General features: G+C 60.1%; 36 protein-coding genes, 1 other RNA gene and 1 pseudogene. 24 read left to right on the forward strand and 14 right to left on the reverse strand.

The window, feature by feature from the left end:
* Positions 1–302: 302 nt before the first annotated feature.
* A complete protein-coding gene (gene ligA, locus RX395_RS02625; RefSeq protein ID WP_316365237.1) occupies positions 303–2,531 on the forward strand; it encodes an NAD-dependent DNA ligase LigA in 2,229 nt (742 codons plus the stop codon).
* A 427-nt stretch (positions 2,532–2,958) separates the two neighbouring features.
* On the opposite strand, the gene RX395_RS02630 is transcribed toward ligA, so the two are convergent.
* From RX395_RS02630 to RX395_RS02640, 3 genes are all read right to left on the reverse strand, one after another.
* The gene (locus RX395_RS02630; RefSeq protein ID WP_138339693.1) at positions 2,959–4,131 is read right to left on the reverse strand and encodes a hypothetical protein; all 1,173 of its coding nucleotides are present in this window, start codon (positions 4,129–4,131) and stop codon (positions 2,959–2,961) included.
* Positions 4,132–4,239: 108 nt separating this feature from the next.
* Positions 4,240–5,070 carry a MerR family transcriptional regulator gene (locus RX395_RS02635; RefSeq protein ID WP_316365365.1) on the reverse strand — a complete coding sequence of 277 codons (831 nt, stop codon included), beginning with the start codon at positions 5,068–5,070 and terminating at the stop codon, positions 4,240–4,242.
* Between the two features lie 63 nt (positions 5,071–5,133).
* Complete coding sequence (locus RX395_RS02640; RefSeq protein ID WP_316365240.1) at positions 5,134–6,480, reverse strand: MATE family efflux transporter; 1,347 nt, start codon at positions 6,478–6,480, stop codon at positions 5,134–5,136.
* Positions 6,481–6,738: 258 nt separating this feature from the next.
* Between RX395_RS02640 and RX395_RS02645 the strand changes: the two genes are divergently transcribed.
* The 15 genes from RX395_RS02645 to RX395_RS02720 all read left to right on the forward strand — a co-directional run bounded on the left by RX395_RS02645 (position 6,739) and on the right by RX395_RS02720 (position 32,740).
* Positions 6,739–8,568, forward strand: coding sequence for an ABC transporter ATP-binding protein (locus RX395_RS02645; protein WP_316365241.1), 1,830 nt, complete (start codon positions 6,739–6,741; stop codon positions 8,566–8,568).
* A complete protein-coding gene (locus tag RX395_RS02650) occupies positions 8,561–10,459 on the forward strand; it encodes an ABC transporter ATP-binding protein (protein WP_316365243.1) in 1,899 nt (632 codons plus the stop codon). Before RX395_RS02645 ends, RX395_RS02650 begins: the two co-directional genes overlap by 8 nt.
* A gap of 215 nt (positions 10,460–10,674) precedes the next feature.
* Complete coding sequence (locus RX395_RS02655) at positions 10,675–11,712, forward strand: hypothetical protein (RefSeq protein WP_316365245.1); 1,038 nt, start codon at positions 10,675–10,677, stop codon at positions 11,710–11,712.
* Between the two features lie 233 nt (positions 11,713–11,945).
* Positions 11,946–13,001, forward strand: coding sequence for a GTP 3',8-cyclase MoaA (gene moaA / locus RX395_RS02660; RefSeq protein WP_316365247.1), 1,056 nt, complete (start codon positions 11,946–11,948; stop codon positions 12,999–13,001).
* Between the two features lie 4 nt (positions 13,002–13,005).
* Positions 13,006–14,313: a molybdopterin-guanine dinucleotide biosynthesis protein B gene (gene mobB, locus RX395_RS10245; protein WP_394815227.1), complete on the forward strand. Its 1,308-nt coding sequence runs from the start codon at positions 13,006–13,008 to the stop codon at positions 14,311–14,313.
* Positions 14,314–14,699: 386 nt separating this feature from the next.
* Complete coding sequence (locus RX395_RS02675; RefSeq protein ID WP_316365248.1) at positions 14,700–15,986, forward strand: MFS transporter; 1,287 nt, start codon at positions 14,700–14,702, stop codon at positions 15,984–15,986.
* Between the two features lie 225 nt (positions 15,987–16,211).
* Entirely contained in the window at positions 16,212–17,033 is an 822-nt protein-coding gene (locus RX395_RS02680) for an HAD family hydrolase (RefSeq protein WP_316365250.1), read from the forward strand.
* A 496-nt stretch (positions 17,034–17,529) separates the two neighbouring features.
* Positions 17,530–20,949, forward strand: a complete 3,420-nt coding sequence (locus RX395_RS02685; protein WP_316365252.1) for a Spy0128 family protein — start codon at positions 17,530–17,532, stop codon at positions 20,947–20,949.
* The gene (locus tag RX395_RS02690; RefSeq protein WP_316365254.1) at positions 20,942–22,606 is read left to right on the forward strand and encodes an isopeptide-forming domain-containing fimbrial protein; all 1,665 of its coding nucleotides are present in this window, start codon (positions 20,942–20,944) and stop codon (positions 22,604–22,606) included. Before RX395_RS02685 ends, RX395_RS02690 begins: the two co-directional genes overlap by 8 nt.
* A 114-nt stretch (positions 22,607–22,720) precedes the next feature.
* Complete coding sequence (locus tag RX395_RS02695) at positions 22,721–24,517, forward strand: isopeptide-forming domain-containing fimbrial protein (protein WP_316365256.1); 1,797 nt, start codon at positions 22,721–22,723, stop codon at positions 24,515–24,517.
* Between the two features lie 1,701 nt (positions 24,518–26,218).
* Positions 26,219–27,136 carry a class C sortase gene (locus tag RX395_RS02700; protein WP_158551003.1) on the forward strand — a complete coding sequence of 306 codons (918 nt, stop codon included), beginning with the start codon at positions 26,219–26,221 and terminating at the stop codon, positions 27,134–27,136.
* 345 nt (positions 27,137–27,481) lie between these two features.
* On the forward strand, positions 27,482–27,793 hold the full coding sequence (gene gatC / locus RX395_RS02705) for an Asp-tRNA(Asn)/Glu-tRNA(Gln) amidotransferase subunit GatC (RefSeq protein ID WP_055250987.1): 312 nt from the start codon (positions 27,482–27,484) through the stop codon (positions 27,791–27,793).
* Complete coding sequence (gene gatA, locus RX395_RS02710; protein ID WP_316365260.1) at positions 27,793–29,307, forward strand: Asp-tRNA(Asn)/Glu-tRNA(Gln) amidotransferase subunit GatA; 1,515 nt, start codon at positions 27,793–27,795, stop codon at positions 29,305–29,307. The genes gatC and gatA overlap by 1 nt, the downstream gene beginning before the upstream one ends.
* Positions 29,307–30,983, forward strand: coding sequence for an Asp-tRNA(Asn)/Glu-tRNA(Gln) amidotransferase subunit GatB (gatB, locus tag RX395_RS02715; protein ID WP_316365262.1), 1,677 nt, complete (start codon positions 29,307–29,309; stop codon positions 30,981–30,983). Before gatA ends, gatB begins: the two co-directional genes overlap by 1 nt.
* A gap of 392 nt (positions 30,984–31,375) precedes the next feature.
* A complete protein-coding gene (locus RX395_RS02720; RefSeq protein WP_271757589.1) occupies positions 31,376–32,740 on the forward strand; it encodes an ATP-binding protein in 1,365 nt (454 codons plus the stop codon).
* Positions 32,741–32,804: 64 nt separating this feature from the next.
* On the opposite strand, the gene RX395_RS02725 is transcribed toward RX395_RS02720, so the two are convergent.
* Positions 32,805–33,809, reverse strand: a complete 1,005-nt coding sequence (locus RX395_RS02725) for a helix-turn-helix domain-containing protein (RefSeq protein ID WP_316365265.1) — start codon at positions 33,807–33,809, stop codon at positions 32,805–32,807.
* A 114-nt stretch (positions 33,810–33,923) separates the two neighbouring features.
* Here RX395_RS02725 and RX395_RS02730 point away from each other — a divergent pair, with 114 nt between their 5' ends.
* The 7 genes from RX395_RS02730 (at position 33,924) to RX395_RS02760 (ending at position 41,039) form a co-directional block, all read left to right on the forward strand.
* Positions 33,924–34,841, forward strand: a complete 918-nt coding sequence (locus tag RX395_RS02730; protein ID WP_316365268.1) for an ABC transporter ATP-binding protein — start codon at positions 33,924–33,926, stop codon at positions 34,839–34,841.
* Entirely contained in the window at positions 34,838–35,749 is a 912-nt protein-coding gene (locus RX395_RS02735) for an ABC transporter ATP-binding protein (protein ID WP_316365270.1), read from the forward strand. Before RX395_RS02730 ends, RX395_RS02735 begins: the two co-directional genes overlap by 4 nt.
* The gene (locus tag RX395_RS02740; protein ID WP_316365272.1) at positions 35,750–37,507 is read left to right on the forward strand and encodes an ABC transporter ATP-binding protein; all 1,758 of its coding nucleotides are present in this window, start codon (positions 35,750–35,752) and stop codon (positions 37,505–37,507) included.
* Between the two features lie 187 nt (positions 37,508–37,694).
* Positions 37,695–37,940, forward strand: coding sequence for a DUF6110 family protein (locus tag RX395_RS02745; protein ID WP_055250999.1), 246 nt, complete (start codon positions 37,695–37,697; stop codon positions 37,938–37,940).
* A 78-nt stretch (positions 37,941–38,018) separates the two neighbouring features.
* Entirely contained in the window at positions 38,019–40,034 is a 2,016-nt protein-coding gene (locus tag RX395_RS02750) for a heavy metal translocating P-type ATPase (RefSeq protein WP_316365274.1), read from the forward strand.
* Between the two features lie 139 nt (positions 40,035–40,173).
* Positions 40,174–40,527 (forward strand): hypothetical protein, encoded by a 354-nt coding sequence (locus RX395_RS02755; RefSeq protein WP_316365276.1) that lies wholly within the window; start codon positions 40,174–40,176, stop codon positions 40,525–40,527.
* Positions 40,524–41,039 (forward strand): type II toxin-antitoxin system VapC family toxin, encoded by a 516-nt coding sequence (locus RX395_RS02760; protein WP_316365278.1) that lies wholly within the window; start codon positions 40,524–40,526, stop codon positions 41,037–41,039. Before RX395_RS02755 ends, RX395_RS02760 begins: the two co-directional genes overlap by 4 nt.
* A 58-nt stretch (positions 41,040–41,097) precedes the next feature.
* Here RX395_RS02760 and RX395_RS02765 read toward each other — a convergent pair whose 3' ends face one another.
* On the reverse strand, positions 41,098–41,532 hold the full coding sequence (locus tag RX395_RS02765) for a hypothetical protein (protein WP_316365280.1): 435 nt from the start codon (positions 41,530–41,532) through the stop codon (positions 41,098–41,100).
* 237 nt (positions 41,533–41,769) lie between these two features.
* Here RX395_RS02765 and ssrA point away from each other — a divergent pair.
* Positions 41,770–42,133, forward strand: a transfer-messenger RNA (tmRNA) gene (gene ssrA / locus RX395_RS02770).
* Positions 42,134–42,238: 105 nt separating this feature from the next.
* Here ssrA and RX395_RS02775 read toward each other — a convergent pair.
* From RX395_RS02775 to RX395_RS02815, 9 genes and pseudogenes are all read right to left on the reverse strand, one after another.
* Positions 42,239–42,550 carry a hypothetical protein gene (locus RX395_RS02775; protein WP_117637894.1) on the reverse strand — a complete coding sequence of 104 codons (312 nt, stop codon included), beginning with the start codon at positions 42,548–42,550 and terminating at the stop codon, positions 42,239–42,241.
* Positions 42,551–42,553: 3 nt separating this feature from the next.
* Positions 42,554–43,366, reverse strand: coding sequence for an N-acetylmuramoyl-L-alanine amidase (locus RX395_RS02780; protein WP_117765363.1), 813 nt, complete (start codon positions 43,364–43,366; stop codon positions 42,554–42,556).
* Between the two features lie 3 nt (positions 43,367–43,369).
* Positions 43,370–43,675, reverse strand: coding sequence for a hypothetical protein (locus tag RX395_RS02785; protein ID WP_316365284.1), 306 nt, complete (start codon positions 43,673–43,675; stop codon positions 43,370–43,372).
* Positions 43,676–43,688: 13 nt separating this feature from the next.
* Positions 43,689–44,114, reverse strand: coding sequence for a hypothetical protein (locus RX395_RS02790; protein WP_316365286.1), 426 nt, complete (start codon positions 44,112–44,114; stop codon positions 43,689–43,691).
* A 74-nt stretch (positions 44,115–44,188) separates the two neighbouring features.
* Entirely contained in the window at positions 44,189–44,434 is a 246-nt protein-coding gene (locus RX395_RS02795; protein ID WP_117637890.1) for a hypothetical protein, read from the reverse strand.
* Positions 44,431–45,633: an RNA-directed DNA polymerase gene (locus tag RX395_RS02800; RefSeq protein ID WP_316365288.1), complete on the reverse strand. Its 1,203-nt coding sequence runs from the start codon at positions 45,631–45,633 to the stop codon at positions 44,431–44,433. Before RX395_RS02800 ends, RX395_RS02795 begins: the two co-directional genes overlap by 4 nt.
* Before the next feature lie 192 nt (positions 45,634–45,825).
* A pseudogene (locus tag RX395_RS02805) lies at positions 45,826–45,963 on the reverse strand (hypothetical protein); the annotation flags it as partial.
* A gap of 34 nt (positions 45,964–45,997) precedes the next feature.
* Positions 45,998–46,468 carry a hypothetical protein gene (locus tag RX395_RS02810; protein WP_316365291.1) on the reverse strand — a complete coding sequence of 157 codons (471 nt, stop codon included), beginning with the start codon at positions 46,466–46,468 and terminating at the stop codon, positions 45,998–46,000.
* 104 nt (positions 46,469–46,572) lie between these two features.
* Positions 46,573–46,834, reverse strand: a 262-nt coding sequence (locus RX395_RS02815; protein WP_316365293.1) for a DUF6273 domain-containing protein, incomplete at its 5' end; no start/stop codon positions are given.

A 46,834-nucleotide genomic window follows, 5' to 3' on the forward strand; every position in this document is an offset into this window, starting at 1 on the left:
CGATAGGCAACCGGACACACATTCTGTCCGAGCGGTTAAAAGCGGGCACGGAATTTAAACGGCTGAAAAAGGGGCATCGACCTGCGCCGATGCCCCCAACGTGGACACACATTTTGTCCTATAAGCCTCCGTTGGGGACGGAGGAAAACGGATCACTTGGGGCTGACAAGGGCATGGTTTGATCGCGCGATCCACCCCGGTCCGGGCGCTGCCGATTCGGTGCGGTTCGAAAGGGTTATTCGGCCCCATCGTGACCGGTGGTACTCTTGTATCCGTTTGAAATCGAGCGAAGGAGTGCCGCTATGGAGCAATCGAGCCTGTTTGGTGACGGCGTGGACATCGATACCGAAACGCCCACGACCGCGGAAGCCACCGCACCGACCGATGCCCGTGCCCAGGCGGCAGCGCGTGCGGCCGAGCTGCGCCACGAGCTCGATTACCACGCGTACCGCTACTACATGCTCGACGCGCCCGAGATCACGGACTCCGCCTTTGACAAAATGCTTGTTGAGCTGCAGGAAATCGAGGCGACCTACCCCGATCTGGTAACTCACGACAGCTATACCCAGCGCGTAGGTGGCTACGTGAGCGAGCAGTTTACGCCGGTCACGCACATGGCACGCATGTATTCCATGGACGATGCCATGGATCTGGACGAGCTCGACGCGTGGCTCCAGCGTGCCGAGGATGCGCTCGGTGTCGGCAGCGTCACCTATACCTGCGAGCTTAAGATCGACGGTCTGGGCGTGGCGCTAACCTACCAAAACGGCACCTTCGTACGCGCGGCCACGCGCGGCGACGGCACCACGGGCGAGGACGTGTCGCTCAACGTGCGCACCATCAAGGATGTGCCCATGCACCTGTCCGAGCCGGCGCTCGCCCACATGGGCGCCGACCGCGAGCGCACCATCGAGGTGCGCGGCGAGGTCTATATGCCCAAGGGCAGCTTTGTTCGTCTGAACGACGAGGCCGATGCCGAGGGCCGCGACTCCTTCGCCAACCCGCGCAACGCCGCCGCCGGCAGCCTGCGCCAAAAGGACCCCAAGGTCACGGCGCGCCGCGATCTTGCCACCTTTATCTATGCCATCGCCGATACCGATCCGCTGCACGTCCACAGCCAGCGCGAGTTCCTCGATTGGCTGCGTAGCGCCGGCTTTAGCGTCAACCCCAACGTGGCACGCTGCGCCACGCCCGCCGAGGTCCACGAGTTCTGCGCCCGGGCCCTCGAGCATCGCGGCGACCTGGACTACGACATCGACGGCGTGGTCGTAAAGGTCGACAGCTTCCAGCAGCAGCTCGACCTGGGCTTTACCGCCCGCGCACCGCGCTGGGCCATTGCCTTTAAGTTCCCGCCCGAGGAAAAGCAGACCGTCCTGCGCGAAATTCGCATCCAGGTGGGCCGCACCGGTGTGCTCACGCCGGTCGCCGAGTTCGACCCGGTGACGGTCGCCGGCTCCACCATCGCGCGTGCCACGCTGCATAACATTGACGAGATCCGCCGCAAAAACGTGCGCGAGGGCGACACCATCATCGTGCACAAGGCAGGCGACGTAATCCCGGAGGTCGTGGGCCCGGTGCTCGACAAGCGCCCGGCCGATTCGGTTGACTGGCATATGCCCGAGGTCTGCCCCGTGTGCGGCAGCCCCGTGGTCCACGAGGATGGCGAGGTCGCTTATCGCTGCGTCTCCATCGACTGCCCCGCGCAGCTCAAGGAGCGCCTGCTCCACTGGGTGAGCCGCGGCTGCATGGACGTCGACGGCCTAGGCGACGAGATCGTCGACAAGATGATCGCTGCCGGCCTGATCCACGATGTCGCAGACTTCTACCAGCTCACGGTCGATGACATCGCAGGCCTGGACACGGGGCGCACCTATGCCAGCTCCAACAGCAAAAAGGGCGTCAAGAAGGGCGACCCCATCCCGGTGGGCCTCAAGACGGCCGAGAAAATCATCGCCGAGCTCAACAAGTCCAAGAGCCAGCCACTCGGTCGCGTACTGTTTGCCCTGGGCATCCGCCACGTGGGCAAGAGTGTGGGCGAGGTCATCGCCGAGCGATTCCTGTCGATTGACAAGCTTATCGTGGCGAGCGAAGAGGATATTGCCGAGTGCGAGGGCATCGGTCCCAAGATTGCGGCGAGCGTTAAGCAGTTCCTGGCCGTGCCCGAAAACCTTGCCGTGCTGGAACGTCTGCGTCAGGCGGGCCTTTCGCTCGAGGTCGACTTGGGCACCGCGCACGCGCAAGCCGCGGCCGACGCTGGTGTGGCGGGCGAGCTCGCCGACGCACAGCCGCTCGCGGGTCTGACCTTCGTGCTCACCGGCACGCTCGTCAACCGCACGCGCGACGAGGCGGGCGCGGCGCTCAAGGTGCTCGGCGCCAAGGTTTCGGGCAGTGTGTCAAAGAAGACGAGCTATCTGGTCGCCGGTCCCAAAGCGGGCTCCAAGCTCACTAAGGCCGAGCAGCTGGGTGTGCCCGTGTTGGATGAGGCGGCACTTGAACAGATTTTGGCGACGGGTAGGGTCCCGGAGGCATAATGATTTGTTGAGGAGCTGCGCAGAGGCTCAGTTCCTCAACATCTCCTTATAGTGTTTGCCTGTTCAATTTCGATATCGTTTCCCTCGTATGATCCAGATGCGTCTACCGACTCAAAGCGTGAGTAGGAAACTCTTGTCCCAACTTTGATTTGGGAAAGCTTGTCTTTGATTCGGCCAGATGAGGGGAATGTAATCCGGGTTTGCTTTCCAGCGTCGGTGTAGCGGGGACTGTTGTCTGTTTGGATTACGAGTTCCGTTCCCTCAATAGAATGAACGCTGCCGGCTCCAAAGACAAGGTAATCATCTCCTCCGCTATAGCGGGCTCTATCTGTGCATGAAGAAACGGATGCAAACATAGCGAAAATCACCAATATCGTAACCAGGGCAAAGGCCGTGGTGCCATACCATTTTGATGGTGCCATCCGGTCTACCAAAAGACTGTTCCGTTCAATTTGACCATATTGGGCGTTGCATAGTTAATCGCTCGGGGATAAGTGTTCCATCCGTCGAATACTTCGAGCCACTGCAGTTCGATGCCAGAGCTTCCATTATGCCCAGTAAAATAGCCAGTTACCGTGACTGTATGACCTGATAGCTCGACGGATCCTTCACTGTTTCGGCTGTTGATCCACATATGATACAAGCCGATATTCCCTTGATCGATAGTTGCTCTGTACTGAGCGAATTGAGGCTGATAACCGAAAAATTGAGTATTAAGTGCTCTACCCTTTTGAGCGGCAAGACTTTTAAACGGAACAATTCCATCTGGGATGATCGTGCTTCCGTACTCGACGCCCTGATCATTGGTCTTATACGTTGTTGTGCCAGTGACGTTCCATATTTCTTTATAATAATCGGGATTAAATTGATTAGCGTTTGAACTGGTGAGACCGTAATGCATTGATACAGCGTACAAGGCAGAAACGACGCATGCATACTTATTAGTGCGGGCTTCAACTAATGATTCCGAGACTCCTCGGAACGGTATTCCGTTTAAATCGTCTATTTGGAAATGCAACATCAAGTCATCTTCATTGATAATGACTGCATTCCATGAAGTTGGGTTATTGCTTTGAGGTGCTATACCCTTTTCGGTGACAATCGGGACAGACCGTATATTGTTATAGTTGGTTACACAGTCTCTAGTTCCTGGCACCAAAGTTCCATATTCAATATCGTTGTACGAAATTAGTACGGTTGGGTTTGTGGCCTGTTGGCCGGAATAAGTTGAAATGGCGTTTGATAGAGAAGCTGAAATCGGAAGAATGGTATCGCCGAGGGTTATCTCCTTCAGAAGCCCAGGATATGATGCGTCAAGTATTAAATAACCGTAAGGGCTTCCTTCCCTTGTGACACTGATTTCATAGCCACAGATAAGGCCGATTTGTTGGCATACGGGAACGATTTGCTCGATCTCTAAGTTCGCGGATCCGTCGACGATGGGCAACAGGGAAAGCGCGTAGTCTTGTGCTAGGTCTGATGTAAAAGCGACGGATGAGTTTGAGTCGGCAGCGAATACTCTTGTTGGGCGTGACGCGGATAAGCCGATGATCGAGGCTAGGCCGAGAAGAAACGAGCGACGTGATTGAACTCTGGGCATAATGTCTCCTGCCTATGGGGGGCAATATGCTGTCATTTTATTTGCTACATAATACAATCTAATTCGGATTAAGGTAAATGGATGGAATTGCTCGATAAATGGTAGTGATTAGCGGACCGGTATCGCGATCCTCGTCACATACGCCCCTGGGTCGTCGCTGATGATGTCGTCGATGAGGGCGATTTCGCGCGAGGGACCGGCGGGGGACAGGTCGCGCTCGTGCATGTAATCGAGTAAGCGCTCATAGCGCGGGGCCGCCTGACCGTGCGTGCCGCGGAAGCTGACCGTCAGACACCGCGCGGCGGGACGTACTTCGACATCGCCCAGGTAATCGTCCGTGTCATCGAGCAGCAAAAAGACCTCGTCGTAGCCATCAAAGTCGCCGGCTGCGAGGCGCTCGGCGCTAATCCCGACGCCTAAGTTGCCCAGAAAGACAAAGGTCTCGTGCTGGCCCTTCTGCAGCTGACGAATCTGCCACTCCAGCGCATAGGCGTCGGTAGGCTTGACACGTTCGCGCAATACGGCGCAGCGAAGCTCGGGCGCATCGATTGTGCAAATGGTATCGAGCTCGGTGTTCAAGGCATCGTGCAGCAGCGCAAGCCGGCTATCGATCTTGCGCGACACACGCTCCAGCTCTCGGCGCTTGCGCTCGATGAGCTCCTGCTGCTGAGCCAGCTGCCGCTGCATAAGGTCCACATCGCGCGTGGTCACAAACTCACGGATTTGCGCCAAGGGCAAGTTGAGAACACGCAGGTGACTGATGGTGTTGAGAGTGGAGAGCTGCCGCGATCCGTAGTAGCGGTACCCACTCGCCGGATCGATGTGCGCCGGGTCCAGCAAGCCCATCTGCTCGTAATGACGTAGCGTCCCCACGCTCAGGTTAAACAGGCGCGCCACCTCGCCAATGCGGAGCAGGCCCTCGGTATGTTCACTTGGCATGTCGGTCACAGGACCGCTCCTTTCAATGGAGTCGGGGAGGGATGCCAGGCCTGCGTCGCCCCGCTACGCTGCCAACTTGTCAAAAGCCCCGCGCCGGTTGAGTACGGTAAACGCGACAACACAGATGACCGCCGACAAAATCGATCCGCACGGCGAGGCGATGCCCATGGGAAACAGCGTGTCGGAATAGGCGTTCGACAGCAGCCACGCGCCCGGCACGCGAATGAGCGCCACGGCTAGTACGTTGTGCGCAAAGCCGATGTAGCTCTTGCCGTATGCAGCGAAAAAGCCACTAAAGCAAATGTGGATGCCGGCAAAGATTGCGTCGAAAATGTAGCTGCGCATATAGCCGGTACCGGCCGCGACCACCGCGGGGTCCTTGGCAAAAAAGCCGATAAACGCCGGCGCCACTAGCCACATCAGCACCGTGATCAGGCAGCCGTACACCACCGAGATGGTCATGGCATCCTTGAGTACCTGACGCGCGCGGTCGCCCTTGCCCGCACCGGCGTTTTGCGCCGTGAGCGCGCTGACGGTGGCGCCCATAGAACTTGGCACGATGAACAAAAAGCTGATCATCTTCTCGACCAGGCCCACGGCGGCGGCGTCGACCAGGCCGCGGTGGTTGGCGATGACGGTGATAAACATAAACGCTACCTGGATGCAGCCGTCCTGCACGGCCACGGGCACGCCGATCTTAAGAATGCTGCCGAGCACCTCGGGCTGGGGGCGCAGGTCGCTGCGCTTAACGTGGATGTTCGTGCGACGGCTCTTGAGCCACACGAGCGCGAGGGCAACGCTGGCTGTCTGCGCGGTCACCGTGCCGAGCGCCGCGCCCACGGGGCCGAGCCCCATGTGGCCGATAAACAGAAAGTCGAGCGCGATGTTGATGATGCACGCCACGCCGATCACGTACATGGGCGAGCGTGAATCGCCCAGCCCGCGAAAGATGGCCGAAAGAATGTTGTACGCGGCGATAAAAGGAATGCCGATAAAGCAGATACGCAGGTAGGCGGCAGTGCCTTCGACGGCTTCGGCGGGAGTGCCAATGAGCGCCACGATCTGCGGGCAAAGCGCGAGCAGGACAGCGGCCAGTACCACCGAGACACCCATAAAGAGCGTGATGGTATTGCCGATGGCGGTCTCGGCGCGGTCAAACCGGCGCGAGCCCACGGCGTGGCCGACGATGACCGTCGTTCCCATGGCCAGGCCCACGAGCGTCACGGTAATGATGTAAAGCGTCTGCGCGCCATTGCCCACGGCGGTGATGCCGGCAGCGCCGCTAAACTGCCCCATCATGTACAGGTCGGCCATGCCGTAGAGCATCTGCAAAAAGTACGAGAGCATATAGGGCAGGGCAAAGACCGCGATGGTCTTAAGGACATTGCCGCGTGTGAGGTCGTGTTCCATGGGCGGGGCTTTCTGGCTGGGTTTGTTTACGTACCAGTGTAGTGAAAACCCTACAACGATTGTAGAGTCAAGGTTTGTGATGACGCCGGAGCGAAAAAGTCTCGCGCACCATTATTCCGAGTGAAGATGGACACACATCACGAGAACTCGCCGCCGGCGCTAACCTTGCAGAAAACGATTTCGGAATACTTGACACCATTATTCGGCGCGCAATAATACGTGCGTTTGCGAACAACGTTTGATGGGGGTTGAACCTGCGTGCGCAATCTCAAAATACTGTTTTCCCATCTAGGGGCATACCGTCGCGATGCCATCCTCGGCGTGTTCTTTGTGTCGGTCGAGACGGTGCTCGAGCTGTTTATCCCGGTCATCATGGCCAACATCATCGATGTGGGCGTGCCCGCGGGTGATATCAACTACATGCTGCTGCAGGGCGCGTATATGTTGGTGTGCGCTGCGCTTTCGCTGGTACTGGGCTTGGGTTATGCCCGCACGTCCGCCCGCGTTGCCTCGGGCCTAGGCGCCAACCTGCGCGAGGCCGAGTACAAAAAGATTCAAACGCTCGCCTTTGGCAACCTGGACAACTACGACGCCAGCTCGCTCGTCACCCGCATGACCACGGACATCACCGTTATCCAAAATGCTGTGGGCAACGGCTTTCGCCCTATGGTGCGCGGCCCGGTGACGCTTATCGTCGGCCTTATCTACGCGCTGATGCTGTCGCGCCCGCTCGCCACCGTCTTTGCGATCATCTTGCCCGTGCTGGCAATCGTACTGGGCGTCATCACCTATCGCGTCAGTCCGCTCTACCGCCAACTCCAGACCTCGATGGACCACCTCAACGGCGTGGTACAGGAAGACCTCACCGCCGTGCGTGCCGTCAAGGCCTACGTTCGTACCGAGCACGAGGAGGCCAAGTTCGACGCAGTCAATACCGAGCTCGCGCGCACTGCGACAAAGACCTTTGGCAGCGCGGTGCTCAACCTGCCGGTGTTTCAGCTGTCGATGTACGTGGCTGCGCTCTCTATCCTGTGGATTGGCGGCCGCATGATTCTCGCCGGCAAGCTGGGCGTGGGCTCGCTCACGGGCTTTATGAGCTACGTGCTGCTGATCATGAATTCGCTCATGATGATTTCCAACGTGTTTTTGCTGCTCACGCGCGCTCTTACGAGTGTGGGCCGTATCGCAGAGGTGCTCGATGAGGAGCCCTTTATCGCCAACCCCGCGGGGGACCTCGCGATTGCGGCGCCAGCGGACGGCAGTATCGAGTTTCGCGACGTTTCCTTTAAATACCGCGCGGATGCAGCCGAGGATGTGCTCGAGCATATCGACCTTCGCATCGAGAGCGGCTCGACGGTGGGCATCCTCGGCGGCACGGGCTCGGGCAAGAGCTCGCTTGTGCAGCTGATTGCGCGCCTGTACGACGCCACCGAGGGCGCCGTGCTTGTGGGCGGACACGACGTGCGCGACTACGACCTGGTCGCCTTGCGCGACGCCGTAGGCATTGTGCTGCAAAAGAACGTGCTGTTTACGGGCACCGTGCGCGAGAACCTGCAGTGGGGCAATCCGCAGGCGTCGGACGATGAGCTCCTCGCGGCTTGCCGCGCAGCGTGCGTGGACGAGTTCCTTGATCGCATCGGCGGGCTGGACGGCGAGTTGGGGCAAGGTGGCGCCGGTGTTTCGGGTGGCCAGAAGCAACGCCTTTGCATCGCGCGCACGCTGCTCAAGCATCCGCGCGTGCTCATTTTTGATGACTCCACCAGCGCGGTCGATATGGCGACCGACGCAAAGATTCGAGAGCACATCGCCCGGATTTCCGATACGACCGTGCTCATCATCGCCCAGCGCATCGCGAGTGTCATGGATGCCGATCGCATTGTGGTATTGGACGACGGTCGTGTCCACGGCGTGGGCACGCACGAGGAACTGCTGGCGGGCGACAACATATACCAGGAGATTTACGCCTCGCAGATGGAGTTTGCGGGGAACGCGGACGCCGGCGACGGCAGCGACGATGGCTGCGCGAATGGTCCGTTTTCCTCCGTCGCATGCGGATCACCCTTGGAAGGGGGTGAGCGCCGTGCCTAAGACCGCAGCCCAAGCACGCCCGGCCGACCTCAAGCGCACTGTGCGCCGCTTGCTCTCCTACATGGGGCATGCCAAGTTCTCGCTGCTTGCGGTGGGCGTGCTCGCCTCCGTCGCCGCCATTGCGAGCCTCGTCGGCACCTACATGGTGCGTCCCATCGTTAACGGTTTGGCCACGGGCGGGGAGGAACTGCTTGCCAAGCAGGTTATCCTGACGGCGATCATCTACGCCGCGGGCGTGCTCTCGGCCCTGGGCTACTCACAGATCATGGTGCGCGCGGCCCAACGCGTGGTGTCCGATATTCGCCGCGATCTGTTCGCGCACATCCAGACGCTGCCGCTCAGTTATTTTGACAGCACGCGCTCGGGCGACATCATGAGCTTTTTCACCAACGATGTCGACACCGTCTCCGAGGCGCTCAACAACAGCTTTGCCAACGTGATTCAGGCCGCCATTCAGGTTGTGGGCACCACGGCCATGCTCATCATCCTTAACTGGCAGCTCACGATTATCACACTCGTGTGCGATGCGGCCATTGTGCTGTATGCGCGCTATTCGGGCGCGCGCTCTAAGCGCTTCTTTGCCGCCCAGCAGGCATCGCTTGGCGACCTGGACGGATATATCGAAGAGATGGTCTCGGGCCAAAAGGTCATCAAGGTCTTTAACCGCGAGGCGGCGAATGTCGCCGGCTTCACCTGCCGCAACGACGAGCTTCGCCGCACCGGCACCGCCGCCGTGAGCTATGCCAACTCCATGGTGCCCATGACCGTCGTGATTGGCTACGTCAACTATGCCATCGTCGCCGTGGCGGGCGGCATGCTCTGCATCAAGGGACTCTCCGACGTGGGCGCGCTTGCAAGCTACCTGGTCTTTGTGCGCCAGGCCGCCATGCCCATCAACCAGTTTACGCAGCTCGGCAACTTCTTGCTCAACGCGTTGGCCGGTGCCGAGCGCCTGTTTGCGGCTATGGACCTTGAGCCCGAGGTGGACGAGGGCTGCGTGGAGCTGGTGCAGACGGGCGATGCCGCGTGGGCGTGGAAAATTCCCGAGGGCCAGGGCGTGGGCGTCTACGGGCACCTGCATGACGTGGCAGCCGTTGATGAGTCGGGCCGCGCGGTGGCCGCCGACGGCACCGAGCTCACGTGCGGCTTGGTCCCGCTTGCCGGCGACGTGCGCTTCCATGCCGTGGACTTTTCCTACGTGCCGGGCGCCCGCGTGCTCACGGACCTCAACCTGTTTGCCAAGCCGGGGCAAAAGATTGCGTTTGTGGGCTCCACGGGCGCCGGCAAGACGACCATTACCAACCTCATCAACCGCTTCTACGAGGTCGATGACGGCGAGATCACGTACGACGGCATCGACGTCAAGCACATTGCCAAGGCCAGCCTGCGCGGGTCGCTCGGCATTGTGCTGCAGGACACGCGCCTGTTTAGCGGCACCATTGCGCAGAACATCCGCTTTGGCAAGCTCGACGCGACCGACGAGGAGGTGCGCGCCGCTGCCGAGGCCGCCTGCGCCGACTCGTTTATCCGCCGCCTGCCGCGGGCCTACGACACACCGGTCACGGCCGACGGCGCCAACCTGTCGCAGGGTCAGCGTCAGCTGCTCGCCATCGCGCGCGTGGCCGTCGCCGATCCGCCGGTGCTCATCCTGGACGAGGCCACGAGCTCCATTGACACGCGTACCGAAAAGCTCATCGAACGCGGTATGGACCGCATCATGCGCGGACGCGCCACCTTTATGATCGCGCACCGCCTGTCCACCGTCCGCGACGCCGACGCCATCATGGTCCTCGAACACGGCCGCATCATCGAGCGCGGCACGCACGAAGAACTGCTCGCCCAGCACGGCGAGTACTGGCAGCTGGCACATGGCTTAAAAGAGCTGGATTAACCCGTTCGAGCACGATGCTTTGATCTCTCCGTGCCCCTCACCTCGCTTCAAACCATCACAACATTCGACGTTTTTTGCCAAAAACGGGAAAAGCATCGAATGTTGTGATGGTTTTTCTGCCATCCGACCGGGTGGAATCGCTTTCTTGCGCACGAAGGTGTGCGGACCCGTGGGCAGGGGAATAAGGTTGGTTATCCGACTCCATTGGAGGGCTCATGGACCTGCCGATCGTCCTGTCCCATAAGACTGCCTGGCTTTACCACAACGTGGCGCGCCCGTCCGAGCCGCTCTCGCGAGCAAGCAGCCTATACGATGAGGACTCGCTTGCTAACGAGGCGGAGTCGACTGCGAGCCTGCCCAAATTGGGACTCGATGCCAAGGGGCTGAGGGCTTCAACGGCAGTTGGGATTGTTACCGACTATCTGGTCTCGATCGGTATTCCACGAGGAGAGCTCGATCATATCGACACGCTCGTCAACTTCGATTTTGAGCGCTCGACGCCGGCTGGATTTAGGTGCCACGTGTTTGGAGCGCCGGTACCTCCAGGCCATCTTATCGAGGTGGCAGAGGGCCTTCTAGTGGTTGATGAGGCCATGTGCTTTGTCCAAGCGGGCTCGTGGATGAGCGAGCCCGAGCAGCTGGAATATGGCTACGAAATCTGTGCCCGATACCATTTGAATCATCTGTCGACAGGCGATTATATCGAGATGGGGCAGAGGCATACCGTTGCCGACTTGATTGCTTATTGCAATGAGAACCGATCTCGTCAGGGGGCTATACGCGCGGCCGCCGTGCTCAGGCGCGTGCACGATGGCGCGCGGTCGCCCATGGAGACGGCCACCGCAATCATGGTCGCTGCAAAACGTTCCCAGGGAGGGCTGGGATACGCCAAGATCGAGCTCAACCATCGGGTCGATGTTCCCAGCGAGTTCAAGTATCTCGCAAAGGCCGGGTTTTTCGAGATCGACGTATATGCGCCTGCGAGCGGTACGGGGATTGAATACAACGGTTCGGACCATCTTGATAAACAGCGCAGCGCGTCGGATGCGGAGCGTATGACCGTGCTGAGCGCGCTGGGCTTTAGGATGATCGTCCTCACCGGGACTCAGTTTGCCCACCAGCTGCAATTGCATCGGGCGATGAACGCCATCGCACTCGCTATGGGTCTCAAGTGCGACCGAAGCGAAGCGTTCCAAAAGCGGCAGAACGACCTGCGAGAATTCGTGATTCGGCACTGGGACGGCGGCCTTTAGGGGCGCTTTGGTCCTTCTACGGGGTGCCGTGGGCAGGCAAACCATCACAACATTCGACGTTTTTTGCCAAAATCGGGAAAAGCATCGAATGTTGTGACGGTCTGTGCTGAGGATGGGCTTGGGAAGCGGGTTTTGCTCGAAGCGCCCTGTCCTGTCGTACGGGTGTCGGCGTGATTCTCTCGTGGGGTATTATGTTTTCCGAAGAATAAAATGCCGCGTGAGGGGAGGGCCGCGTGGACGGGCACGTGCAACATGACGGCTTTGGCCGCGATATCAACTACCTGCGCATTGCCGTTACCGACAAGTGCAATTTCCGCTGCATTTACTGCATGCCGGCCGATGGCGTGGCGCCCCGTGCACACGACGAGCTACTCAGTGCCGAGGAAATCGCCCGTTTTGTGCGCCTGGTGGCGGGAGAGGGCATTCGCCGCGTGCGCCTGACGGGCGGCGAGCCGCTGGTCAGCCGCCGTATCATCCCGCTCATTCGCGACATCCGCGCGATTCCGCAGATCGAGGACATCTCGCTCACCACCAACGGCGCCCTGCTGCCCAAGCTGGCGCCGCAGCTCAAAGATGCCGGGCTTAACCGCGTCAACATTTCGCTCGACACGCTCGACCCTACGCTCTTTGGAAAGATCACGCGCCTGGGCCGACTCGAGCAGACCATGGCCGGCATCGACGCGGCGCTGGCTTGGGGCTTTGAGCCCGTTAAGGTCAACTGCGTTGTGGTGCGCCGGCTCAACCAGGATGTGGCGGCCCTCGCGCGGCTCACGCTCGACCGCCCCATCCACCTGCGCTTTATCGAATACATGCCCATCGGCGACGAACACACGAGCTCGCATTGCGCTGTGGATCCGCATGCGCCCGCGCTCAATCCCGAGCTGTGGGACGCGAGCGATACCGTGCCGAGTGACGAGCTGCGGGCGCGCATCAATGCCGGGGCCGCCGCGGCGGGACTGGGTGAGCTCGAGCCGCTCGACATCAACGACGCTCCTGCCGGCGCGGGCCCTGCGCGCTATTGGCACTTTCCGGGCGCGGCGGGAACGGTTGGCTTCATCAGCGCCATGTCCAACCATTTTTGTGCGAATTGCAACCGCCTGCGCCTGACGGCCGATGGCAACGTGCGTCCGTGCCTGTTCAGCGATGCCGAGTATTCGGTGCGTGAGGCGTTGCGCCGTGGTGATGATATGCAGGTACTTTCGATTTGGCGCGATGCCGTGGCCCACAAACCGCAGGAACACGCGATAATTGAGGGCACGCAACGATTTATGTCCCAAATCGGAGGATGATCATATGGCCAAGAGCAGGTACGCCGACGCCACCAAGGCCGCTCGCAGGGCCGCGATGTCTGCCCACAAAGTCACGGCTGCGGCGAATGCTGGCAACGCCGACGCGTCCGCGCAGCCGACTGCCAGCGCTGCTACCGAGCCCGCCCGCGACGCCCGTCGCGACGAGCTGACGCACGTGGACGCCAAGGGCGAGGTGCGCATGGTTGACGTGTCCGACAAGGCCGAGACCCATCGCATCGCCATCGCCGAGGGCACCATCCTCATGCACCCCGAGACGCAGGCCATGGTGCTGCAGGACCGCGCCAAAAAGGGCGACGTGCTTGCCTGCGCACGCGTGGCGGGCATTATGGCCATCAAGCGCACGAGCGATATCATTCCCATGTGCCATCCGCTGCTCATTACCAAGAGCAAGTGCGATATCGAGCCCATCGCTCCGGCGGGGACGCCGGCCGAGGACGTGCCCGAGGGCTGGGCGCCGGCGCGCGTTGACGGGCAGGTTGGCTTTCATGTATTGGTTACGGCCGGCGTGACGGGTAAGACGGGTATCGAGATGGAGGCCCTGACTGGAGCGAGTGCTGCGTGCTTAACAATCTATGACATGTGCAAGGCGGTCGATCGCGGCATGGAGATCGTCGACGTGCGCCTGCTGCACAAGGAGGGCGGCCGCTCGGGCGTGTGGGATCGTGCCGAGCGTCAGGTCGCTGCTGTTGAGTCCGTGGCCGCTGACGGTGCCGCGCCCGCGAGCGCACCCGTCGCCGTCGCGCCCGCAGCTCCGACACCGGCCGTCCCCGCGATCGCGTTTATCGGCTACCAGAACTCGGGCAAGACAACGCTCGTCGAGAAGGTTATCGCCGAGCTCACCCGCCGCGGTCTGCGCGTGGGTTCGCTCAAGCATCATGGGCATCACGGCTTCGATATCGATGTGCCCGCCAAGGATACCTGGCGCCATCACCAGGCCGGCTCCAAACACGTGGGCCTCATCTGCGCCACGCGTTGGGCGGAGTACGCCGACACGCGCGAGGAGGACGAGATGCCCGCGCGCGAGCTGCTGTCGCGCTACAACGATGTCGACGTGGTGATCATCGAGGGCTACAAGACCGAGGGCTTCGACAACATCGTGGTAGCGCGCTCCGGTGTCGACCGTCTGCGCGGCAAGAGCTCGCTCGACCTGGTTGACGGTCGCACGCTGGCGCTTGCCTGCAACGAGGCCCTGGCGCGTCAGGCCTTCGACGCCGGCTTTGCGACCCGAGCCATCAACATCAACGACGCCCGAGCCATCTGCGACCTCATCCAAGACCACCTTCAGGCTTGACGCTGCGCCGGTTCCAAGTACCCCGTCTCGCCCCTCAAGCCGTCGCTCGCGTACCAAAGTACGCGTCGCTCCTCTTTCGGGGCGACCTGGGGCACTTGGAACCGGCTCGCTGCGCTGCCATAACATGCCAAAAAGGGACAGGTTTCTTTTGGCGGGTTTTATCTGGGCAAACGTCATTTCCACCACAAAGGGGCCAGGCTCCTTTGTGGTGGTTTTTGCTTTGGTAGATGTGTGGGACATGCCTTACAATCTACCAAATAGTTCATGACGGGCAAAAAACGGAGAGAAGAGGCTTGATGCGTCCTTAAAGTTTCATGCGGATAGATTGATTTGACAGACGGTGGCGAATGCCCGCCGCCCGTATTCGTATGAAACAAGGAGTCTCCATGCTCATCCCTCTTCTCTCAAAACCTCAATCATCGCTGCCCGTGCAGGCCAAGCGCCTGGTGGCAATGCGCTTTCTTATCTACACCGGTTTTCAGACCAGTTATTTTATCGGCGTTATCGGAACGCTCACCTATGCGGACGATGCCTCGGTCGTGGCGACATCGCTGGCCGTCCTGTTTATGAATGTTTTTGTAATCCTGGGATCCTTTGCGGGTGGCGCGGCGCTCGACGCCTGGGGCCCGCGCCACCATTTCTTGCTGAGCATCGTGGGCACGGTGACAACCGGCGCGGCGATCATTGCCTTTGGCAGCGCGACCGGCATCGTCCTGCTCGGCGCGGTGCTCCTGGGCTTTGTGATGGGGTTCGCCCAGCCCATCGCCACATCCTATCCGGCTTACCTCACCGATGATCCCGTCGAGCTCAAAGACATCAACTCCGCCATCGCCATGTTCTCAAACGTGAGTATTATCGTCGGACCCACGTTGGGTGGCTTTCTCGCGGCGGCTGCGTCGTCGCGCGCGGTGTTTGTGCTCATGATGCTCTTTACCGTGCTGGCGCTCGTCGCCGGTTGGGGCCTTAGACCAAGTGCGGGTCAGGCCGCCGCGCACGAAGACAAAACCGCGATTGGTGACATCACATCGGACAAGGCCAGCCAATGCTCCGACCCCAACACGTCCTCCCGTGTCACCTTCGCGACCAGCATCAAGACGGTCTTTACCAACAGTATCCTCGCCCTGCTGTTCTGCATCATCTTCCTCTCGAACTTTGGCTACGGTGCCTTCGATCCACTGGAGTCGTTCTTCTACCGCGATGTCCTGCACGTCGGTGTCGAATGGATGGGCTGGCTCTCGTCGGCCAGCGGTGTGGGCGCGGTGCTGGGCGCCGTGGTCGCGCTCCGCTTGCCGCCGCGCTTCGTCAGCCTCAAAACGCTGCTCGTTGCACTCATGTCCGTGGGTCTGGGAAGTTTGCTCTATGTGGGGACACCGTACGTGGGCGTGGCCCTTGTCGGCCAGATTGTACTGGGCATAGCTTGGGGCGTCGTCAACCCGCTCCACAACACCATCGTGCAAACGACGGCCCCGCTCGAGCAGCTCGGTCGCGTGAACTCGGTCATGGGTTTTGGCAACATGTTCGCCGGCGTGGCCCCGCTGGCGATTGCCCCGTGGCTGGCGGCGACGTTTGGCGTGCAGCAGACGCTCGTTGGTGCGGGCATGGTCGTGACAGCGGTTCCCGCGGCGTTGCTGCTGTTTGGACGCCGGCATTTTGATCGCGCCGCAAAGCAGTAAAAACCATCACAACGTTCGATGAAAACCGCGATTTTGCCGAATAACGTCGAATGTTGTGATGGTTTGCGCCCCGGGCCATGCCACCCTACGGGTCCGGCCACCACAAAAGGGGACAGGCACCTTTGTGGTGGTTTTTGCTTTGACAGGCCGCGCCTGCGCCTTGGTATACCATGTACGCCGTTCACGAATACACCCCACACCGCCGCACAACCCAGAAAGGCCCCCATGGACGCCACCTTCAGCCATATTAAAGCCGTACTCTGCGATATCGACGGTACGCTGCTCACGAGCCGGCACACGGTGTCTCCGCGCACCGTGGCGGCGATTCGCGCCCTGCGCGAGCGCGGCGTGCTCTTTGGCCTGTGCACCGGGCGCGACGCCCAGGCGACCGAGGCCATGTTTGGGCTCTGGGGTATCGAAGGCCTGGTAGACGTGCTGGTGGGCTGTGGCGGCGCCGAAGTCATCGATCGTGCGCACGGCATCAACGAGCTGAGCTACCCGCTACCGGGCGAGACCATTGCGCACATCTGCGAGCACATGGCGGACCTGCCGGCAACGCCCGTTTGCCCTCGGGACGGCGTGCTCTATGTGCCCGAGAGCAATGCATGCGTCGAGCATCTGTCGCGTGTCGACGGCGTGCCCTACAAGGTGGTCGACTTTGCCGAGTTTTTGCGCGAGCCGCAGACCAAGGTGATGTTTACCATGGCGCCCGAGGTGATGCCGCAGGTCATCGAACGGGCGTCGACGTTCGCCGACGATACCGTTAAGGCGGCGGCTCTGCAGACCACGCAGCGGCTCTACGAGTTCATGGATCCGCGCGTGTCTAAGTCGCGCGGCCTTGTGCGCGTGGCGGAGCTCAACGGCATGGAGCTCCAGAACATCTGCGTGTTTGGCGATGCCGATAACGACACCTGCATGGTGGCCGACGCCGGCGTGGGCGTGGCCATGGCAAACGGCAGCGACGCCACCTGTGCCGCCGCCGACTTTGTAACCGCGAGCAACGACAAAGACGGCATCGCGATCTTTATCGAGGAGCATCTGCTGTAGCGCCGGGGGAGAATCACCACAAAGGGGGCAGGTACCTTTGTGGTGGCCTCAGGCGATTTGATACCGAAAATCTGCGTGCAAATTCAAATATAGCTGTCTGAACATCATGCTTCTAACCGCCGATGGGCTAAAGATATTCTCATCAGTTTGGAAGGATATTCCTTCCGGTTAATGACCTACTGCTCACGGTCGATTTTCGATCGTGAGCGGGATGTTTGCTCTTGAGCAAAAATTTGTGCAAATAAATCTAATGCCATTAAAAAAATGATGGCAACCAAAGTACCAGTAGAAACAAAAAATAAATAGCGAATAAACGAAGGTAAATCTGAGCAAATGTCAAGAGAATTGACAATTCGCTACAAAACTATCGGTATTTTTGCCCAGATGTTCAAACAATCGTTACAATATTCATTACTAAGTGTGCGCAATTACGGGTTGCGCAGATACGCTTGATAGTGAAAGAGCAAGATCGCGGTCTCTTGGGGAGGAGACATCGATGAAAGCAAATTCAGACAAATATAAGCAGAGTAATAAAGCGACACGCCGTGTACTGGCAGGCGTTTTGTGCGGAGCCTCCGTTTTGAGCCTGGTACTGTCGCTCGTCATGCCTCCGATCTCGCAGGCCATTGCCAATGATGCCCAGACAGTTTCTACCGAGGAAACTGTGATGGGGGGGGGTTCCTCAAGTGGGTCTACTGATGTAGACAACACCAACAACGGGGATACCGAAAACCAGAATAGTGACGACGCAGAGGGTGGCGAGTCTGGCGACGATGCTCTCGGGACGCCCCCGTTGTCTGATGACACGGGAGCCGAGAGCGCTGCGCAGCCCGCGGATGATGGGCAGTCTGTCTATAAGGCCGCTACTGTTGCAAATGAAGGTGAGGTTCCGGGACTTCAAAGAGATAAGGATGGGTACACGCTGCTGACGAGTGACGGAGACCTGACAACGTACCTTAACGCCCCGACTAAACCCGATAAACTACGTCTTGCGGCTGACATTAGTTCAAGTGAGTCAATCACTATCAGGCAAAATACTACAATCGACCTTGCGAATCACAAGCTTTATTACAGCAGCGGTAACAGTGACAAGGGCACCAGCGATCCTGTTCGTGCATTTATCACAATTTCAAATGGCTCTACGCTAACTGTCGAAGGTACGGCGGAGGACTTGCAGACTGAAGCTACCAGTAGTGAACCTGGTCAGCCAGCAATGATGCAGCTAAGTGGAAGTGTTCCACAATCACTCACATACTACGTAACTGAAAGCACGCCTAACGGTTTTGGTACTAGCGAAACGACCTACCAGCACACTGTTGCCGATTTCGGCGCTATCGTTGCATGCAAAGAGGGCTATGTAAATCGAGTCATTTCCGTTGAGGAAGGGGGCACGCTCAACCTTAAGGGTGGCATGATCACAACGCCTCGTACCCTGGGCAGCGACGGTCACGTTATTCTCTCTCAGGGCGCTGTCAATATTTCTGGCGGTTACGTCACCAACGGCAACGGCGGTGGCTGGGGCGGTGGTCTGTGCATAACGGGCGCGAATGCCAGCCTCGAAATGACAGACGGCGTGGTCGCGGGAAACAAGGCAGCTTCTGGCGGCGGCGTCTATGCTGACAACGGAGCCACCTTGAAGCTTACGGGTGGAATCATCTCTGGCAACGCTACGTACGGCGAGGCGGATGGTCTCGGTGGCGGCATCTTGGCTTCGGGCGGTAGTGTGACCGTTTCTGGTGGCTACATCACTAACAATAAATACGCCAAGTATTGCGGCAACGATGGCCAGGGTGACCATGGCGGCGCTGGGCTTGCTGCCAATAACGGCGCCCATGTCGCCATTTCCGGTGGCCAGATTACTGGCAACTATTCCGAGGAAGCTGGCGGCGGCGTTTACGTTACCAATATTTTTCATTCAGGTATGGCATGGCTCGACATTACGGGAGGAAATATTGCCTCTAACGTGAGCTACAAATCTGAGGGTGCTGGCATTCGAGTGGGCCAGAAGGTTGACGCGATGATAAGTGGAGCGTCAAAAGATAGCCCAGTCTACATCACTAATAACCACTGCATGTCTCGCTTTGACTGGGGCGGAGGCGGCGTCTTCGTTCAGGGCGATTCGGATAACGACGCATCTAATGCTGGCAGGCTCTTTGTATACAGCTCGTATATAAGCAGCAATACCGCTGGTGGCTATGGTGGTGGCGTTGCAGTCTGCCCGACGGGCAAGACGTTGGTAACGAACACTGAAGGCACGGCAATCTTTGGCAACACTGACGCTCAAAACGCTGATTCTTACGATGAAAATGACAATGACAATAATGGTAACCCTCATCTTTCTGGTGGCGGCCACAAGAAGACTCAAGACAAGTACGCCTATAACTCGGTCGATAAAAACGGCGAACATGTTTTTCGTGACAGTGGTCATGCCGATTTCTTCCTCGCAGCGGAAGGTCACATAACGCCGGTCGCAGTAGTAACCGGCAAGATGCTTGGCGATATAGACGCCAAGTATTCGGGAAGCATTGAGCTAACGGATCGCATCACCATCCCCGCCAACGGTGCTGCTCAGATAAAAAATAGCATCGGTCTGACTTCGGGTGTTAGTGCCACGGATAAAACGGCGACTGAAGCAGTACAGAAAAATGCGACAACCTTCATCACGGGCAACTATTCTTGGAACCATGGTGGCGGCATCATGTCGAATGGTGACCTGTACTTGGGTCAGCCAGCAGACACGTATGTCTATCCGAGCCTTAAGCTGAAGGCGACCAAGGCGCTGTCCGGCCGCAAGATCAATAACGGGGAGTTCTCCTTTACGGTCTACCGCAAGGATTCGGTTGATCCTTTCGCTAGCGGGGTATTCAATCATGACGTTTGCACCCCGGTTGGAACTGCAAGTAATGTTGATGGAGGCAACATCACGTTTAACCTTGGTGAGCAGTCTGCGGCGAACGGTACGGCTGGCACGATTACATACTACCTAGTCGAAAATGCCGGAAAGGTTTCCGGCATCACATACGACCCCGCCGTGTACGAGATTAAGGTGACAGTCGAAGACCACCCGACTGTGCTCATGACTGTTCCGACTCGGGACGATCCGAACAAGACCATAGAGCTCAAAATCCATAACTACAAGATCAAAGACGTGAGCGCGGTCGAGCATCCCAAGGGCGAAACTGACTCCCAGAACGTTTCTGTGAAACCAGATGCTACTGAGGGTTATTATTCGATTGACGGCCCCGACGGGGGAAAGACCTTCACCAACAAGTACACCCCTAGTGTTTCCTGGACTCCTATGGCGACTAAGATCGTTGAGGGTGGCGAGATGAAGAAGTTTACACTTCAGCTCGCGACAGACAGCCGCTTTAGAGACACAGACATCATCGGTACTGCCGAGACCACCTCTGGTAAAGATACGAAGCAGACGCTTTCGTTCAAGGACGCCACTGATAAAGATAAAACGATTGAGTTCAAGTACTCGCTCTCTGATATCAGGAATAATTCCGACGACCCGGGCGGCTCCACGGGTGGCTCTTTCAAGACCTTTACGTACTATGTGCGCGAGAAAACCGACGGTTCGCAGTTCTCGCACTACACGTACGACCAGTCGGTCTATAAGTTCACGGTTGTGCCAACGTATGACACCGAAAAAGGAGAGATCAACTGTGCGGTGACCTACAGGAAGGGAACCGTTGACAAAGAAGGTACGTGGGTAAGCGCCGAGACCGAGGGCCACGAGTTTCCCGACACTATCCCCACCTTCACCAACACCTACTCCACCTCTTTGCCCCTTTCTGGTATGTCGGGCGTCACTCTGACGTACCTTGCCGGCGCGGCGGTGCTTTGCGCTGCTGCGGCCTGGATGCATATTCGTCGCAAGGCGAATGCGAAGGGAGGCGAGCGTCGTGAATAAGAAAGTTTGCTCCTTCCCGATCTTGTTTGCGCTGCTTGCCCTCCTGATCGGCACCTGCGCGGTTGTGTTCCCCGCTTCCGCGCAGGCCGTGCCGACCTCGGCCGGTTCCATCACGGTGAGAGGCACCGTGGCGCGCAGCTACGACGCCTACCAGATCTTTAGCGCCAACGTCGTCGACGGCGACAGCGACGCCAAGATCGCCACCGACCTCGCCTGGGCAAGCGACGCCGTGCGCGACGCCGCGCTGCCCGTGCTGCACAGCGCCGGCATGCCCAATTCCCAGGCCACCGCACAGGAAGCTGCCGAGTGGCTCAACACCGATTCCCACCTTACGAGCGCGCTGAGCGCACAGCTCGCTCGTTCCCTCCAGAGCTCTGACGCCGTGCCCGTGGCCCTTAACGCGGGCACGGCGGCCAAGCTGTCCTGTGGCTACTGGCTCATCGTCGCCGACGACGACGCCATCGCTCAGGGCGAGGTCGGCACCGCGCCGATCATGGCCCTGGTCGGCGGCAGCGCCGTCACCGTCAAGTCCAAGGCGGCGACGCCCAAGGTCCAAAAGCACGTGCTGGAGGACAGCACCGCCGCCTGGCAGAAGGCCGCCGACGCCACGGTCGCCGACGACCTGTACTGGCGCCTCTCTGCCACGGTCCCGGCGGGGCTCACGGCATACGACACCTATGCGGTGCAGTTCGTCGACACCATGAGCGCGGGGCTCGATCCCTCCAAGGTTGCCGCGAGCATGCGCGTGTACGTGGCGGCGGGCGCGGACGGCGGCTTCGGCGCCGTCTCGGCCGGCAAGGACGGGCGCGCCGGCACCGAGCCCGCGAAGGGCTGGACTGACATCACGGCCCAGTGCAGGGTCTCGGTCGACGGCAAGACCTTCACCGTGCGCACCGGTGACCTGATCGCCGCGCTCGGCGGGGCCGACGCCTTTACCGCGGGCACCCGCGTGGTCGTCGTGTACAATGCGCCGCTCAACAGCGCGTGCAGCCACGGCATCGCGAAGGGCAACCCCAACGAGGTCTACCTGCGCTACCCGCGCTCTCCCTTTGCCGACCAGTCCGGCGACGCCGGCTTCACCCGCACGCCGAGCGACGATGCGTGCGTCTACACCTGGGATCTCGCGCTCACCAAGCGCGGCAGCGACGGCGACAAGCCGCTTGCTGGGGCGGTCCTGAGCATCGCCGACGACCGCGGTCGCACACTGGCGGCCGACGGCACGTGGGGTGCGGAGGGCAAGGCCACCGTCACCACGGGCGAGGACGGCCGTGTGACCGTCTCGGGCGTGGACTCGGGCAAGCTGGAGGTCCGCGAGCTCAAGGCGCCCAAGGGCTACACCGCCTTTGAGGGCACGCGCTCCGTGACGGTCAAGGCCGAGGGCCTGGACGTCGACCAGGTTGCCGCCGCCAAGCCCAAGCTCACCATCACGGCCGAGTCGCCCCTGCGCGCCGACAGCGCGGACGGGTCGACGGACAGTCTGGAGGCGTCGATCATCAACTCGCCCGCCGGCACGCCCCCTAGCATCTTCACCGGAGGCTTTATGCCTTCGACTGGCGATATGGCAATGTACGCCGCGGCCGCCGCAGTGGTCGCCGGAGCCGCGCTCATCGTGGTCGCGCTCCTGGTCAAGCGGGGAGGTGACAGCCATAAAGAGTAGCTGGCAGCCCCACCGAGAGCGGGGCGAGACGTAGCGAAGCAGATGCTTAGAAACAGACAGACGATGACCGATCGAATGAGAACCAACCGGAAAACGGAGGAAAAGAAGATGAGCATGAGCAAGAACATCGCACGCCTGGCAGTGACGGCAGGCCTTACGGCGGCGTTGGGCTTCGGCGGCGTCATGGCCCCGGTGACCATGGCGTTTGCGGCCGAGGGTGCGACGGGCAGCATCACGATCAGCCAGGTCAAGGGTAACGAGAGCGCCACGTTCAAGGCGTATCAGATCTTTAAGGCAACGGTGACCGACGCTGAAAACGGCGGCAAGACCGCTCAGAACATCACGTGGGCAAGCAATACGGTTGGCGAGAAGGTGATTGATGCCATTAAGAAAGACTGGAAGGGTTATGACAGCTTGGAGGTTAAGGATCAGCTGTCTGGCAAACCTACGGCCCAGGAAGTAGCCGACTTCCTCATGGCACATGCGGGTTCCACTACTGCAGGATCAACATCGACTGATGGAACGCGAATCGCTACCAACAATGTTCTCTACGCAGTTGCGAATGCCGTTAAGAGTGAGAACCCTGCCGCGACTAACATCCCTACTGGTGGTTCTTGGACTCCTAATTCGGCGAATGGCAACGGCTACTACCTGTTTGTGACCGACGAAAGTAGTCTGGGCACTGGCAAGAAGAACACCGGCACGTCTCCGATTTTCGCCCTCGTGGGCGGCGAAGCCGTGACTGTAACTGAGAAGACCAGCATCCCCACTGTCGACAAGCAGATTCTTGCTGCGACTTCTGATGATCCCACGAAGCTGCCAAATGGTTGGGCTGGCGTTGCTAACTCTCAAATCGGACAGGAAGTGACCTACAAGCTTACCGGATCGGTCGCCGATAACTATGACACCTACGATTCCTATGCATATAAGTTTACGGACACTCTTTCAAAGGGTCTTACCTATACTGACAATAGTGTCGTAGTCTACGCGGTGAACAAGGATCCGAGTAATCAGGATAAATACGAACTGATCGCTAATAATGATTACACGACAAATAAGGCTAACAATGACGATGGCACCACTACCTTGACTATCGAATTTGGCGCGAAGGGGGAGAAAAAGGGACTCAAGGATATCTCCAGCGTAAACGCCGACACACAGATCGTTGTCTTCTACAAGGCGAAGCTCAACGCAAGCGCGAATATTGCGGGTGCAAACAACCAGCTGAAGGTCAATCCTAACACCGTTACGCTCGAGTATTCCAACAACCCCATGTCAGGTGGCATTGGCACCTCGGCGTCCGATACGGTTGAGGACTACACGTACGGCCTCAAGATCAACAAGGTCGACTTGGGAACGGAGCGGGCTCTGAACGGTGCTCAGTTTACCATTAAGGTGAATAAACCAAACGATAAGACCTTGGATGGTAAGTTTGTTGGGAAAGACGGCACCCTCTCCACCGAGGAACATGTATTCCAGACCAATAACGACGGATATTTTACAGTGAAGGGTCTCGACGCCGGCAAATATACCGTGACAGAGAAACATCTCGAGGGTTATGCCGATATCTCACCGTTCGATTTCGAGATTGTTCCGACCATGTCAGAGGATGGGACTAAAATTGATAAGATAACGCTTTCTATGTCCCAAACTGACAAGCTTATCGCTGGCATCAATGATGATGGCGAGGGTAAGGTTGGCGATAACAAGCTTGAGGTCAAAACTGGCACAGCCACAAACGACGACGGCACCTTCAACATCACCGTCGGCGATACCAAGCAGGTTGGCCTCCCGCTCACCGGTCTCAACGGCGTGACGTTCACTTGGATCGCTGGTGGCGCGGTGCTGTGCATCGGCGTGGCGCACCTCATCCGCAGACGTAAGCAGGCTGAGGAGTCCGAGCAGGAGTAACGCTCGCTCACCCATCCCTTTGGCAGGTGGGATGTGATGGCCATGAGACTTGCGGACACTTTTCTCGTCCATCCACGTTCTTGCTTTGCCATTCTCTTTTCGGGGCAGACTCCGCACTGGAGTCTGCCCCGTTTTTTCGGGATAACGCAGCCAGGCTCCATTGCCCGATGGATCAAGCGCATGAATATCGAACAGATGTTTGCAATTATTGCGTTTAGCAGCTGTGGGTGCATGCACTCGCAGTAAAATACCCTTGCGACGCATCCCGTGCGCGGGCGGCCGACGACTCGATCGGAGGTCCCCAAATGCTGAAATTCCTTAACGCGCTCGCCGCCCTCGCGGCGGTTGGCACGTTCGTCATCGCGTTTCTTGACTCGTATGAGGTTCGGTTTAAGGTCCGTAGGCGCACGCGCGGTGCGGACGGTAGAAGGCATTTGCGCCGCAACAAGCGCAAATAAGAATGCCCGGGGTTAGAGGCCCGGGCATTTAACAACACCGGAAACTGGTCGCCCGCGCTCCAAAGTACTTACGCGGGATGCGTCGTTTCCTGTAGCTATTGTATCCTGAATCGCCCCGCCGATCCGGGACATTTTGAAAACGCAAACACGTCGGGCAAACCCGGACAATGCGGCCAGGCTCCGCTGGATGAGGAATCGTGTTTGTAACTATCGAACAAATGTTTGTCAAAATCGCGTTTACCAGGCGTGGGTGCATGCACTCGCAGTAAAATACCCTTGCGACGCATCCCGTGCGCGGGCGGCCGACGACTCGATCGGAGGTCCCCAAATGCTGAAATTCCTTAACGCGCTCGCCGCCCTCGCGGCGGTTGGCACGTTCGTCATCGCGTTTCTTGACTCGTATGAGGTTCGGTTTAAGGTCCGTAGGCGCACGCGCGGTGCGGACGGTAGAAGGCATTTGCGCCGCAACAAGCGCAAATAAGAATGCCCGGGGTTCGGAGCCCGGGCATTTAACAAAACCAGAAAACTAGGCCGCCCGCGCTTTCGAACACTTACGCGGGATGCGTCGTTTCCTGTAGCTATTGTATCCTGAATCGCCCCGCCGATTCGGGACATTTTGAAAACGCAAACACGTCGGGCAAACCCGGACAATGCGGCCAGGCTCCGCTGGATGAGGAATCGTGTTTGTAACTATCGAACAAATGTTTGTCAAAATCGCGTTTACCAGGCGTGGGTGCATGCACTCGCAGTAAAATACCCTTGCGACGCATTCCGTGCGCGGGCGGCCGACGACTCGATCGGAGGTCACCATATGCTGAAATTCCTTAACGCGCTCGCCGCCCTCGCGACGGTGGGCATGTTCGTCATCGCGTTTCTTGACTCGTATGAGGTTCGGTTTAAGGTCCGTAGGCGCACGCGCGGTGCGGACGGTGGACGGCATTTGCGCCGAAAGCGCAAATAAGAATGCCCGGGGGTCGGATCCCGGGCATTTAACAAAAGCTGAAAACTAGGCCGCCCGCGCTCTTGTACACTTACGCGGGGTGCGTCGTTTTCTATTGACATTGTATCCCGAATCGCCCCGCCGATTCGGAACATTTTGAAAACGCAAATGCTGGCTTATCCTCGACTGGACGGTGCAGCCTAGCGGCGTTGTCCGGCGCGGAAGCTCGCTAATCGGCTATTATTTGTTTAGACAACTTGAGTAGTAGAGGAGTGACCGGTGATGGTGCAGGGCGCCAAACATATGAAGAGCAATAACGCCGCGGACAACGGCGGCTCAAGCCCTCAGCCCAAACCTCAACCAAAACCTAAGCGCCGCCGCAAGCGACTGCCGCGCTGGGCCGACCGGCTCATCACCATCGTCATCATCCTTATTGGCGTGGGCCTTATGACCTGGCCGTGGATTTTGGACCGGCTCGAGGCCTCGGGCGTGTTCAACCAGATCAGCACCGTGTCCAGCACCGTGGACGCGCTGTCTGCCGAGGAGCGCGAGCGCATCCTGCTCCAGGCGCGTTCCTTTAACGAGCAGCTGGCGGGCGAGGCCACCGAGCTCCCCGCCGACCAGATTGAGCCCTACGCTCAGCAGCTCATCTTTGACCGCGACCCCATGATGAGCTGGGTCGAGATCCCCTCCATCGACGTGAGCATGCCCATCTACCACGGCACGAGCGAAGAAGTCCTTATGGCGGGCGTCGGCCACCTGGAGGGCACGAGCCTGCCGGTGGGCGGCACCTCGACGCATTGCGTGCTCACCGCACACTCGGGCATGCGCAACCTGAGCATGTTCGACGACATCCACTCGCTGGAGCCCGGCGACCTGGTGCTGCTGCACACCATGAACAAGACACTCGCCTACAAGATGGTGGACTCCGAGGTCGTGCTGCCCGAGGAGATGGAGTCGCTGACCATCGAGCCCGGCGCCGACAAGGTGACGCTTGTCACCTGCACGCCCTACGGCGTGAACGACCATCGCCTGCTGGTGCATTGCGTGCGCACCAAGTACAGCAAGAAGGACGTCGACAAACAAAAGTCGCTGGCCGGCCGCCACTGGGGCAAGCGCGAGTTTGCCGTGCTCATCGTGGTCGTGGCCATTGTACTGTTGCTGCTGGACATCGTGATCCACGCGGTCCGTAAGCGCCGCAAGGCCAAGGCCTCGGCATAAGACATTCTCCAGAACCGCCACGGTGGGGACGGGCACCTTTGCGGTGGTCGGGACTTCCAAACCATCACAACATTCGATGAAAATCTCGATTTTGACGAAAAGCGTCGAATGTTGTGATGGTTTGCGTTTCGGGCGGCGCGGTCTTCGTTGTGGGCGCGACGGTTTTCGCTGCGGGCGGGACGGTCTTCGCTATGGACGGTGCGGTTTCGTTGCAGAACCGCCGGCCCGCCGCCTGCCAACCGCCGCCCTCGATACGTTTTCGCTGCATTTGGGTAAAGCACCTGCTCCAAGCGGCGTTGCCTTGTATACTAGAGCGGTTTATCTGTTATGCGGAAGGGAGCGCCTATGGCACTCAGCGAGAAAGACGTGCGCGGCATCGCCGAGTACGCAAAGATCGCACTGACCGATGACGAGCTCACCCAGATGACGTCCTACATGAACGACGCCGTCCAGATGCTCGAGCCCGTCTTGCAATATGACTTGCCCGACGTGGAGCCCACGTTCCATCCTATCGGAAGCCTGTCCAACGTGATGGGCGACGACCTGCGCGAGCCCGAGCGCGACCTGCCGCTCGACGTTGCGCTCGAAAACGCCGGCAGCGCGCGCGACCGCTACTTCCGCGTGCCGTCCATTTTGGGAGAGGGGGAGAGCGAGTAATGGCGCTAAGCTTCGATTCCCTTACCGCCGCCCAGATTGCCGCGGGCGTTGCCGCCGGCGACTTTACCGCCACTGAGGTGGCCCAGGCCTCCCTTGCCGCCATCGAGGCGCGCGAGGGCGGGGTCCAGGCATTCCTGCAGGTGGCGCCCGAGCTTGCGCTCGAGGCCGCTGCGCGCGTGGATGCCGACCGTGCCGCCGGAAAGCCGCTGCCCCCGCTCGCGGGCGTGCCGCTGGCCATTAAGGACAACATGAACCTTGTGGGCACGCGCACCACCTGCGCTTCCCGCATGCTCGGGGACTACCAGAGCGTCTATACCGCTACCTGCGTCCAGCGCATGCTCGATGCCGGCTGCCTGCCCATGGGCAAGGCCAACATGGACGAGTTTGCCTTTGGCAGCTCCACCGAGAGCTCGGCGTTCCACCGCACCAACAACCCCTGGGATACCGAACGCGTGCCCGGCGGCTCCTCGGGCGGCTCCGCTGCCGCCGTCGCCGCGGGCGAGGTCGCGCTCTCGCTGGGCTCGGACACCGGCGGCTCCATTCGCCAGCCGGCGTCGCTGTGCGGCGTGGTGGGCTTTAAGCCCACGTATGGCGCTGTGAGCCGTTACGGCGTGGTTGCCTTTGGCTCGTCGCTCGACCAGGTGGGCCCCTTTGGCCGCACGGTCGAGGATATCGCGCTGGCCATGAACGCGCTTACCGGCGCGGGCCACGACCCGTACGACTGCACCAGCCAGGATTGCGCCGTCGATTTTACCGAGCATCTCAACGACAGCATCGAGGGCAAGCGCGTGGGCATCATCCCCGCGTTTATGGAGGCCGAGGGCCTGACGCCCGAGGTCAAGGCCGCTGTTCAGCGCGCCGCCCAGGAGCTGCAGAACCAGGGCGCCGAGCTGGTCGAGGTCGACCTGCCGCACCTGGACGCCGCCATCGCCGCCTACTACGTCATCGGCCCGGCCGAGGCGTTCTCCAACCTGGCCCGTTTTGACGGCATTCGCTACGGCTATCAGGAGGAGAGCTGCGCCAACCTGTCCGATCAGAGCTCGCTCTCGCGCGCCCACGGCTTTGGCGCCGAGGCCAAGCGCCGTCAGATGCTCGGCGCCTACCTGCTGAGCTCGGGCGTGTACGACAAGTACTACTACGCCGCGCAGAAGGCCCGCACGCTCATCACGCAGGACTACGACGCCGCGTATGCCAAGGTGGACACCATCCTCATGCCCGCCTCGCCGCGCACGGCCTTTAAGTTTGGCGAGATCAGCGACCCCACACAGATGTACCTCTCCGACCTGTACACCATCTCGCTCAACATTTGCGGCAACGGCGGTATCTCGGTGCCGCTGGGCCTGGGCGAGGATACTCAACTGCCCGTTTCTGCCCAGCTGGTGGGTCCGGCCTTTAGGGACCGTCAGCTGCTCACGTTTGCCCGCGCCCTGGAGCGCGGCTTTGCCGATGCCGCCACGGGTGCGCCCGCGCTTTCCGTCGCGCCCGATTTTGCCGGGAAGGGAGGCGAGCTGTAATGAAGGAGCTTTCCGAGGTCCTGCAGGATTGGGAGGCCGTGATCGGCCTGGAGATCCATACCGAGCTCACCGCACTCGATACCAAGATGTTCTGCAACTGCAAGCTCAGCCACGATGACGAGCCCAACGCCAACGTGTGCCCGGTATGCCTGGGCCTGCCGGGCGCCCTGCCGGTGCCTAACAAGAAGGCAATCGAGAGCATCGTCAAGGCGGGTCTCGCCACTAACTGCGAGATCCAGCGCCACTCGATGTTCTACCGCAAGCACTACTTCTATCCCGACATGGCCAAGAACTTCCAGACCACGCAGGGTCCGGTCGCCTTTGCCATGTACGGCCACCTGGACCTGGACGTGACCGGTCGCGGTGCCGCCGAGCGCCCCGACTGCGCGTTTGGTGAGGCCGAGGCCCAGAGCCTGGCGAGCGCCTCGGCTAACGCCGAAGGCCTGTCCACGTCCATGACGTCGACCATGCGCGAGGGTAACCAGCGCGCCGGTCACCTGGCCAGCTACGATGCGTCCAACCTGCAGATGCCCGAGCGCCGCGAGGACGGTTCCTACACGGTGCCCATCCGCATCCTGCGCATCCATATGGAGGAGGACGCCGCCAAGATGGTTCACGTGGGCGGCGCCGAGGGCCGCATTACCGCCGCGGCCGAGTCGCTCGTCGACTACAACCGCTGCGGCACGCCGCTGATCGAGCTAGTCACCGAGCCCGACTTGCGTACGCCCGAGGAAGCACGCCTGTTTATGGAAAAGCTCCGTCGCATCTTTGTGACGCTGGGCATTTCGGACTGCTCCATGGAGAAGGGCTCCATGCGCTGCGACGGCAACGTGTCGCTGCGCCGCCGTGGCGAGACCAAGCTGGGCACCAAGACCGAGCTTAAGAACCTCAACTCGTTTAAGAGCCTGCACGACGGCCTTGCCTACGAGATTTGCCGCCAGGCCGAGGTGCTCGAGGAGGGCGGCATTATCTATCAGGAGACCCGCCACTGGGAGCCTAGCCGCAAGCGCACCGTGGTCATGCGCGTGAAGGAAACGGCCGACGACTATCGTCTGTTCCCCGATCCCGACCTGGCGCCGTTCGATCTGGACGACGAGTTCATCGACCGCTGCCGTGGCGAGATCCCCGAGCTGCCCGATGCCAAGCGCGCCCGTTTTGAGGCCGACTTTGGCATTAAGACGGCCGACGCCGAGCAGATTGCCGGCGACCCGGAGTTTGCCGAGTTCTTTGAGGCCGCCGCTGCCGGTATGGCTGGCAAGGAGGCCCAGACGGTCGCAAACCTGCTGGTCAACGAGATGATCGCCTACCTTAAGGGCGCGGGCGTGTCGCTCGCCGAGTCCGGCATTGCGCCGGCTCAGGTGGCGGCACTCGCCAAGCTGCTGGCGACCGATGCCATCAGCTCCAACCAGGCGCACGAGGTCTTTGAGGCCATGGCCCAGACCGGCGACGACCCCAACAAGATCGTCGACGAGCGCGGTATGCGTCAGGTGAGCGATGCCGGCGCGCTGCAGCCGATTGTGGACGAGGTGCTGGCGAACTGTGCCGATCAGGCGCAGCAGTATCGTGACGGTAACCAAAAGGTCATCGGCTTTTTGGTGGGCCAGTGCATGAAGGCGAGTCGCGGCAAGGGCAACCCGAAGCTCTTCAACGAGTTGCTGAGAACGTCGCTCTCGTAAGCGGGAACCCGGGAGCCCCGGCAGGGCGGGTGCTTCCTCAAAATTTCGAACAGTCCTGCGCAAGACGAAGGCCACATTAAGTGGCCTTCTTTGCGTGCGGAACTCATTTTGAGCAAGCACCCGCCCTGCCGGGGCTCCCGGGTTCTGGCAACGACTCGGCCGTTCGGGTCAGGTGGGGCTGAATGGAATAGAGTGAATGGGCGCGCCGTTGGCGCGTCCATTTTTGTGCGGGTGACAAAGGGACTGTCCCTTTGTCACATTGCAATAAATGTGATGAGAGTGTGGCGAAATGAGCTTAAAACTTCCGTAAATGTGATACATGTCACGTTTTACCTAGGGTAAAATGTGGGAAATATCACGTTTACGGAAGTTTCTTTGCGGGAGGTTCGTCCATGCAGCGAGATATCATTGCCAAGCTTAACGCTTGGAAAGCGTCAGAATATCGTAAGCCGCTTATCCTTAAGGGGGCGCGCCAGGTTGGAAAGACGTGGGCGCTTAAGGAGTTCGGCCGAACCTCGTACATCAATTTTGTGTATCTGACGCTCGAGGAGCCGTCACCTGGGGTACAGAGCGAGTACGCTCAGTTTTTCGAAGGTACGCGCGATCCTCGACGGATCATCTCAAATCTTTCCCTGGCACTTGGACAGCCTATCGATCCCGGCAAAACGCTGCTTATTATTGATGAGATCCAGGATTGTCCTTCTGCAGTCGGCGCCCTTAAATACTTCTGTGACGAGGCCCCCGAGTATCACGTCGCATGCGCAGGGTCTTTGTTGGGCGTTCGCTTGTCCCGTGAGACCAGCGCTTTTCCGGTGGGAAAGGTCGAGTTCATGGAGATGCGCCCCATGAGCTTTTCCGAGTTTCTGAAAGCCGAGGGCGCTGCAAACTACGACGAATACCTTGGCGGCCTGGATCAGATCGAAACAGTGCCCGATTTCTTCCATGTCCGTCTCGTCGAGCATCTTCGTCGTTATTTTGCATGCGGCGGCATGCCAGAGGCTCTTGGCCGGTGGGTGGAGACGGGCGATATCGTTCAGGTCGATAAGGTGTTGTCTGATCTCTTGGATTCCTACGAGCGCGATTTTGCCAAGCATGGTGGCCGTGCGCAGTTCGCCAAGCTTTCGCAAATATGGAACTCGATTCCAGCTCAGTTGGCGCGCGAGAACAAAAAGTTCGTTTGGGGTGCGGTGCGCGAGGGGGCTCGTGCTCGAGAATACGAGGATGCTCTGGAATGGCTTGCCGATGCTGGGCTCATCACGGCGGTTCGCCTTAATGCTGCCGGTGGTGTGCCGCTCTCTGCGTACGATGACCTCAAGGCATTTAAAGTCTACTGTCTTGATGTCGGCTTGCTGCGCCGCATGGCAAGGCTGGATGCGTCCGCTTTTGCCATCTCGGATGCGCTATTTTCGGAGTTCAAAGGTTCGTTCGCCGAGAACTATGTGCTTCAGGCATTACTTTCACAGTTAGATGCTGCTCCGCGTTACTGGACAAACGAGAAGCCGAAGCACGAAGTCGATTTTTTGATTCAAGTCGGAAACGAAATCGTTCCCGTCGAGGTCAAATCGGGAGAGGTCGTTCACTCCAAGAGCCTTAAGTACTATGCCGACAAGCATGCGGAGACGACTCCATTGAGGGTCCGCTACTCACTTAAGAACCTAAAGCTCGACGACGGGGTGCTCAACATTCCGTTGTATTTGGCTGATCGATCTGTCCCTCTTATCAAAAAGGCGCTTGATTGTGCGCATCTTGACGTTTAGATCCTGGGTGAGCTGACGGGCGGTGGCTAATTAATCGCTCCGTTACGGCCAGGGAGCTTGGGCCTTAGCGATGCTTGCTTCGCCAAGCGGTGGGGGTGGTGCCGGTGTATTGTTTGAAGGCTTGGGCGAAGGCGGCTTGCTGAGGGTAGTCGAGCCGCTCTGCTACCTGCGCTATCGTGAGCGCGCTATCGGCCAAAAGGTCCTGTGCTCGCTCCATACGGCGTCTGCGAATGTAGGCGCCCAGGGATTCGCCAGTTTGGGCCTTAAAGGTGGCGCATAGTTTGGAGCGGCTTGTGTAGAGCCTCTCGGCCACCTCGTTGATACCCACACGTCTGCCTTTGTCGAGCGCGCACTCAATCATTGCCGTTGCTTCTACGGCAATGGTTATGCTGACGCGTGTATCTGTCGCCTGCCGCGCCTGCTTGTGGGCCGCGCACGAACAGGCGAGCTCCGCGACCATGGTCTCCACGATGCCCTGCATATAGACGTGTCCGCCTACGGTGCGGGCGCGGTCCTCGTTAATCCGGCGCAGCGTGTGGCAGATGACAGACGTCGCTTCCTCGTGCCACGGCTCGGCAAACGCCTCAAAGATCCCCGCGAACTCGGTGGGATAGCGATGCTCCAGTTCGTCAAAATATCCAGGCAAAAAGAGCACCGAGCGCGAGTGATAAAGCTCCCCCGCAAACAGCGGGCTTAATTCCTCGCCACAGCTATCTTGGATAAAGCTGCAAACGGCATTGTTTGGCCACGGTCCATGCAATGGTTTGAGGTTCGCGGGCGTTATGCCAGCCTCGGGCATGCATGTAAGTGTGGGCGCGCTGACTTCGCTCACGCAGGCGTATGGCTCGGGTGTGTATTCGGCCAGGTACATATCGTGCGTCGGGGTGATGAAATGCTCCATGACGATGCAGGCAGGGGAGAGAGGCATGATCCATGCGCGGCCGTGCGCCCGTTCGTTTGCCACCTCGCCGGTAAAGACGGCACCCTTGCCGGTAAGCTCCAGGCCAAACTGCTCAAATTGCGGTGCGTAGAGCTCGGTTATGTCGGTCGCTGCCCGCCGTATTTGCAAAAGCGTCCCTTTCCTTTGCAGAAACGTCCACGCCTGGCTTGATTGTGAGCCATGGCTAACACATCAATGATAAGTTCATTACGGTTAACTCTCAAGCCGTTAGAAAGGAATCTCATGGCAAAGGGATCAAAAAGGGAAGGTGGAGGCATCGGCGAGTTGCTCGCGTATGCCGGTGACCGTAAATTCCTAACGTATTTGGGCATGGCGCTCTCGGCGCTCTCGCAGCTGCTGAGCTTTGGCCCGTACGTGTGCATTTGGCTTGTCGCTCGCGACCTGATCGCCGTGGCACCTAACTGGAGCGAAGCCTGCGACATCGCGATGTATGGCTGGTGGGCCGTGGGGTTTGCGCTGGCAAGCATCGTAGTGTATTTCGCAGGCCTCATGTGCACGCACCTGTCTGCGTTTCGCTGCGCGTCCAATATCCGCAAGACTGCGAGCGAGCACCTGCTTAAACTGCCGCTTGGCTACTTTGACACGCACGCCACCGGTGAGCTGCGTCGTGTTGTAGACGGGTGTGCCGCCTCCACCGAGACTTTGCTCGCACACATGCTGCCCGATATCGCAGGCGCCGTCGCCATGGTCGTGGGCTTGCTCGTGCTGCTTTTCGCCCTCGATTGGCGCTTGGGCGCGGCATGCCTCATCTCGGTGGCCATTTCGTTTGGCGCCATGGCCACCATGATGAGCGGCAAAGGCGCCGAGTTCATGAAGGCCTACATGGGAGCGCTGGTCAAGATGAACAAGACCGGCACCGAATACGTACGAGGCATCCCCGTGGTCAAGGTGTTTCAGCAGACGGTCTACTCCTTTAAGGCCTTCCACGATGCGATCGCCGAATATGCCGACATGGCGCAAAACTATGCGGGCACGTTCTGCCGAGGTCCGCAGGTGCTCAACCTTACCGCGCTCAATGGCCTTGTGACATTCCTGCTGCCCGTGGCGTTGCTGTTGGCGCCGGGCGAGACGACTTCGCGCATTTTATGGCCAACTTCACGTTTTACGCGATATTTTCGGCCGTGGTGCCGACGGCCATGACCAAGCTCATGTTTGTGGGCGAGGCCTCTCAGATGAGTGCCGATTCGCTGGCTCGTATTCGAAGCGTCATGGATTCCAAGCAGCTCTCCGTGCCCGCCCAACCCAAGCACCCTGCCGGTGGCGACGTGCGATTTGAGGACGTGAGTTTTACCTACGAGGGTGCCGAAACACCTGCCGTTAGCCATGTGAGCTTTAGCGTTTCCGCGGGTAGCACTCTCGCCCTGGTGGGTCCCTCGGGTGGCGGCAAGTCAACCTGCGCAAGCCTGATCCCGCGTTTTTGGGACGTTTCCTCGGGTCGAGTGCTCGTAGGCGGTGTGGACGTACGCGATATGGATCCGCACGAGCTTATGGGCCAGGTCGCCTTCGTGTTCCAGACCAACCAGCTGTTCCGGCAAACACTTGCCGATAACGTGCGCGCCTCCAAGCCTACGGCCACTGACGACGAAGTGCGTGCGGCCCTCACCGCAGCTCAGTGCGACGACATTGTGGCCAAGCTCCCACAGGGCATCAATACCATGCTCGGTGCCGGCGGAGCATATCTTTCGGGCGGCGAGGCCCAGCGCGTGGCACTCGCCCGCGCGATCCTTAAAGACGCGCCTATCGTGGTGCTCGATGAGGCCACGGCGTTTGCCGATCCCGAGAACGAGGCGCTCATCCAGCGCGCCTTTAGCAAGCTGGCGGCTGGTCGCACAGTCATTATGATTGCGCACCGACTCTCGACTGTGGTGGGCGCAGACCAAATCGTGGTGCTCAACCAGGGCAGCGTGCAGGAGTCGGGTACCCATGCCGAGTTGCTGTCCCAAGAGGGTCTGTATGCCAAGATGTGGGCCGAATACGAACAGGCCGCGAGCTGGAAAATCACTGCAGCGACCGCGGATGCCGCCGTCACGAAGGGAGGCGAGGCCTAAATGTTCGCCTTATTCCAAAAGAAGTATTTCCTATCCGATAAAGGCGTCGCCGGCGTAAAACGCGGCATTTTCTGGACCACGCTCACCAATCTCATTACCATGGCCGGCATGGGCTTTTTATTCCTGGTTATGGCCGGCTTTGTCGAGCATCTCGCCAGCGGGGCTGACCTGCCGGATGCCCTGCCGATCGTGGGTGGCCTCCTGGTCTTTTTCGTGTTGCTCTTTGCCTCTAACTGGCAGCAGTATTACTACACCTACTGCATCTTTTACGAGGAGTGCGGCAAGCAGCGTATGGAGATTGCTGAGCGCTTGCGCAAACTGCCGCTGTCGTTTTTTGGTCGTCGTGATCTGGCCGATTTAACCGAGACTATCATGGGCGACGTCCAGGCCATGGAGCACGCTTACAGCCACGTGCTGGGAGAGCTTTGGGGTGCCATCATCGCAAGCGCCATTGTGTTCGTGGCGTCGCTGTTCTTTTGCTGGCAGCTGGCGATCGCGGCGTTTTGGAGCGTTCCCGTGGCCTTTGCCGTGCTGTATCTAACACGCGGCCCCATGACCCCGGTGTTCGATCGCGTGCGCGCCGAGAAGGTCAAGGTTACCGAGGCGATTCAAGAGACGCTCGACTGCGTTCGCGAGATCCGCGCCACCAACCAGGAGGCCCATTATCTTGAGAGACTCAACGCCGTGATCGATGCCGAGGAGCGCAAGACCACCAAGGGCGAGCTCGCTAACGGGCTTTTGGTCAACTCCGCCTTTGTCATCCTGCGTCTGGGCATTGCCACCACGCTGGTTACGGGTGCCGCGGTGGTCGCCTCCGGGCAGGTCGACTTTTTGGTGATGTTTGCCTTCCTGCTTATGGTGAGCCGTATCTATGCGCCCTTTGACCAGGCGTTAATGTTAATGTCTGAGCTGTTTGTCGCCGAGTCGTCTGCCAAGCGCATGCGTTCCATCATGGAAGAGCCTGTGGCGCGGGGCAGCGAGAAATTTGAGCCCGCGGGTCACGATGTGGTGTTCGATCACGTGGCATTTGGCTATGGTGCGGGCGAGGACGGACGCGCCGGCGAGAAAGTTCTTACCGATGTGAGCTTTACCGCCAAGGAAGGCGAGGTCACGGCACTGGTCGGTCCTTCGGGTTCCGGTAAGTCTACGGTGAGCCGCCTGGCCGCGCGCTTTTGGGATGCCACTGCGGGCAAGGTTACCGTGGGCGGTGTGGATGTTGCGGGTGTGGATCCCGAGGTGCTGCTGCGCGACTACGCCATTGTGTTCCAAGACGTGCTGCTCTTTGACGACACGGTGATGGGAAACATCCGCCTCGGGCGTCGTGATGCCACCGATGAGGAAGTGCTTGGGGCCGCGCGTGCCGCCAACTGTGACGAGTTTGTGAGCCGCATGCCGCAGGGCTACGACACCATGATCGGCGAGAACGGCTCCAGGCTGTCCGGCGGCGAGCGCCAGCGCATCTCTATCGCCCGTGCGCTGCTCAAAGACGCGCCTATCGTGCTGTTGGACGAGGCGACGGCGAGCTTGGATGTGGAGAACGAGACCGTGGTACAGCAGGCGCTCTCCCGTCTGCTTGCAGGTAAGACGGTTATCGTTATTGCCCACCGTATGCGTACGGTGGAAAATGCCGACAAAATCGTTGTGCTCAAGGATGGAGTGGTTGCCGAACAGGGCACCCCGGCGCAGCTCAAGGCGGCAGGTGGAGAATTCGCCCGCATGGTAGCGCTGCAAAAGGAAGCGGCTGCCTGGCAGCTGTAGGAATGTGACAAAGGGACAGTCCCTTTGTCACATTGAGTTCACCCCCATAGTTTCCAAAGAGTTAACCTTTGTTGACCTCAATAGTTAGATAAACTAAACTATTTTCCAAAAGTGTGCTCGAGCAAACTTGTTTACTCGGGTGCTAAGGCACCGTGCCGCGTCCAATGCGGCAAAAGGGAGAAGCAACATGAAGAAGTCGACGTTCAATACCCTGCTTGTCGGTGGCGGTTTTCTGCTTGGCACGGCCGGCATCAAGCTGCTTACCAGCGCTCCGGTCAAGAATGCCTGCGTGCAGGGTATCGCGTGCGGCATGCGCATCAAGAACGGCTACCAGGACATGGTTGAGCAGGCCAAGGCCAATGTCGATGACATGGTTGCCGAGGCGGCCTACATCACTCAGAGCGAGGCCGCTGCTGACGAGGCAGCCGAGTAACGCTCCCAGGCACAAACTATGAGATTCTCGATTATTAGCGAGATCCCCGGCAGGACCCGTCTTCAATTGGCGGGTCCTGTGCCAGAGAGCGATCTCGATGCACTTCTTAAGCTCAGCGGCGACATCGACGGCGTGCGCAAGGTGCGCGTTTATGGCCGTATTGGCCAGATGGCGCTCGAATATGACGAGCAGCGTCGTGCGGGCGTGCTCGATGCCCTGGGCGCACTCGATGCTCAAGCTATCGCCGATGCCAAGTCGGGCTACGTGATGCAACTCGAGCCGCGCAAGCATAAACTCGTTATGGACCTGGCGACACTTATCGGCGCCCACTACGCGCGCCGCTGGTTCTTGCCGACGCCTCTGCGTGCGGTGTTTGTCGTGGCCGGTTACATGGCATTTTTGCGCGCTGCCCTTCACGAGCTGGCGCAGCCACGCCTAACCGTTCCCGTGCTCGACGCTTCGGCCATCGGCATTTCATTCGTCAAGCGTGATGTCGACACCGCGGGCCAGACGATGTTCCTACTCAACGTGGGCGAGCTGCTCGAGGACTACACCCGCGCCATGAGCGAAAACGAGCTCATCAACTCGCTGCTCGACGTGCCCGACAAGGCGCAAAAAGTGGTCGGCGACACCGAGGTGAGCGTTGCCGCGACCGAGCTTGAGCCCGGCGACTTGGTAGCCGTGCGCACCGGCATGTCCATCTGCATTGACGGTGTGGTCGAGCGGGGAAGCGCCATGGTCAACCAGGCGACCCTGACCGGCGAGCCGCTGGCCGTCGAGCGCAGCGCGGGCGACGACGTGTTCGCCGGCACCGTCGTGGAAGACGGCAGCATCTTGGTGCGCGTGCGCGCCAACACGGCGCAGACCAAGCTGCGCTCGATCGTCTCGCTCGTGCAGACGGCCGACTCGCTCAAGTCCGAGGGCCAGTCGCACATGGAAGACCTCGCCAACAAGATCGTCCCGTGGAACTTCCTGCTTGCGGGCTTGGTTGCACTCACCACGCGTAGCCTCATCAAGACCTCAGCGGCGCTGATGGTCGACTACTCGTGCGCACTCAAGCTTACGGGCTCCGTCGCCGTCATGACCGCTATGAGCGATGCTGCCAAGATGGGCGTCATGGTCAAGGGCGCGAAGTACTTTGAGTCGTTTGCCAAGGCCGACACCATTGTGTTTGATAAGACCGGCACGCTTACCGAGGCGCAGCCGCGTCTTGCCTGCGTGCTCACCACCGATGGCTGGGGCGAGGACGAGATCCTGCGCCTTTCCGCTTGCTTAGAGGAGCATTTTCCGCATCCGGTGGCGCGTGCCGTGGTCAACGCCGCCCGCGAGCGTGGGCTCGAGCACCGCGAGCGTCACGCTGCGGTCGAGTACATCGTGGCACATGGCATTGCCTCGTCCATTGAGGGACGTCGCGCCATCATCGGTTCCGCGCACTTTGTATTTGAGGACGAGGGCGCGCAGCTCGAGTCCGACATTAAGGAGCAGATCGAGTTCCAGATGCAGGGCCTGTCGCCGCTGTATCTGGCGGTTGATGGCAAGGTCGTCGGCGTGCTCGGTATCGAGGACCCGCTTAAGCCCGGGGTCCGCGAAGCCATCGCCGACCTGCACGCGTTGGGCGTTAAGCACGTGGTCATGCTCACGGGCGACTCGGAGCGCACGGCCGAGCGCATTGCTCGCGAAGCAGGTGTCGACGAGTTTAAGGCCGAGCTGCTGCCCGAGGACAAGTACGCGTATGTTGAGCGCATTAAGGGCGAGGGGCGCCACGTTGCCATGGTGGGCGACGGCGTCAACGATTCGCCGGCGCTGGGCCTGGCCGATGTGGGCCTGGCGATGGGCGGCGGAAGCGACATCGCCAAGGAGGTCGCCGATATCATCCTGACCGATACGGATCTGGCCGCAATCGTGCGCTTGCGCCGCATGAGCCAGGGGCTTATCGACCGTCTGACGAGTTCGTATTCCAAGGTGATGCTCACCAACTCAGCACTCTTGGCACTGGGCATTACCGGCATGATTACTCCGCAGACGTCGTCACTACTGCACAACGGCTCAACGATCGCCTACAGCCTGGGCAACGCAAAGGCTTACCTGCGTTAGCGCTTTCAATTGAGTATATGGCGTGCATTCGGGCGGCACCGCAGCCGCCAGGGTGCAGGCCTTCTTTTGTTTGACGAGATGTTAGCTCAGATATATGCTCGTGCTAGCAATGCTAGCAAATGCTGAAGGTGAGGTTGAGATGGCTACCGTTGGCAGCATGGCGCAGGTGAATGTTCGCGTAGATCGCTCGGTTAAAGAGCGCGCCGAGGAAGCGTTGCGGCTTTCGGGCAGATCACTGCCCGAGCTCATCAAAAAGGTGGTGGCCAAGGTCGCACAGGGTGGCGGGCAGTGTGAGGAAGTGCTGTCTGCCGTTGATGGCCGGCAGCAGACCGTCGCGCCCGATACGCCGTTCGCCGCATCATGGGCGGCGGCGGATCAGCTTTACGCGGACCTGGGTATCGATACGTCGCCCGTATCCGACGATCGCGATTGGGACACAATCTATTCCGACGCCATGGATGAGCATTATCGCCAAAAGGGGATGATCCAGTGAGTGGGGCGCCTCTCAAGATCATGGTAGACGCCAACGTATGGGTCGATTCGTTTTGCGTCGACCATGCCGAGTCGCTTGCCGCGCGTGCGTTTATTGGGCAGGCGACGGAGACGGGGGCGTTGCTGTTCTTCCCGGTTCATATCGCTAAGGACGTGCTGTACGTTGTCCAACACGAGCTCAAGCGCAGGGTTCTTGCCGAAAAAGGCTCGGTCGACGAAGCGTCGGCGCAAGCGATTGGCGAGGCGGCGCTGGCGTTTGTTCGGAACATGACCGAAAACGCCACGGCCGTGGGTGCAGATGCGTCGGACCTTTGGCTGGCCGACAAATACTTAGCGCTCAATCGCGATTACGAGGACAACTTGGTGCTTGCCGCGTGCAAGCGCGCACAGGTCGATTACTTGGTGACCAACGATCGCAAGCTGCTCGAACATGCCGATCTTGCAGCAAAGACACCTCGTCAAATGATGCCGATTCTTGCTTTGGCCGAACGCGGCGGCGCGGCTATTGGTTAACGCGAACTGTTTGCGGGCCTCTTGGACGACGATGCGCCAAGGGACCCGCGTCTGATATTTACAAAAGCTCGGCCTTAATGGCGGGACTTTCTGCGAGCTGCTCGGCTGCCTTTTTGTCAGAGCTGTCGAGTGCTGCCAGGCTGCGGTAGACCCACTCGTTGACCTGGGTGTTCTTGACGCCTGCGGTCTGCATAAGGGCGCCTACCTCGCGGATTGCTGCGAGCAGATCGGCTTTGGGACCCGCGAGCTCGACGTCGACGCCGTGGTAGGCGGTCACGCCGCGGTTTTCGCTCACGTGGTCGATAAAGCCCTCGACGGTCTCAAGCTGCTGGGCGAGAGCTGCATCATCGTCAGCGTCCAGCGCGACGAGTGCGTTCGATACCGTGAGGGCGGGATGTCCGCAGGGGACAAAGCCTTTGATGACATCCATAGCTTCGGTAATGGTTGAGCCCAGGCCTGCGAGGGCATTGACGAGTTGCTGCTTGGTATCCATAACGGTCCTTTCGACGGGTCAATTTTGCTTGGCAAAAATATACGTGACGCGATCGGTAGCAAAAGTGCGAAGTGCGGCGCACATTGTGGTCTTCACAGCTCGTGCATAGAACAGCTGTCCGCTTTCAGAACGTGGTAAGATAACACTCCACAAGCGGGGCTCGCCCCGCATGTTCCTTGAAAAGTCGACGGGTGTTGGGTGCTCGTGCCCAATGCCATCCAGACTTTCCCGACATTCGGGGGCGACTGGTTTCGACACGATAGCTCTGAGAGAGGAAGCAAGCCGAGGTCTCCTCGCCTCGTTAAACAGGGGTACCGTCAAATTGAATTGACAACAACTCTTCTTTTGAGCCTATGGCTCTCGCTGCTTAGTCTATAGCGGCGCGTCAACCCGGTGATTTCCCCGACACCGGCGCGACGTCATTTTAGGGGAATGCTCCTGCGCACGTAATCGGTATGGCGCAGGCTAAGACCGAACCGGTTAGGACGCCGCGAGCGTGTCGCTGCGCGCAAAGCGTCCGAGACTAAACCAGCGACTGAGCTTGGAGATGCCAATCAGGGGGCTTTCGTGGACCGGAGTTCGATTCTCCGCGCCTCCACCAACTGTTCAGTAGGCGAACACATACGCGTGTTCGTCGTTAGGCGGGCGTTCATATTGCTCGTCAGATAGAAAGAAGCCGCTCCATACGGGGCGGCTTCTTTGCGTTCTAGGCCTGCGGCATGATCTCCTGCTCGCCGTCCTCGTCCATGTACGGCATGAGGAACACGCCGCCCTGCTCGGTGGTAAGCAGCAGGTACTCGCGGTTGTGCTCGTCGCACACGATTTCCTGGCCGATGCCCTCGGGCAGGTCGTATATGGGGCCGTCCGTGCGGGCTTGCCTCACGGTCACGTCTTGCGCTCCCATGGCCTGCGACGCGCAGCTGGCGGCGGCCAGGACGATGAACAGCAGGACGACCGCCGCGAGGATGGGGCCGCACCCGCCGTTGCGCTCCTCGTCTGCGGGGCTCGGGTACGGCATGGCCTATCCCACCTTCACCAGATAGTCGTCGGCCTCTGGCTTGCCCGTGGCCTTGCCCACGGCGATGTAGCGCGTTGCGCCGCTGTAGCCCGTGTATCGGCCCCACACGTAGCCGTCGGCGATCTTGTACCAGTTATCCAGCGTCACGGTCTCGCCGCTGGAATAGTGCGCCACCTCGGTGCCGCCCAGGCCGGGGGCGTCGCGCACGCGCAGGTAGTCCACAGTGCAGCGGTAGGTGCCGCCGAAGTTCTCGGTCGTTTCCTGCTGCGCAGGCTGCGGCTGCGGGACGGCTGCGGGGGCGCTTCCAGCAGTGATGCCGAAGCATTCCAGGTAGATGCGCGCCAGCTCGTCCAGGTTGCCGTTGAACTTCTCGCGGTCGCCGTCGTTGTCGATGAAGCCGTTCTCGCACAGGCGGTAGTTGATGCCGCGCGCGGCGGCTCGGTTCGGGTTCGCGAGGTCGGAACGGCGCACCAGCTTCTCGGAGCGCCCGGGCATGAACGCCGCCAGCTTGTCGGCCAGCGCATTGTCGTACTCGTCAGGCTCAAAGCCCTCCTTGATGATGACGTGCGCGCCGTGGGCCGTGGCGATGCCGCTGGCGTCCATGTGCAGCTCCACCACTGGCGCGTCGGTGCTCAGGCGGTTAAGCCCGCCGTCGGCGTACCAGTTGCGGGACGTATCGCCCAGCTCGACCTCGGAACCGCCCAGTTCCTTGATTCGCTGGCCCAGGGCGCGAACGCGCTCGGCCTCGGTGCAGCCGCCTGCGCAGCAGCCGGGGTCGCCAGCGCCGTGGCCGCAGATGATGAACAGTTTAGCCATTGCCTACTCCTTCCCGCCTACGGTCACGCCCAACAGGGCGTCGAGCCACTTGGATGTGATGCCTACCGACTTGAACAGCGTGTAGGCCGCCTGCACGCCGCCTACCACGGCGAAGGCGCACGTGACCCATGCGCCCGGGTCTGCGGGCACGCCGCCCACGAAGCCGGTCACGACGCCCGCCAGGAGCGAGCAGCCCAGCGCCAGGATGCGCGCGGCCTTGCCGGTCATGGCCTCGGTCTTGATCAGCTGCACCGCGAACGGCACGACGAAAGACAGCACGATGGCTGCGATTGCTTGCATTTCTGTCATTTCGGATTCCTTTCTATCGAGTCGATTCCTTGTAGAGCAGGTCAACGCGGTCGGCGATGTGGTCGACCTTCGCCGCCATGCCCTGGCTGCGCGCCTGGCTGTTTGCCAGGTCGGCGTGCAGCACCTCGTTGGAGGTCACGACGGACTCCATGAGCGCCTTCATAGCCTCCATCAGCGCGTTGCTGCGCTCCATCTGCGCGGCGATGCGGCCCTCCATCTGGCTGCGCTCGCGGTCGCGCTGCGCCCGCTCGTTCACCTCGTCCTGCTTTCGCTCCTCGCGCTTGAGGTCGATGTTCGCCTTGCGCTCGTTCTGGGCCTTGAACTCTTCGAGGAACTGCTTGCCGAAGTACAGGACCACTAGGACGAGCAGCGCGCCGAAAAGCGACCCGGTGCCGTACGGCGCGAAGATTTCCAGCACGTCGGTCATTCGTTTTCTCACCTCCTCGAATCGCTGCCGCGATTGTCCGCGAGGTGTCGCCGGGCAAAAGAAAAGCGCCCCCGAAGGGGCGCTCGCTACTCCTGCGGCGCTTCCGGCTGGTCGGGCTCCATGGCTTCCAGCTCGTTGATGCGGTCGCGCCACGTCTGGCGCTGCGAGATGATCTCGGCCACCTCCTTGGCAGCTGCGGCGATGGCCGAGAGCAGGTCGGTGATGGACGATGCTGAGAAGATGCGCTCCACCGCCTTCATGACCTTGTAGTCGCTCTGCTCAAGCTGCTGTTTGTAGCCGTTGATCTCCCCGGCGATTTCCTGTTCCGTCATGGGTCGCTCCTTCCGTTGCTAGGGTAGGGGCATGTTCCCATCCGTGTCGCCTCCAGGTTTGGATTGCATTGAGCAACCCCCCCCGCGGGATTTCCGAACAGGCTGCGGTACAGCGCGTCCATGGCCCGCACGCTGCGGTGCGCGTCCAGCCGCTTCATGCCTCCGCGCCAGCTCTGGTAGCTCTGCTCCACCTGCTCAGGGGTCATGATGCCATCGGCGACCATGCGGGCCATCTTCTTGAGCTTGCGGCGCTCCCGCGTTATGGAGTCTCGGCACGGCTTCACGACTATGCGGCCCGTGTCCGTGTAGAAGATGCGCTTCTTCAGCCACGTGAACCCGCGCGTGAGCTTCACCACGCGCGTCTTGCGCGGGTTCAGCTCGATGCCCAGCTCGACGCATTTGCGCTCTATCAGCAGCAGACACACCTGCAGGTAGCCCTTGGACTCGTGTATCAGGTAGAAGTCGTCCATGTAGCGCCCGTAAGACTCGGGGCGCAGCATCTCGGTCACGTAGTGGTCGATGCGATTGGGGTGGGCAACGGCGCATATCTGGTTCGGCTCGCTGCCCAGCCCCAGGCCCACATCGCCCTGCGCGTCTATCAGGCGGTGCTCCAAGGCGACCACGCGCGGATCTAGCAGCGCGGAGGCCACCTGGTCTTTGACGGGTTGGTGCGCTATGCGCGCGAAGTAGTCGGAGAAGTCGCCGAGCAGTATGTAGCCCTCGCGGCCGTGCCGCCTCCAGTGGTCGGCCAGGTGGCGCTTGAGCAGCTTCAGGGCGTAGTCGGTGCCGCGCCCCTTTATGTTCGCGGAGTTCGCGGCTATGAGGGTGGGCACGATCGCGGGAACGAGCGCGTTCTGCGACAGCGACTTCTGCACCACGCGCTCGGGAAAGTGCACGGCGCTGATGTGGCGCAGCTTGCCGCGCTCCCATAGGTCGAAGCGGATGAAGCCCCGGCATATGTCGCGGCCCTCCAAAAGGTCGCGGCGGGACAGGACGGCGTTGCGCAGGTAGTCCTTCATGTACCGCTGCGTGGACGCCTTCCACATCACGCCGCGCGCGGCCTGCTTGGAAGCCTTGCACAGGCTGTTGAGGTCGGCCACGGTCTCAAGCGTGCACGTCTTGACGCGCTCGGCCTTGGCCTTGGCCCGCTTCTCCTCGCGGCGCTTCCGGCGTGCGGCCCTTCTTTGCTCGGAGTTCACAGAAGGCACCCCGCACGGCTTTCAATGTGGCTCTGACAGCCGCTTGAGGTATGGCCATGAAACGCGGCGAAGCCACGGAGCGCCGCGCCATGCAAGCAGCGTCCGGCCACCCTCGCGGGGTGCGTATTTACGGGCGTGAGCCCGACGGTCGCGCCTTCCTTCCTCTCTGCGCTCTGCTTTCGGCCCTGGGGCCTACTCGGTCTGGCAATAAGGGAATCCGGGGCGGGGGCGAACCCAGACGTTCGTCGCCGAGTTGTAGTTGGCATTGCCGTTGTTGTTGACGTAGCACACGTTGGACGAGGAGCCACCCATGACGGAACGCAGCCACCAATTGTACCGATAAACAAGGCGCGACCGCCGCCCATTATAGCGAACGCAGGCGCTCTAGCTCGGCCTCGGCCTCGGCTATGCGCTCCTCGGTGGACTTCTTGCCCGTCACGCGCACGTTCTTGCGCGCGCCCTTCAGCAGCCTGATCTCCTCCTCGACCATGGCCGCCAGCTCCTCGAAGCGGTTGGCGTTCACGGGCAGGCCGATATCCATGAGGCACTGCATGTCCAGCATGAGCTGCTCGCAGTCCGCTATGGCCAGCGTGAGGTAGCGCCTGCGCTCCAGCGCATTGAACGAGCTGTTGGGATAGAAGCAGTCGGCGCGGTTGACGTTGTACACGATGCTGCGAGCCGTCTCCACGGTCGGCACCGCGTTCAGCAGACGGTAGGCCTTCGGAACCACGGAGGACGACGCCATCAGCTTGTTGACCTCCACGCGGATGGCGATCGCTTGAGTGAAGAACTTGTACTCGGACACCTCGCGGTTGCGCTGGTAGACGCCGCTCACGTGCACCTCCTGGGGAAACTGGCGAAAAAAGCGGCCCGCTTCGCGGGCGAGAGGCGACCGCGCAAGGCGGTCGCCTAAAAGCAGAGTATAGAGCACTCGGCTGGTTAGCCGAAGAGGAAGCCGGGGCGGGGGCGAACCCAGACGTTCGCCGCCGAGGTGTAGTAGGCAGTGCCGTTGTAGTTGACGTAGCACACGTAGGACGAGGAGCCACCCATGACGGAACGCAGCCACCAATGGCACCGAGTTCCGTTGATTCGGTGCGCGGTGTCCCTGAACAGGTCCCACTGGCAGTCAAAGCCGACGCTGTAGCCCTTGGTGCCCCACACCGGGCAGCCGTACACCTCCATCTCGGACAGCGAGAACACC

This window comes from Collinsella aerofaciens (genome assembly GCF_032584215.1).
Classification (GTDB): Bacteria; Actinomycetota; Coriobacteriia; order Coriobacteriales; family Coriobacteriaceae; genus Collinsella.

Bases quoted from the DNA above. Each gene is read 5' to 3' on its own strand.
- gatA (WP_316365260.1), top strand. From the start codon at position 27,793: ATGGCGCTAAGCTTCGATTCCCTTACCGCCGCCCAGATTGCCGCGGGC.
- RX395_RS02730 (WP_316365268.1), top strand. From the start codon at position 33,924: ATGGCAAAGGGATCAAAAAGGGAAGGTGGAGGCATCGGCGAGTTGCTC.
- ligA (WP_316365237.1), top strand. From the start codon at position 303: ATGGAGCAATCGAGCCTGTTTGGTGACGGCGTGGACATCGATACCGAA.
- RX395_RS02780 (WP_117765363.1), bottom strand. From the start codon at position 43,366: ATGGCTAAACTGTTCATCATCTGCGGCCACGGCGCTGGCGACCCCGGC.
- RX395_RS02640 (WP_316365240.1), bottom strand. From the start codon at position 6,480: ATGGAACACGACCTCACACGCGGCAATGTCCTTAAGACCATCGCGGTC.
- RX395_RS02775 (WP_117637894.1), bottom strand. From the start codon at position 42,550: ATGCCGTACCCGAGCCCCGCAGACGAGGAGCGCAACGGCGGGTGCGGC.
- RX395_RS02755 (WP_316365276.1), top strand. From the start codon at position 40,174: ATGGCTACCGTTGGCAGCATGGCGCAGGTGAATGTTCGCGTAGATCGC.
- RX395_RS02695 (WP_316365256.1), top strand. From the start codon at position 22,721: ATGAGCAAGAACATCGCACGCCTGGCAGTGACGGCAGGCCTTACGGCG.
- RX395_RS02700 (WP_158551003.1), top strand. From the start codon at position 26,219: ATGAAGAGCAATAACGCCGCGGACAACGGCGGCTCAAGCCCTCAGCCC.
- RX395_RS02745 (WP_055250999.1), top strand. From the start codon at position 37,695: ATGAAGAAGTCGACGTTCAATACCCTGCTTGTCGGTGGCGGTTTTCTG.
- RX395_RS02765 (WP_316365280.1), bottom strand. From the start codon at position 41,532: ATGGATACCAAGCAGCAACTCGTCAATGCCCTCGCAGGCCTGGGCTCA.
- gatC (WP_055250987.1), top strand. From the start codon at position 27,482: ATGGCACTCAGCGAGAAAGACGTGCGCGGCATCGCCGAGTACGCAAAG.
- RX395_RS02675 (WP_316365248.1), top strand. From the start codon at position 14,700: ATGCTCATCCCTCTTCTCTCAAAACCTCAATCATCGCTGCCCGTGCAG.
- RX395_RS02740 (WP_316365272.1), top strand. From the start codon at position 35,750: ATGTTCGCCTTATTCCAAAAGAAGTATTTCCTATCCGATAAAGGCGTC.
- RX395_RS02630 (WP_138339693.1), bottom strand. From the start codon at position 4,131: ATGCCCAGAGTTCAATCACGTCGCTCGTTTCTTCTCGGCCTAGCCTCG.
- RX395_RS02795 (WP_117637890.1), bottom strand. From the start codon at position 44,434: ATGACGGAACAGGAAATCGCCGGGGAGATCAACGGCTACAAACAGCAG.
- gatB (WP_316365262.1), top strand. From the start codon at position 29,307: ATGAAGGAGCTTTCCGAGGTCCTGCAGGATTGGGAGGCCGTGATCGGC.
- RX395_RS02735 (WP_316365270.1), top strand. From the start codon at position 34,838: ATGACCAAGCTCATGTTTGTGGGCGAGGCCTCTCAGATGAGTGCCGAT.
- RX395_RS02655 (WP_316365245.1), top strand. From the start codon at position 10,675: ATGGACCTGCCGATCGTCCTGTCCCATAAGACTGCCTGGCTTTACCAC.
- RX395_RS02720 (WP_271757589.1), top strand. From the start codon at position 31,376: ATGCAGCGAGATATCATTGCCAAGCTTAACGCTTGGAAAGCGTCAGAA.
- RX395_RS02785 (WP_316365284.1), bottom strand. From the start codon at position 43,675: ATGACAGAAATGCAAGCAATCGCAGCCATCGTGCTGTCTTTCGTCGTG.
- RX395_RS02635 (WP_316365365.1), bottom strand. From the start codon at position 5,070: ATGCCAAGTGAACATACCGAGGGCCTGCTCCGCATTGGCGAGGTGGCG.
- RX395_RS02685 (WP_316365252.1), top strand. From the start codon at position 17,530: ATGAAAGCAAATTCAGACAAATATAAGCAGAGTAATAAAGCGACACGC.
- mobB (WP_394815227.1), top strand. From the start codon at position 13,006: ATGGCCAAGAGCAGGTACGCCGACGCCACCAAGGCCGCTCGCAGGGCC.
- RX395_RS02680 (WP_316365250.1), top strand. From the start codon at position 16,212: ATGGACGCCACCTTCAGCCATATTAAAGCCGTACTCTGCGATATCGAC.